Here is a 56723-nt window from a genome sequence, read left to right as displayed (position 1 = left end):
TCGGCGGTATAGACCTTCTGCGCATCGTGCCCGCCGCGGCGGAGTGCAAAGATCTCCTCGTCGGTCCAGTCCTCGACCAGGGCGGCGGTTTCGGGGTATTTCCCGAAGAAATGCTCGCGGATATAGGCGCCATCCTTCGACTTGAAGGTCTGGTAGTCGCCGTCCACCGTCTCGTCCATGAGCTGGCGCAGCTTGCCGCTGGTGTCCCGCTCGAGCAGGTCGTCCCAGCCCTTGCCCCACAGCACCTTGATCACGTTCCAGCCCGACCCACGGAACGAGCCCTCAAGCTCCTGCACGATCTTGTGGTTGCCGCGCACCGGCCCGTCGAGGCGCTGAAGGTTGCAGTTGATGACGAAGATCAGGTTGTCGAGGTTCTCGCGTGCCGCGATGTTGATGGCGCCGAGCGATTCCGGCTCGTCCATCTCGCCGTCGCCGAGGAAGGCCCAGACCTTGCGGTCCGACTTCTCGATCAGGCCCCGGTTCTCCATGTATTTCATGAAGCGCGCCTGGTAGACGGCCATCAGCGGCCCGAGCCCCATCGAGACGGTCGGGAACTGCCAGTACTCCGGCATCAGCCAGGGGTGCGGGTAGGAGGACAGGCCCTTGTTGCCCGTCTCCATCCGGAAGTTCTTCAGATCTTCTTCCGACAGACGCCCTTCCATGAAGGACCGCGCGTAGATCCCGGGGATCACGTGACCCTGGAAGAACACCATGTCGCCGCCATGTGTGGCCGAGCGCGCGCGCCAGAAGTGATTGAGGCCGATGTCATACATCACCGCCGACGAGGCGAACGAGGCGATGTGCCCGCCGATCCCGTCCTCGGCCTTGTTCGCCTTCACCACCGTCGCCGCAGCGTTCCAGCGATTGATCGACCGGATGCGCTTTTCCATGTCGGCATCGCCGGGGATCTCGAGCAGATCGTCGGCGGGAATGGTGTTCTGGTACGGCGTGGTCGAGCTGAAGGGCAGCACCGCGCCTGCGGCCCGTGCCTGGCTGACGGCCTTGTCGAGCAGGAAGTGCGCCCGATCCGGTCCGTCGCGGGCGATCACGTCCTCGATCGCCTCCTGCCATTCCTGGCTTTCTACCGGATCGATGTCATCCTGACCGTCTTTCATGGCGCTCTCCTTCGATAGCGAGGGAGGCAAGGCGCAATTCGTGCGCCTGCAGTCCGCCTCCCTCGGACTGCTGATTTGACGTAGACCATAGCCTGTCGTCATCCATAGCGTCAGCCACCCTGCGCGAAGATCTGCTATGCATATGGCGCAACTGCCATGCACTTGCTGCATAGCAGCGTAACGAAATGTCCCAGGCAGCGCCGGCGAGTTGCTCTTCCTGCGCGCAGGATCATTGCGCGCCCGGTCCGGGCCTTTTCATGGCCGCGCCGGCCCGCTAACAGACGGCGCGAACAGCACGAAAGGCAGGCCCATGCGCAGCGCCTCGATCACCCGCAAGACGAACGAGACCGACATCACCGTGATGGTCGATCTCGACGGAACCGGCACCGCCGAGATCCAGACCGGGGTCGGCTTCTTCGACCACATGCTCGACCAGCTCGCCCGCCACTCGCTGATCGACATGCATGTGCGCACCAAGGGCGACCTGCATATCGACGACCACCACACGGTCGAGGATACCGGCATCGCGATCGGCCAGGCGCTCCGCCAGGCCCTGGGCGAGAAGCGCGGCATCTATCGCTACGGCCAGTGCGCCCTGCCGATGGACGACACGCTGGTGACGGCGGCGCTCGACCTGTCGGGGCGGCCGTGGCTGGGATGGAACCTGCCGATGACGGCGGAAAAGATCGGCACCTTCGACACCGAGCTGGTGCGCGAGTTCTTCCAGGCGCTGTCGACCCACGGCGGCATCACTCTCCACGTCGATCTCGCGCGCGGCGTGAACAGCCACCACATCGCCGAGGCCGCCTTCAAGGCCGTTGCGCGCGCCCTGCGCGAGGCGGTCGAGCCCGACCCGCGCAAGGGGCAAGCCATCCCGTCGACCAAGGGCACGCTCTAGATGACCACCGTTCTGATCGACACCGACAGCGGCAACCTGCACTCCGCCGAAAAGGCGTTCCAGCGCATGGCGCGCGAGGCCGACGCGGGCGAGGTGATCGTCACCGCCGATCCCGACGCCGTCGCCCGCGCAACCCGCGTCGTCCTGCCGGGTGACGGGGCCTTCCCCGCCTGCGCCCGTGCGCTGATGCGCGACCGTGCCGCCCTGCACGAGGCGCTTCTCGACGCAGTGGAACGGCAGGGGCGCCCCTTCCTGGGCATCTGCGTCGGTATGCAGCTGATGGCGCAGCGCGGCCTCGAATACCAGGAAACCGACGGCCTCGGCTGGATCGACGGAGAGGTCGTGCCGATCACCCCCGCCGACCCGGCGCTGAAGGTGCCTCACATGGGCTGGAACGACCTGGTGCTCGACCGCGAGCACCCCGTGCTCGACGGCATCAATACCGGCGACCACGCCTACTTCGTGCATTCCTTCCACATGAAGCTGACGGTGCCCGACCAGCGCCTCGCCCATTGCGACTACGGCGAGGCCGTGACGGCGATCGTGGCCAACGGCAACCGCATCGGCGTGCAGTTCCACCCCGAGAAGAGCCAGGACACCGGCCTGCGCCTGGTCCGGAACTTCCTCGGCTGGGCGCCTTGAGAGCCCCCGCTTGCGCCCTTACATTGCGAGTGAACTGACAGGAGAGGCCACGATGTTCGGCATTCCGGGCAAGCAAGCCGTCACGATGAGCCCGACGGCCGCCAACCAGATCCTCAAGCTGATGAACGCGAAGGGCCACAAGGGCCTGCGCATCGGCGTCAAGAAGGGCGGCTGCGCGGGCATGGAATACACCATGGACTACGTGGACGAGGTCGATCCGCATGACGAGGTCGTCGAACAGGACGGCGCACGCGTGATGATCGCGCCCATGGCGCAGATGTTCCTTTTCGGGACCGAGATCGACTACGAGACGTCGCTCCTCGAGTCGGCGTTCAAGTTCCGCAATCCGAACGTGGTGGACGCCTGCGGTTGCGGCGAGTCGATCAAGTTCAAGGACGTCGAAGAGCTTTCCGCCGAAAGCGGCGGCTGAACCTCCCCGCGCTCAAGCGACCTGCAAGAGCAACCGCGACAGGACGCGACTTCTGTCGAACACGGGGCCCTCTGGTCATTCGACAGAAGGCTTCCCTGCAGGCGTTATGCGTCCTGACCCGCCCCGCTCGCGCCATCGCCAGTATGCGGCCGAGCGGCGGCAGTGTTCCTGTTCGCCCAGCCTGGCGAAGACAGCATCCCAGATTGCGATATGGACGCGCCAGTGCGGAAGGTGCCGATGTTGCCAGGCATGGGCACACCAGCTTCGCTTGTCTCCGGTCAGGGCGTAGCGCGTGCGCCACGATACGGATTCGATGAGCCGCCAAAGCGCCCCCCGCATCTCAAACCGCCTCATTCGGGCTCTGCCACGTCTTGATGTCCGCCTGCGCCGTTCTTGCCCCGGTTCCGTTGTTCACGTCTTTGCCCTCCACGTCATTCATGTGCGACGCTGCAAGAACAACATGAAAAGGATGAAGAAGGTTTCCGACCCGTCGCGCGAGGTGGCAGCCGTGAGGCGCCGTCGCACAGGCGATCCCGTCTCCTGTGCCTGAGATCGATCGGCAGCGGGCCGCGTTCCCACCGCCTCCCGCTCGGGTCCGCCCCGTCCCAGGAGAAGCCGGCCTATGGAGAAGGCGGAAGGGTCGTTCTACATCTCGACCGGAAGCGCAGACAGGAAGCTTGAATGCCGATCACCGAACATCCCGAGGACGACAGCATCGGGGAGAACAGCTTGGCGCAAGTGATAGGGGCGCGGGGCGGCGTGGACGATCGATGTCGGCTTCTGCTGGAGGCGATCACAGATTACGCGATCTACATGCTCGACCCCGAGGGGCACGTCTCGAGCTGGAATCCCGGGGCCCAGCGTTTCAAGGGCTACGACGAGGCCGAGATCCTGGGGCACCACTTCTCGCGCTTCTATACCGACGAGGACAAGGCAAGGGGGCTGCCCGAGCGCGCCCTTCGCACCGCCGCCGAACAGGGCCGCTTCGAGAACGAGGGCTGGCGCGTCCGTAAGGACGGAATGCGGTTCTGGGCGCATGTCGTCATCGACCCGATCCGCTCGCCCTCGGGCGAACTTCTGGGCTTTGCCAAGATCACCCGAGACCTGACCGAAAAGCGACAGACCGAAGACGCGCTCCGCAAGAGCCAGGAGCAGTTCCAGCTACTGGTGCAGGGCGTCACCGACTACGCCATCTACATGCTCGACCCTGCGGGCCAGGTAGCAAGCTGGAACGCCGGTGCGCGCCGGATCAAGGGCTACGAGCCCGAAGAGATCATCGGCCAGCACGTCTCGCGCTTCTACACCGAAGAAGATCGCGCAGACGGCCTGCCGCGCCGCGCGCTCCAAACCGCGGAACGCGAGGGCCGGTTCGAGCATGAGGGCTGGCGCGTGCGTCGGGACGGGACCCGTTTCTGGGCCAGCGTCGTGGTCGACGCGATCCGCGACGACGAGGGTCACCTGATCGGCTTTGCCAAGGTGACCCGTGACATAACCGAGAAGCGCGAGGCGCAACGTGCGCTCGAGCAGGCACAGGAAGAGCTGCTTCAGGCCCGCAAGATGGAGGCATTGGGCCAGCTCGCCGGAGGGATCGCACACGATTTCAACAACCTTCTGGCAGCCATCTCCAGCAGCCTGGAGCTGCTACAGAAGCGACTGCCCGAGCACCCGAGAACGGCCCGCCTTCTCGAAAACGCGCTCAAGGGCGTGCATCGGGGCGCCAGCCTGACCTCTCGGCTCCTGACATTCTCTCGCCAGCAACCGCTCGAGCCGCAGGCGGTGGACCTCGCGGCGCTCATTCGCGGGATGGGGGACCTTCTGAACATCTCTCTTGGCGGGAACATCTCGGTCGAGACGCAAGCGCCCCACCCGATGCCTCCGGCCATGGTCGACCCCTCCCAGCTCGAACTTGCGCTGCTGAACGTGGCCGCCAACGCACGTGATGCCATGCCTCAAGGGGGCACTCTCACCATCACCCTCGCAAGCGAAGAGGTGTCCACCGGTCAGGTGCCCGGCCTGAAGGGCGGCGCCTACGTTCGCCTGGCCGTCACGGACACGGGAGAGGGCATGGACGAAGAGACCCTCCGCCGGGCAGCCGATCCCTTCTTCACGACGAAGGAAGCGGGAAAGGGCACCGGGCTCGGCCTTTCTCTGGTTCATGGCCTGCTCGAGGACACGGGCGGACGTCTTGTATTGCGCAGTCGCAAGGGTCACGGCACGACCGCCGAGCTTTGGCTTCCCGCCGCCGAGGCCCCGCATGTGTCCCAAGAACGACCGACGCCGCATGTGGAGCTGGAACGCGGCAGCCAGTCGCTCACGGTGCTGGCGGTCGATGACGACCCGCTGATTCTCATGAACACCAGCCTCATGCTCGAGGATCTCGGCTATCGCGTCATTGAGGCGCATAGCGCAGCCGAAGCTCTGGACGTGCTCGGGGAACAGCACGTGGATCTTCTGATCACGGACCAGATCATGCCGCGCATGAGCGGGATGGAGCTGGTGAAGATCGCGCGAGAGCTTCGGCCCGATCTGCCGGTGATCCTCGCGACGGGCTACATGGATCTGGACGAGCTTGGCGCGCCCGACCTGCCCAAGCTCGACAAGCCGTTCGGCTTTGAGCAACTCAAGGCCATTGTCCGAGAGACGGTTCGGGGCGCTGCCTGAACCCGCCACGGCAAACGCGCTTCACGGACAAGTTCAGGCTTGCCGGTCAGCCTGGCGTCGGTGCGGGCTGGCCTGCCAGCAGCCGCGAATGAACCGGCTTTCGGGGTTTCGCCTTGACCTCAGGCAGGCACCGCGCCAACTTGGCCTCTCCAAAAACGGGGTTGAAACCACCGTTTTCGTTGGGGAGAGGGAGGAAACATGCCTCAGTATTTCAAGGACTTCGCGCTGGCGGGTCTGATCGGATTCGGCGTCGCGGTCAGCGGCGCGGCGCAAGCCGACACCGCCAAGGTCGCAACCGACCCGAGCTTTGTCCCGTTCGAGATGATGGACCAGGAATCCGGCGAGATGGTCGGCTTCGACATGGACATCATTCGCGAGCTGGGAAACCGGGCCGGCTTTGAGCCCGACATCAATACGATGGATTTCAACGGCATCATTCCCGCCGTGCAAACCGGAAACGTGGACGTTGCGATCGCCGGCATAACGATCACCGACGAACGCGCCCAGATCGTCGACTTCTCGGATCCCTATTACGACAGCGGCCTGCAGATCCTCGTCGGCGCCGACAATGACGACGTCGAAACGATCGACGATCTCGAGGGCATGAAGATCGGCACCAAGATCGGGTCGACCAGCTTTGACTTTCTGACCGAGAAATTCGGTGACGATGCCACGATCACGCCTTACCCCGGATCAAGCGACATGTATCTCGCCCTCATGGGTGGCAGCGTCGACGCGGTGTTCTACGACGCTCCCAACGTGAGCTATTTCGCCAAGACCCGGGGCGACGGGCGCGTGAAGGTCGTCGGTCCGCTCTACGAGGGTCAGCAATACGGCATTGCCTTCCCCAAGGGCAGCGATCTGGTCCAGCCGGTAAATGAGGCACTGGCGGAAATGCGCGAAGACGGGACCTACGACGAAATCCACAGCAAGTGGTTCGGCGCCAGCGACGCTAATTGAGGTCCGTCAGGTAACCGCTTCACTTGCGTGATCATCAACCGTGAATGAACACGCTGCCTCCCCGCCAGTCACGTCGGGGAGGCATTTCATTTGACGCATTGTCTCGGGACGGAGTCCGGTCTTGAACGCTTCTTTCGATTTCAATTGGCAGGCCGCCTTCGACTCCCTCCCGTATCTGCTGGCCGGCATCCCCTACACGCTGCTCATCGCGTTCGGCGGACTGGCGATCGGCTTCGTGCTCGGCATGATCTTCGGCTTGCTGCGGTTAAGCCCGTCGCCGTGGCTCCGCTGGCCCGCCATCGCCTATATCGAGATCTTTCGCGGCACTCCGGTTCTGGTGCAGGTGCTGTTCATCTTCTACGGCCTGCCCCAGCTTCTGGGCGGCCCGATCGACGCCATCAGCGCCGGCATCGCCGCGATCGCGGTGAATTCAGGCGCATATATCTCCGAGATCGTCCGTGGCGGCGTCCAGTCCATCGAGCGCGGCCAACGCGAGGCGGGGCTGTCGCTGGGCCTGTCCAGAACGCAGACATTCCGGTACGTGATCTGGCCGCAGGGTTTCCGGCGCATGATCCCGGCCCTGGGCAACCAGGGGATCATCAGCATCAAGGATACCTCGCTTTTTGCCGTGATCGGGGTCGGCGAGCTCGTACGGCAAGGCCAGATCTACATTGCGACCACGTTCAGAGCGCTGGAGGTCTATCTGATGGTTGCCATTCTCTATCTCGCGATAACGCTGACCCTTTCGCTGGCGTTGAGGATGCTTGAACGCAAGGGGTTCGTTGGACGATGAACGATCGCAGATTTGCTGATGATGCCGCGCCCATCGTGCGCATGGAAAAGCTGAACAAGAATTTCGGTGCGCTTCATGTCCTGAAGGACGTCGACCTTTCGGTCGCGCCCGGTGAGGTTGTCGTCATTATCGGCGCCAGCGGATCGGGAAAATCGACGCTCATTCGTTGCATCAACGGGCTCGAAGAATTCCAGAGCGGCAAGTTGGAGGTGGATGGCAAGGTCCTCGCACCTCACGGAAAGGCCAGCCGAACGCTACAGCAGATCCGGACCGAAGTCGGAATGGTCTTCCAGCAATTCAACCTGTTTCCGCATCTGAGCGTCCTGGACAATATTACCCTCGCCCCTCGCAAGGTGCGCAATGCCAGCCGTGAAGAGGCCAGACAGACCGCGAGGCGCCTGCTGGAGCGCGTAGACATCGCCAATCAGGCGGATAAATTCCCCAGTCAGCTATCGGGCGGCCAGCAGCAACGCGTGGCCCTGGCCCGGGCGCTCGCAATGGAACCCCGACTGATGCTTTTCGACGAGCCGACATCGGCTCTGGACCCGGAAATGATCGGGGAGGTTTTGGACGCCATGCGTGAATTGGCGCGCGAAGGCATGACCATGGTCATTGTCACCCACGAGATGAGCTTTGCCCGCGAGGTTGCTGATCGCGTTATCTACATCCACAAGGGCGAAATCGTGGAACAGGGCCGGCCCGAGGACGTCTTCGATAGTCCGAAGCACGACCGGACCCGGAGTTTCCTTTCGCGGGTCCTCACTCATTAAAAGCGATACGCTCGCACCGGACGGGGCTATGTCGCCCCCCGGCCGAAGTTTTTGACAGTAGCCTTCGATTTCTGATGCGCGCGATACGAATCGCGCCGGGGGCTCCACGACGTCGACTATCAAAGAACGCTCGGAAATGAACCGATAGCCATCGGCGTCGGACGTAGGCGCTCGATCCCAAGGTTCACCTTCGGGATCCGGCGCGCGCTCGGCGCCAACCAAGCCCTGATTTCGCGATGGTACCCGCGGCCGGACTCGAACCGGCAAGCCTTGCGGCGGGGGATTTTGAATCCCCTGCGTCTACCATTCCGCCACGCGGGCCCGTCTCTGCCGGGGCCTTGCGACCATCGCGGCTCCGGGTGTAGCGGGAAATGGGGGCGGAGGGAAAGCGGGAAAATGCAGCAGGAACGTCATGGCGCCGCCGCGGTCGTGATCCGGAACGGCCATGTCCTCCTGGCACGGCGCATCAACCCGCCCGATGAGGGGCTCTGGGGCTATCCCGGCGGCCATGTCGAACACGGCGAAACCGCGCCCGAGGCCGCCATCCGCGAGTTGTTCGAGGAAACGGGCGTCGTCGCCCTGCCCTCCGCCGTTCTCGACACGCTCCATGTCGGAGACAGCCCGCGCTTCCGCCTCGACATGGTCCTGTGCCGCTATGTCTCGGGCGAGCCGCAGCCCGCGGACGACATCAGCGCTGCCGAATGGGTCCCTTTCGACGATGTCCGCGTCCAGGCCCGCGAGATGAGCCGCGACGTCGACACCATCCTCGCCCGTGCGCTCGACCGTCAGTAGCCAGGCAGCGCGGCCCCAAAATTCTGATACATGCCCCACAACGCGGTGACGAAGATCGAGATCATGCCGATGCCCTGCACCACGGCGCGGTGACGCCGCAGCCGGTCGCGCAGGTCATCGCCGGAAAGATCGCGCTCTGCGATGTCGCGGGCGCAGCGGATGCCCAAGGCGCCCACCAGCGACATCGGCGCCGCGATCAGGAACACGGCCTGCGCGAACTCGACCCCATAGACGAAGCCCAGCAGCAGCAGCGTCGTCAGAACCGTCGCGCCGAGCGCCACCAGCACCAGCCCCGACACTTCTGCAATATATAGAATCCGCGCGACCCGGATACGCACGACATCTTCGAGGTCCTGCTCGGACTGCCCGCCCTGTCGTGCGGCGCGACCCACCATGTCGTAGGGCACGCCCAGCACGTAGTGCGATGCGGTGGACCACACGGTCGCCAGCGCGATCCAGTACCACAGGTTCGAGAACGAACGCATGTCGATCAGCTCGAATACCGTCGCGTACCAGTCCACGTTGCACTCCGCAGGTCCTCTTACCTGCGCTTACACTTGAGACCGCCAGAGTTCCATGCGACCCCTTCGGCGATTTTGATCCGTTGCAGAGGGACCACCGATGGCGACCCACTCCCCCGCCCCCTTCCCCGCCTCCCGTCTGCGCCGGATGCGCCGCACGCCGCAGCTTCGCGCGCTCATGCGCGAGACGCAGCTGACGCCGTCGGACCTGATCTGGCCCCTCTTCGTGCGCGAAGGCTCGGGCGAGCGTGAGGCCGTCGCCTCGATGCCCGGGGTCGAGCGCCTGTCAATCGACCTCATCGTGGACGCGGCGCGCGAGGCCGCGAGCCTCGGCATCCCCGCGATCTGCCTGTTTCCCTACACCGATCCGTCGCTCAAGACCGACGCCTGCGAAGAGGCGTGGAACCCCGACAACCTGTCGAACCGCGCGACCCGGGCGATCAAGGACGCCGTGCCCGACATCGCGGTGATGACCGACGTGGCGCTCGACCCCTACAACGCGAACGGCCATGACGGCATCGTCCGGAACGGCGAGATCGTGAACGACGAAAGCGTCGAGGCACTGGTGAAGATGGCGCTTGCCCAAGCCGCCGCCGGTGCCGACATCCTCGGACCCTCCGACATGATGGACGGCCGCATCGGCGCGATGCGCAAAGCGCTCGAGTCCGACGGCTTCACCAACACGACGATCATGTCCTACGCGGCCAAGTATGCCAGCGGCTTCTACGGCCCGTTCCGCGACGCAGTCGGGGCGTCGGGGGCGCTCAAGGGCGACAAGAAGACCTACCAGATGGACCCGGCCAACACGGACGAGGCCCTGCGCCTCGTCGCCCGCGACCTCGACGAGGGGGCAGACATGGTGATGGTCAAGCCGGGGATGCCCTATCTCGACATCTGCCGGCGCGTGAAAGACACCTTCGCGGTGCCCACCTACGCCTATCAGGTGTCGGGCGAATACGCGATGCTGCAGGCGGCGTTCCGGAATGGCTGGCTGGCGCCCGAAGCGGTGACGATGGAGAGCCTGCTCGCCTTCAAGCGCGCGGGCTGCGACGGAATCCTCACCTATTTCGCCCCCGAAGCCGCACGAATCCTCAACGACTGAGCGGTTCGTCGCCGCTTTGCCACCCGGTGCCGCGGCGTCGGGTCCAAGGGATGACACGAAGCAACGCCGCCGATATAGCTGAAATCGCGAGCGGCCGGCACAAGGCTGCCGCAGAGGCATACAGAGCAGCAAGGGACACGCCATGACAACCCTGACACGGCGCGCGGCCATCGCCGGCGCTCTCGCGGCTACCGGCCTTGCGGCCGCTGGCTGCAACAACGCGGTCGGCGCGCCCGGCGCGGCGACGATCGACGCCCGCGTCGCAGCCACCATGAACTACCTTTCGACAAACTACCCCGGCACCGATCAGCTGCGCGACAAGGCGACCGGCGTGCTCGTGATGCCGCTGATGACAAAGGCCGCGCTCGGCGCTGGCGGCGCTTACGGCCGCGGAGCGCTTCTGGTGAACGGGGCGACCGTCGACTACTATTCGGCTGCGCAGGCGAGCCTTGGCCTCCAGATCGGGGCGCAGCAATACGCGCATGTCCTGTTCTTCATGACCAACGACGCGCTCTACCAGTTCCGCACGTCGCCGGGCTGGGAAGCGGGCGGCGACATCGAATACGCCCTGCGCGACCGGGGCGGCAACCTGAGCGCCACGACCACGACCTCGATTGCGCCGGTGATAGGGCTGGTGTTCGGGCAGGCCGGGCTGATGGCGGGCGCCTCGCTCGAAGGCACGAAGTACTCGCGCATCATTCCCTAGGACGTTGGCCCCTTGAGGGCCGGCGGACCATCGCCTACACCCCTGCGGACCGCATCGCGCGCGACCAGGAGGTGACCCATGGCCAAGAAGAAGAACCCGATCGCGAAGAGCCTCGTCTGGGTCGTTCTCCTGCTGTTGATCGTGGGCCTCGCGGGCTTCGGCGCGACGAGCTTCGGCGGCTCGACCAGCGTGGTCGGCACCGTGGGCGACACCGAGATCTCGATGGATCGCTACGCCCGCGCGCTTCAGCAGGAGCTCCGCCGCCTGTCGCAGCAGACCGGCCAGAACATCACCATGGCCGAGGCGCAGCAGATGGGCATCGACCGGATCGTCCTGCAGCGCCTCATCGCAACCGCCGCGCTCGAGGACGAGGCCGACGACCTCGGCCTCTCGGTCGGCGATGTCGAAGTGGCCGAGTCGATCCGCCAGATCCCCGCCTTCCAGGGCGTCGACGGCAATTTCGACCCCGAGGCCTACCGCTTTGCCCTCAGCCAGTCCGGTCTGACCGTCAGCGAGTTCGAGGCCCAGCTCCGGGACGAGACGGCGCGCTCGATCCTGCAAGGCGCCGTCATCGCCGGCATCCAGCCGCCCTCCGCCTTCGTGGACCGGCTTTACCGATACGCCCGCGAGACGCGCGACCTGACGCTGATCCTTTTCAACGAGACCGCGCTGTCCGAGCCCCTGCCCGAGCCGACGCAAGACGGACTCCGCGCCTTCTACGAAGAGAACCCCGACGCCTACACCCTGCCCCGCCGGAAAAAGATCACCTACGCCTGGGCCACGCCCGAGATGATGGCCCTCGAGGTCGAGATCGGCGAGGACGCCGTTCGCGCGCTCTACGACGAACGCTCGGACATGTATAACCAGCCCGAGCGTCGCCTTGTCGAACGCCTCGTGTTCTCGGACGAAGCCGCCGCGCAAGAGGCTCTTGCCGCCATCGAAAGCGGTGACACCACGTTCGAGCAACTGGTTCAGGAGCGCGGGCTGACCCTCTCGGACATCGACCTCGGCGAAGTCGCCCGCGAGGATCTTGGCGCCGCGGCCGAGGCCGTGTTCGCGCTGGACGAGCCCGCAATCGCCGGCCCTGCGCCAACCTCGCTCGGCCCCGCGCTCTTCCGCGTCAACGCCATCCTCTCCGCACAGGAAACCCCGTTCGAAGAGGTCGCCCCCGAACTCCGCGACGAGGCCGCCCTGTCGGCCGCCCGCCGCGCGCTCGAAGCTCAGATCGACCCGGCCGAGGACCTTCTTGCCGGCGGCGCCACGCTCGAGGAACTCGCGCAGGAAACTCCGTTCGAGCTGGGCGAAACCACCTGGTTCCCCGGTGAGGCCAGCGAAGCCGGCGCCTCCATCGACGCCTACGACACTTTCCGCGAAGTTGCCGCGCAGACCGAGCCCGGCGATTTCCCCGAGGTCGCGCAGCTCTCGGACGGCGGCCTCTTCGCCTTGCGCGTGGACGAGGTGCTCGAACCGACGCTCCAGCCGTTCGAGGACGTGCGTGACCAGGTTCGCGCGGAATGGGAAGCCGCGACCCGTCGCGATCGCCTTGTCGCGCAGGCCGAAGCCGCCCTGGAAGAGCTGCAGTCCAGCGCCGCCATCAGCATCGGCTCGCTCGGCGGCGAAGTGACCCGCCGCGCCGATGTGACCCGCGACGCGGTGATCGAAACCGCCCCCGCCGATCTTGTGGAAAGCGCCTTCACCCTCGGGCAGGGCGAGGCCGTCGTCATCCCCACGACCGAAGGCGCAATCCTCCTGCGCGTCGACAGCGTCGAGACGCCCGACCCGACCGAGGACGAAGCCGCCCGGACCGGCCTGCGCCAGGCTGTCGGACAGGGCATCGCGCAGGACGTCACTTCGGCATTCACCTCGGCGATCGAGGCGCAGAAGGGCATCTCGCTCAACCAGTCGGCCGTCAACGCCGTCCTGTCGCAGTTCAACTGATGCAACTCACGCCCGATTTCGACAGCTTTGCCCGCGGCCATGCCGAAGGCCGGAACCAGGTCGTCTATGCCCGGATCGCAGCGGATCTGGACACGCCGGTCTCGCTGATGCTCAAGCTCGGCCAGGCCGGGCGCGACACGTTCATGCTCGAATCCGTGACCGGCGGCGAGGTGCGGGGCCGCTACTCGATCATCGGCATGAAGCCCGATCTGGTCTGGAGCTGTACGGGCCAGACCAGTCGCGTGAACCGTCAGGCGCGGTTCGACGACACCGCCTTCGAAGAGCTCGACGGTCACCCGCTCGACACTCTGCGCGCGATCCTGGCCGAAAGCCGCATCGACCTGCCCGACGAGCTGCCTGCCGCCTCGGCCGGCCTCTTCGGCTACCTGGGCTACGACATGATCCGGCTGGTCGAGCGTCTGCCGAACGTGAACCCCGACCCGATCGGCGTGCCCGACGCGCTGATGCTGCGGCCTTCGGTCGTCGCGGTGCTCGACGGGGTGAAGGGCGAGGTCACGGTCGTCGCCCCCGCCTGGGCAACAACCGGCCAGTCCGCCCGCGCCGCCTACGCACAGGCGGCCGAGCGTGTCATGGACGCCCTGCGCGAGCTCGACCGCCCCGTCAGCCCCGACGCCCGCGACCTTGGCGAAACCGGCACCCTGCCCGAGCCCGTGTCGAACATCAGCCACGACGATTACCTGTCCATCGTCGAACGTGCCAAGGACTACATCCGCGCCGGCGACATCTTTCAGGTCGTGCCCTCTCAGCGCTGGACGCAGGAGTTTCCCCTGCCGCCCTTCGCGCTCTACCGCTCCCTGCGGCGCACGAACCCGTCGCCCTTCATGTTCTATTTCAACTTCGGCGGCTTTCAGGTCGTCGGCGCCTCGCCCGAGATCCTCGTGCGCGTCATGGATGGCGAGGTCACGATCCGCCCCATCGCCGGCACCCGTCCCCGCGGGCAGACCCCCGAAGAGGACCGCGCGAACGAGACCGACCTGCTCGCCGACGCCAAGGAACGGGCCGAGCACCTGATGCTTCTGGATCTCGGCCGCAACGACGTCGGCCGCGTGGCCAAGGTCGGCACGGTCCACCCCACCGAAGAATTCATCATCGAACGCTACTCCCACGTCATGCACATCGTCTCGAACGTGGTGGGCAAGCTGCGCGAGGATCAGGACGCCCTGTCGGCCCTGCTGGCCGGCCTCCCCGCCGGCACCGTGTCCGGCGCGCCCAAGGTCCGCGCGATGGAGATCATCGACGAGCTGGAACCCGAAAAGCGCGGCATCTACGGCGGGGGCCTGGGCTATTTCAGCGCCGGCGGCGACATGGACATGTGCATCGCCCTCCGCACCGCCGTGGTGAAGAACGATAAGCTCTACATCCAGTCCGGCGGCGGCGTCGTCTTCGACAGCGATCCCGAGGCCGAGTATCAGGAGACCGTCAACAAGGCCCGCGCGCTGCGCCGCGCCGCCGAGGATGCCGGCCGTTTCGCGGGGCGCCGCAGCAACCGCTAGTGCAGCGGGAATTCCCCCGTGACGTGGCGCCACTCTCCCGGAGCGATCAGCTTGCGATGGGTGAAGCGGACCGAATGCAGCGCCCCCTCGATCTCGCGCTGCCAGAATTCTATGAAGTCGAATAGCCGCTCGTGATCCGGCGCCCGATCGTAGTCCTGCCAGACGAAACTGTTGAGAACATTGGTATAATCCGGTATCCGGTAGAACATCTCCGCCGTGGTGACGCCGTAGCCCTTCAGAAGCATCTCGCCTTCGGTCATGCCTTTTCTCCATGCTGATCGAATCAGCCTGCCACTCCCGACGTGAAAATCAATAAAAACAGCATGTTGGCACTCACCCACGGTGGCTGCCACAACCCCAGACTCTGATTGCCCCCCAACCCGATGTGCTGGTATAGCTGAACCCAACAAAATCTGGGAAAACCCGAGCAGAAAGGCGCCCCTTTTGAGCGACACGCCCGAGCCCCCCGAACTGGACGACGCCCAGCCCCCCCGCCACACCGGTCCGACGATCAACATCGCGGACGAGATGCGGTCGTCCTTCCTCGACTACGCGATGTCGGTCATCGTCAGCCGCGCGATCCCCGATCTGCGCGACGGGCTGAAGCCTGTGCACCGCCGCATCCTCTATGCGATGCACGAGACCGGGAACACGCACGACAAGCCCTACCGCAAATCCGCGCGCCCCGTGGGCGACGTGATGGGCAAGTACCACCCGCACGGGGATTCAGCTATCTACGAGGCGCTGGTGCGGATGGCGCAGGACTTCTCGATGTCGCTGCCGCTGCTGGACGGTCAGGGCAACTTCGGCTCGATGGACGGCGACAACGCCGCGGCCATGCGCTACACCGAAGTCCGGATGGACAAACCCGCCCAGTCCCTTCTCGCCGATATCGAGAAGGAGACGGTGGACTTCCAGGACAACTACGACGGCAAGGACTTGGAGCCCACCGTCCTGCCCGCGCGCTTCCCCAACATGCTGGTCAACGGCGCCGGCGGCATCGCGGTCGGCATGGCGACGAACATCCCGCCCCACAACCTGGGCGAGGTCGTGGATGGCACCCTGGCGCTGATCGAGAATCCCGACCTCTCGACCGAGCGCCTGATGGAGATCATCCCCGGCCCCGACTTCCCCACCGGCGCGCTGATCCTCGGCCGCTCCGGCGCGCGCAAGGCGTATCTCGAAGGGCGCGGCTCGGTCATCATCCGCGCCCGGTCCCATGTCGAGGAGATCTCGAAGGGTCGCGAGGCGATCATCTTCGACGAGATCCCCTACCAGGTGAACAAGGCAACGCTGATCGAGCGGATCGCCGAACTCGCCAAGGAAAAGAAGCTCGAAGGCATTTCGGCCGTTCAGGACGAATCCGACCGGGTCGGCGTGCGCGTGGTGGTCGAGCTGAAGAAGGACGCGACGCCCGACGTCGTGCTGAACCAGCTCTACCGCTTCACGCCGCTCCAGACCTCGTTCGGCTGCAACATGCTGGCGCTCCACGGCGGCCGCCCCGAACAGCTGACCCTGCGCGATTTCCTCACGCATTTCATCACCTTCCGTGAAGAGGTTGTCGCCCGCCGCACTGCATACGAGCTGCGCAAGGCACGCGAACGGGCGCACGTCCTCTGCGGCCTCGCCGTCGCCGTGTCGAACGTGGACGAGGTCGTGCAGACCATCCGCTCGTCGCGCGACGCGAACGAGGCCCGGATGCGCCTGATGGAGCGTCGCTGGCCCGCCGTCGAGATCGCGCCCTTCATCCGGCTGATCGACGACCCCGGCCACACCGTGAACGAGGACGGCACCTACAACCTGTCCGAGCGTCAGGCCCGCGCGATCCTCGACCTGCGCCTCCAGCGCCTGACCCAGATCGGCGTGCAGGAAGTCACCGACGAGCTCGAAGAGCTCGCGGGCAAGATCAAGGATTTCCTCGACATCCTGCGCTCGCGCGAGCGGATCATGCAGATCATCTCGGACGAGCTGCGCGAGGTGCGCGAGCAGTTCGCCGTCCCCCGCCGGTCCGAGATCATCGACTGGGCCGGCGACATGGAGGACGAGGACCTCATCGAGCGTGAGGACATGGTCGTCACCGTCACCGCCGGCGGCTATATCAAACGCACGCCGCTGGCCGAGTTCCGCTCGCAGCGGCGCGGCGGCAAGGGCCTCTCGGGTGGCGCGCTCAAGGATGACGACGCCGTCACAACGCTCTTCGTCGCCAACACGCACACGCCCCTCCTGGTCTTCAGCACCACGGGCATGGTCTACAAGCTCAAGACCTGGCAGCTTCCGGCCGGCTCGCGCGGGGCGCGTGGCCGGGCGCTGGCAAACGTGATCCCCAGCCTCGACACCGGGGTCGGCATCGCCGCGATCATGCCGGTCGACCGCGTGGAAGAGGACTGGGACGAGCTTCAGATCATCTTCGCGACCTCGGCCGGCGACGTGCGCCGCAACGCGCTGTCGGACTTCACCAACGTGATGCGAAACGGCAAGATCGCGATGAAGCTGCCCGAGGACGGCTCGGTCACCCTCGTCAACGCCCGCATCGCGTCCGAAGCCGACGATGTGATGCTCGTCACCGCGCTCGGCCGCGCGATCCGCTTCCCGACCACCGCCGTCCGGGTCTTCAAGGGCCGCGACTCCACGGGTGTGCGGGGCATCCGCCTGGCCGACGGCGACAGCGTCGTGTCGATGGCCGTGATCCGCCATTTCGAGGCGACTCCGGAAGAGCGGCAGACCTACCTCAAGATGCGCCGCGCCTTGGCCGGCGTGACCGAAGAGCCCGAAAGCGACGACGACGAGGCCGCGACAGAGGCGCAGGACTTCACGCAAGAGCGCTATGCCGAGATGTCGGCGGCCGAGGACCTGATCCTGACCATCACCACCCAGGGCTTCGGCAAGCTGTCCTCGTCCCACGACTACCCGGTCCGCGGTCGCGGCGGCCAAGGGGTCATGGCGATGGACAAGGCGATGCGGGGCGGTCCCCTCGTGGCCTCCTTCCCGGTCGAGATGGACGACCAGATCATGCTCGCCACGTCGCGTGGCCAGTCGATCCGGGTGCCGGTCGACGGCATCTCATTCCGCTCCCGCGGCGCGGGCGGCGTGCGGGTGTTCAACACCGGCGCCGGCGAAGAGGTCGTCTCGGTCGCCTGGATCGCCGAGCAGTCGGCCGAGGATATTGTCGAAGGCGACGAATCCGAATAATGTGCCGCCCCTCCCGTCGGAGGATTTCTCCGACGGGACTCCTACAAGAGTCCGACGCGACTCTTACACTTTTCCTACGGCGCATCGGGGACACACATGACCGAGACTCTGCACATCGTGGGCGGCGGCATGGCCGGCTCCGAAGCGGCCTGGCAGGCGGCGAACATGGGCGTGGACGTCGTCATCCACGAGATGCGCCCGCACGTTAAGACCTTCGCGCATCGCACTGGAAACCTTGCGGAAATGGTCTGCTCCAACTCGTTCCGCTCGGACGATTCCGAGCAGAACGCGGTTGGTTTGCTCCACTGGGAGATGCGTCAGGCTGGCGGTCTCATCATGGAAATGGGCGACCGCCACCGCCTTCCCGCCGGCGGTGCGCTCGCCGTGGACCGCGACGCCTTCTCTGAGGCCGTGACGGAAAGGCTGAAGTCGCACCCCAAGATCACCGTCCAAGACGCTGAAATTGCTGATCTTCCCGCAGATGGGCACTGGATCGTCGCCACCGGACCGCTGACCTCCGGTGCCTTGGCCGAGGCCATCCGGCAAAAGACCAGTGCGGATCAGCTTGCCTTCTTCGACGCCATCGCCCCGATCGTCCACGCCGAGTCCATCGACATGGACATCGCCTGGCGCCAATCCCGCTATGACAAGGGCGAGACCGAGGACGAGCGCACCGCCTACATCAACTGCCCTATGACGAAGGACCAGTACGAGGCGTTCATCGACGCGCTGCTCAAAGCAGAAAAAACCGAGTTCAAACAAGGGGAAACAGCCAGCTACTTCGACGGCTGCCTGCCGATCGAGGTCATGGCCGAGCGCGGCCGCGAGACCCTGCGCCACGGCCCCATGAAGCCCGTCGGCCTGACCAACACGCACGATCCGCAGACCAAGGCCTACGCAGTTGTCCAGCTGCGCCGCGACAACAAGCTCGGCACGCTCTACAACATCGTCGGCTTTCAGACCAAGATGAAGTACGGGGCGCAAACAGCTGTTTTCCGGATGATTCCCGGCCTTCAGGAGGCACGCTTCGCCCGGCTCGGCGGCATCCACCGCAACACCTTTATCCACTCGCCGACCCTTCTCGACGAGCAGCTTCGCCTGCGGACCCAGCCCAATATCCGCTTCGCCGGCCAGATCACCGGCGTCGAAGGCTACGTGGAGAGCGCCGCGATGGGATTGCTGGCCGGACGGCTGGCGGCAAGTGAAATCAAGGGCTTGTCCGTCGAACCTGTGCCCCAGACCACCGCTACCGGCGCCCTCGTCACGCACATTACCGGCGGTGCCGAAGCCAAGACGTTCCAGCCAATGAACGTGAATTTCGGCCTGTTCCCGCCCGTCGACCTGAAGGGCGGCCGGCGCAACCGGCCCGCGCGGTACAAGGCCTATACCGACCGCGCCAAGGCCGACTGGACTGGCTGGCTTGCCAAGCAGGACGGCCCCGTGCCGGCGTGATCACGCGGTTCGCGCCTTCTCCGACGGGGCCGCTTCATCTCGGACATGCCTTTTCGGCTCTCACCGCTTTCGACATGGCGGCCCAAGAGAGCGGCACGTTCCTGCTCCGGATCGAGGATATAGACCGCAGCCGCTTCCGCCCTGAATGGGAGGCGCAAATTGCCGAGGATCTGCGTTGGCTCGGCCTGCAGTGGCCGCAGCCCGTCGTGCGTCAGTCCGACCGCCTGCCGATTTATGCCGAAGCCCTGAACCGCCTGACAGAGCTGGGGTTGACCTATGCCTGCGTGTGCAATCGCCGCGACATCCGCCAAGCAGCTTCGGCCCCGCAGGAGGGTACGCCGCAGGTGGGGCCTGACGGCATCGTCTATCCAGGCACCTGCAAGCACGCCGGCCATGACTTAGAAGATTCCGCGATCCGGTTGCACATGAACCGGGCTCTCGACCTCGTTGGTCCGGTCGAATTCAACGAAACCGGTCCCGAGCGCACCGGCATCCATCGGATACCCGCCGAGATGATGATGTCCGAAGTCGGCGACGTCGTCCTCGCCCGCCGCGACATGGGCACCAGCTACCACCTGTCGGTCGTCGTGGATGATGCGGCGCAGGGCATCACGCATGTCGTCCGCGGGCTGGATCTATTCGAGGCGACGCCGATCCACGTCCTTCTGCAGAAGCTCCTGGATCTGCCGCGACCGGTGTATCACCATCACCGGCTCATCCGGGACGCGACCGGAAAGCGGCTGGCCAAGCGCGACGACGCGCGCGCCATCGCCGCGTATCGTGCCGAGGGTCTCTCGCCGGCAGACATCCGCGAACTGGCCGGACTTACTCCGGCGCCATGATCTCTACCTCTTCACCGTCGCGCACGGCGGTGTAGAAGCAGCTTCGGCGCCCCGTGTGGCAGGCGGGACCCTCTTGCCGGACCAGCACGAGAAGGCAGTCTCGGTCACAATCGACGCGCATTTCGACCAGGTGCTGAAGGTTGCCGCTGGTCTCGCCCTTGACCCAGAACGCCTGGCGAGATCGGCTCCAGTACGTCACCCGCTTGGTGTCGAGTGTTTTCGCGATGGCCTCGGCGTTCATCCAGGCAAGCATCAGGACCTCTCTGCTGCCGTGCTCCTGGGCGATGACCGGGAGAAGGCCGTTGGCGTCGAACTTAAGGGTCGCGGGATCGAACATCTGCGGCCTTTCTGCGTGTTTGCGAAATGGTTCGGGCCGCTTATCTAACACCCACCAATCAAGGAAAAGCCCATGTCGGACAGCGATCTCATGAAGCTCTATTCCGGGCGCATCCTGAAACTCGCGGCGGATATCCCCCTGACCGAGCGGCTGAACGATCCGCAGGCGTCCGTCAAGAAACGCTCGCCTCTCTGCGGATCGACTGTCACCGTGGACATCCGGGTTGAAGACGGTCGGGTGGCGGCCTTCGGTCAGGACGTAAAGGCGTGCGCTCTGGGCCAAGCATCAGCCTCGGTGATTGGTCGCTCGATCCTCGGGCGTGACCGCGCCGAGCTGCAGCAGGCGCGGGAAGAGCTGCTGGCGATGCTGAAGCAGGAAGGGCCGGCGCCGTCCGCTCCGTTCGACGGGCTCGAGGTGCTGCGCCCGGCGCGAGAGTACAAGAATCGCCACGCTTCGATCATGCTGGCTATCGAGGCCGCGAACGAAGCGTTCGCCCAGGCCGAGGAAAGCACGACCGCCTGACAAAAAGACGCCGCGCATCCGGTGGATGGCGGCGCTCAGGATGCGCCCGGGCCGATCGGGATCGAGGCGATCCGGCAGGGCATGCGCATGTCGCTGGGGACCGACACTGCGCGTGATCGGCCATCGGAACGCAGGCAGAAAGCTAAAGGAACGTCGGAAGGTGAAGACCCGCGACCAAGAAAGTCGTAAGGGCTGCGCACCCCGCGAAATCCTCGACGAAGTTGTCCGAACGGCGGATCGTGTCTGTCAGCGTGCGAAGCATCGGCGCCTCCTTTTGTTCCTCGGATGACTTTTGTTCTCATATCGTTCCCGATTCGTAAAGAACTTTATAAGAACATCCGAGTCCCTAGCCGGCGCGTATCAGATCAATCGCCTTGTCCTGCTCCATCAGCCAGAGCAGCGCGCGCGCAGCTTGGCCCCGCGGGGACTGCATTCCCGGATCTTCCTCAAGCAGTCGCTGCGCATCGCGGCGAGCCGTCGCCTGAAGCGCCGCCTGCCGTTCAAGGTCCGCGATCCGAAAGCGTGGCAGGCCCGACTGCGCATGGCCCAGAACGTCGCCTGCGCCGCGCATCGCCAGATCCGCCTCGGCGATCCGAAACCCATCCTCGGTCTCGCGCAGGATTTCGAGCCGCTGCCGCCCCGTCTCGCTCATCCCGTCGCCGAACATCAGCAAGCAGGTCGATTCCGCGGCACCCCGGCCGACCCGCCCACGCAACTGGTGAAGCTGCGCCAAGCCGAAGGTCTCGGCCCGCTCGATCACCATGATCGACGCGTTTGGCACGTTCACCCCGACTTCGATCACCGTCGTCGCGACCAGCACTCCTGTCTCACCGGCCACGAATTTCGCCATGGCAGCGTCCTTCTCGGTCGGCGGCATTTGCCCATGAACGAGGCCCACCCGCCCTTCACCCAACGCCGCCCGCAGGCGGCGGAACCGGTCTTCGGCGCTGGTCAGGTCCGACACCTCGCTCTCCGAGACGAGCGGACACACCCAGTAGGCCTGCCGTCCCTCGTCGAGCGCACCCCTCAGCCGATCGACGACTTGGTCGTAGCGCGCAGCCGAGACGAGCGCGGTCTTCACCGGCGTCCGCCCGGGCGGCTTCTCGTCCAGGACGGAGATGTCCATGTGGCCGTACTGCGCGAGGCTCAGCGAGCGCGGGATCGGTGTCGCCGTCATCACCAACGTGTCGACTCGCTCGCCCTTTTGCCCGAGCGCGAGACGCTGACTGACCCCGAAGCGATGCTGTTCGTCCACGATCGCCAGGCGCAGGTCGGCGAACTCCACGTCTTCGCTGAAGACGGCGTGAGTGCCCACGAGGATCTGAATGTCTCCAGCTTTCAACGCGGCGAGTTTCGCGGCCCGCTCGGCCCCCTTGTCGCGACCTGTCAGGATCTCGATGACCACACCGGTGTGCTCGGCAAGCGGGACCAGGCTTTCCAGATGCTGCCGCGCGAGGATTTCGGTCGGCGCCATCATCGCGCCCTGCCCGCCCGCCTCGACCGCGGCGAGCAGCGCCATGAAGGCGACGAGCGTCTTGCCCGAGCCGACGTCGCCCTGCAGCAGCCGGCCCATGCGATGCGGCGAAGCCATGTCCTCGCAGATCTCCGCGATCGCACGTTCCTGCGCGCGGGTCGGCGTATATGGCAGCGCCGCGCGGACCCGCGCCGAAAGGCGCCCCGTCGGCCGGCTTTCCCGCCCGGCCTTGCGCCGCCGGTCCGCCCGAATGAGAGCGAGCGCCAGTTGATGAGCCAGCAGTTCGTCATAGGCGAGCCGCCTCCGCGCCGGTGCGGAAAGCGAAAGATCGGCCTCTGCGGTGGGGGCATGAACGATGGCAAGAGCGCTGCGCCAGTTGGGCCAACCTTCGGCCGCGATCACGCCGGGATCGATCCACTCCGGCAAGTCCGGCGCAAGACGAAGCGCGCCAGCAGCGGCCTTCGCCATCCCGCGCTGGGTCAAGCCGGTGGTCAGAGGATAGACCGGTTCATACGGAGGCAGGTCGTCGGCTTCTTGGGGGGGCAGGATGTAATCTGGATGCGCCATCTGTGCGACACCGTCGAAAAGTTCGACCCGCCCGGAAACGATGCGGCGCTGGCCGCTTGGCAGCGTCCGCGTCACCCAATCACCTCGCGCGTGGAAGAAGACCAGCAGGAACGAAGTGCGTGCATCCTCGACCTCAACCCTTGTCGGGCCACGGCCCACGGCAGGTCTATGGCGGCCAATGGTCACTTCGACGGTGACGGTGCCCGGCAGATCGACATCGCGGATCGATTCGTGCCGCCGACGGTCGATCCCCGCGTGGGGCAGAGTGAAGAGCAGATCCCTCGGCGTGGCGATCTTCATCTGCGCGAAGGTGCGCGCGCCCTTGGGCCCGACACCCGGCAGGACCGTGAGATCGGAGAAGAGCGGCCAAAGGACTTCCGGCCGACTCATAAGTCTCCGATGAGGGCGAGCCAGCCGTCCTCGTCAATCGTTTCGACCCCAAGCTCGGCCGCCTTCTTCGCCTTCGATCCCGCCCCGGGGCTCGCAATCAGAAGATCCGTCTTGGACGACACCGAGCCGGCGACATTCGCCCCCAGCGCTTCTGCCCGCGCCTTTGCCTCTGCTCGGGTCATCTTTTCGAGCGTTCCGGTGAACACGACCGTCTTGCCCGCCACGGGGCTGCCCTCCGCATCCGGTCGGGCGACATCCTCGACCGTCAGCTGGGCGACCAGCCGGTCGATCGACGCGCGCTCGGCTTCCTGCGCGAACGTGGTCACGAGCGACCGTGCAAGCACGGTCCCGACTCCGTCGATGGACATCAGGTCGTCCCACGCCGGCCCTTCACAGGGCTCTGCGGCGCGCATGGCCGCTTCGAACGCTGACCAGCTTGCGTAATGCCGCGCGAGGAGGCGGGCGTTCGTTTCGCCCACATGGCGCACCCCCAGCGCAAAGATCAAACGGTCGAGCGGGATCTTTCGACGCGCGTCGATTGACGCGAACAGCTTGCGGGCCGAGGTCTCGCCCCACCCCTCGCGGTTCTTCAACTGGCGCGGCTGGCCTTGGCCGAACCGCTGTTCCAGTCTGAAGATATCGGCAGGTTCCTCGACCCACCCGTCGCGGTAGAATTCTTCGACCAGCTTCGCACCGAGTCCTTCAATATCGAAGGCGGCGCGCGAGACGAAATGCTTCAGTCTTTCGACCGCCTGCGCCGGGCAGATCAGGCCACCCGAGCAGCGGCGCACCGAGTCGCCTTCTTCGCGCGGCGCATCCGATCCGCATTCCGGGCACGTCGTGGGAAAGACGAAGGGATGCGTATCAGTCTGCCTGCGTTCAAGGTCGACTTCGGCAATCTTGGGGATGACATCGCCAGCGCGATAGACCTGCACCCAATCGCCCTCGCGGATATCCTTCCCCTCGCGGATCGGTGCGCCCTTCGAGTCCCGGCCGGCGATGTAATCTTCGTTGTGCAGAGTCGCGTTCGAGACGACGACGCCGCCGACAGTGACCGGCTGCAACCGCGCAACGGGACTGAGCGCGCCCGTCCGACCAACCTGGATCTCGATCGACTCGAGCCGCGTCCACGCTGTTTCGGCGGGGAACTTGTGCGCGGTCGCCCAACGAGGGGTCGTCGAGCGAAAGCCGAGCCTGCTCTGATACCCCAGGTCGTTCACCTTGTAGACGACGCCGTCGATATCGTAGCCGAGCGTCGCGCGCCGCGTTTCGATGTCCTTGTAGTGCTCGAGCAGAGCCCGCGTGTCATCGCAAAGCCGCGTCAGCGGGTTGGTCTTGAATCCAAGCGTCGCCAGACGTTGGACCGCGGCCATCTGCGTGTCGGCAAGAGGTTCGGACAGCTCGCCCCAGGAGTAGGCGAAGAACCGGAGAGGCCGCGCCGCCGTGATCGCCGGATCGAGCTGCCGCAGGGATCCAGCTGCAGCGTTGCGCGGATTGGCAAAGGTCTTGTCGCCCCGGGTCGCGGCTCCTGCATTCAGAGCCGCGAAATCCGCGTGGGTCATGTAGACCTCGCCGCGCACCTCGAGCACGGCGGGCGCTTCGTTCAATCGCGAAGGGATGTCGCTGACCGTAAGTGCGTTTTCGGTGACGTTCTCGCCGACCGCCCCGTCGCCGCGCGTCGCAGCATGGATCAATCGGCCGTCCTCGTAGCGTAGCGAGAGCGAAAGGCCGTCGATCTTTGGCTCGGCGGTGAACGTGAGGGCGGCATCATCGGAAAGACCCAGGTAAGCCCGCACCGACCGGACGAAATCGACCACTTGCTCGTCATCGAACACGTTATCCAACGACATCATCCGCCGGCTGTGGCGGATCTTGCCGAAGCCGGGTCTCGGCACGGCACCGACCACCTCGGTCGGTGAGTCACGCCGCTTGAGTTCAGGAAAGCGTGCCTCGATTGCCGCATTGCGCCGTTTCAGATGGTCGTACCGAGCATCCGAAAGTTTCGGTGCGTCTTGACCGTGATAGGCGTTGTTCGCCTCCGCAATCTGGCTGGCGAGATGCTCAAGCTCTCGGGCGGCACCGTCTTGCGTGAGATCCTCAACCGGAACATCACTCGACGTGCCGTCGCTCTGCATGGCCATCCCGCCCTCAACTTCCAACTCGTGTGCCCGAGGTTCTAGGCAGGCCGAGGGAGGTCGTCCAGCGGCTCTGATCAGCTCGCGCGCGCCACCGGGTCGAGCGACTTCTCGGGCTCGGGATCACGGAGAACGTAGCCACGGCCCCACACGGTTTCGATGTAGTTCTTGCCGCCCGTCGCCTCGGCGAGCTTCTTGCGCAGCTTGCACACGAAGACGTCGATGATCTTGAGCTCGGGCTCGTCCATACCGCCATAGAGGTGGTTCAGGAACATCTCTTTCGTCAGGGTCGTCCCCTTCCGAAGGCTCAACAGCTCGAGCATCTGGTACTCTTTGCCGGTCAGGTGGACCGGCTGATCGTCGACTTCGACGGACTTCGCGTCGAGATTGACCGAGATCGGACCGGTACGGATGACCGACTGCGAATGTCCCTTCGAGCGGCGGATAATGGCGTGTATCCGTGCGACCAGTTCTTCGCGGTGGAAGGGCTTGGTCAGGTAGTCGTCAGCACCGGACGCGAACCCTTTGACCTTCGTCTCGGGATCGTCAGCACCGGTCAGGATCAGGATCGGCGTATCGATCCGGGCCATCCGCAACTGGCGTAGCACGTCGTAGCCGTGCATGTCGGGCAGGCCCAGATCCAGCAAGATCAGGTCGTAGTCATACAGCTTTGCAAGGTCGACGCCTTCCTCACCCATATCCGTGGTATAAGTGTTCAGGTTGGCATGCCCGAGCATCATTTCAATGCTGCGCGCTGTGGTCGGGTCGTCCTCGATCAACAGTATACGCATCGACCTCTCCGTTTCCGCTGCTCGTGCTTGCTACAGCCTTAATCGTTAACCCAAGGTTACCGAATCGCCGGCAGCACAACTTAGTTAAACCGAATACAGCTTACGGTTGTCTATACTTTTGAAGACGCGTCGCCCGAAGTGCAGCCTCTCCGTGCATGGAAACCGCTTGCGTCCAGCTTTCCAGTTCTTCTTCGGACAGATCATAAATGGCCATCGCCTCGTCCGCGGAAATGAGACCGGCGGCAACGGCGCGAACGACCGCGGCCTTTCGGCTGGCGACCCACCGCTGCGTTCCGGCAGCCGGCAAATCGGCACGCGTCATTGTTCCACCCCCGGGCAAGGCAACTGCCCGCGGACCCGACGTTTTCTTGATATACATCCCGTTCCCCTTCCGTTCCCGGGGCGAATGTGTTCTGGAACGGCTTAAAGGCAGGTGAACGCAGGCCTTGAGATTGGACAGCATTTTTCCTACCTACCACCACTCTGCAGACACTTTCGGGGGCCGCCATGGCTTTTGATGCCACCGCATTGAATTCGCTGGGGTTTGCCAAGCCGCCAAGCGAGACACGCGTAATCGTCGCCATGTCTGGCGGAGTCGACTCGTCTGTCGTCGCGGCCGAATTGGCCTCTCAAGGTTACGATGTCGTCGGAATCACGCTGCAACTCTACGACCACGGCGCCGCCCTGGCCAAGAAGGGCGCGTGCTGCGCGGGCCGGGACATCCACGACGCGCGCCGCGTGGCCGAAGCGATGGGCTTTCCGCACTACGTGCTCGACTACGAGAACACGTTCCGCGAGTCGGTCATCGACGAGTTCGCCGACAGCTATCTCGCCGGCGCGACGCCTGTGCCGTGCATCCGCTGCAACGAGAGGGTCAAGTTCCGCGATCTGTTGCAGACCGCCAAGGATCTCGACGCCGACTGCATGGCGACGGGGCACTATATCCAGCGTAGCGCTGGTGTCGCCGGTCCAGAGCTTCACCGCGCGGCCGATCGGAACCGGGATCAGAGCTATTTCCTGTTCTCGACCACGCCCGAACAGCTCGATTATCTGCGCTTTCCGCTTGGTCACCTATCCACGAAGGCCGAGACTCGTGCCCTTGCCTCAAGGCACGGGCTCGCCGTTGCCGACAAGCCGGACAGCCAGGACATCTGCTTCGTGCCGAACGGCGACTATGCGAGCGTCATTGAAAAGCTGCGGCCGGGCGCGGCTGATCCTGGCGACATCGTCCACGCCGACGGGCGCATGCTTGGCACTCACAAGGGGGTGATCCACTACACCGTGGGGCAACGCCGCGGCCTGGGGATCGGCGGATTAACCGAGCCTCTCTACGTGGTGAAACTCGACGTCGAGAACCGGCGTGTCGTCGTCGGTCCCAAAGAGCTGCTGTCGACGCGCATCGTGTCTGTCCGCGAGATCAACTGGCTAGGCGACGCCCCCTTCACCTCGCAGAGCGAGTGGCACCTCGGCGTGAAGGTGCGGTCCACCCGCCCCCCGCGCGAGGCCATCATCCGGCCGGTCTCAGAGACCGAGGCCGAGGTCGAGCTTTTGATTGCCGAGGAAGGCGTTTCGCCCGGTCAGGCGTGCGTGTTCTACGAGACAGAAGGCACCCGCGTCTTCGGTGGTGGCTGGATTTACCGGAGCTAAACGCCGCTTTCCCCGACACCGGCCCTTGCGCCTGCCGGGGCTCTGCCGCAATCAGACGCCATGACACCCGTTCTATGCATAGGTAGCGTCCTTTGGGACGTGATCGGCCGGACGCCCGCGCACATGTCCGTCGGTTCGGACGTTCCGGGTCACATCATCCGGGTGCCGGGCGGCGTTGCACTGAACATTGCGTTCGGGCTGGCTCGGTTCGGCTTGGGCTGTGAGCTTCTCACTGCCGTCGGGCGCGACCTGGACGGGACCGCTCTGCTGGACGAGGCAAGGCGGCGGCGCATCGGCACAGAACATGTCTATGTGTCGGACGACCTGCCCACAGACCGCTACATGGCGATCGAAGGCGCGAACGGGCTCGTGGCCGCAATCGCGGATGCGCACTCGCTGGAACGGGCCGGAGACAAGATCCTCGCGCCGCTCGTCGACGGGCGGTTCGGCACGGATGCGGCGCCCTTCGAGGGAATCGTCGCGTTGGACGGCAACCTGTCCGAGGCGCTCCTGGGGCGGATCGCCGTCGAGCCCTGGTTATCCGCCGCCGACCTGCGCATCGCGCCCGCCTCTCCTGGCAAGGCGCATCGTCTCACGCCTCTCCTGCGGATGCGCGGCGCCACGTTCTACGTCAATCTCGAAGAGGCTGGCCTGCTTCTTGGCGCCCGTCCGCAGACGGCTGCGGACGCAGCTCGGTCGCTATCGGATCGTGGCGCGGCGCGCGTCGTCGTGACCGACGGACCACGACCGGCGGCCTCGGCTCGCGAGGGCCAGGTGTTGACGGCACGCCCGCCCGAGGTTCTCGTCACGCGCGTGACCGGAGCCGGAGACACATTCATGGCCGCCCATATCGCCGCCGAACGTGGCGGGGCCGAACCAGCAGCCGCGCTTCAGGCAGGGCTCGAGGCGGCCGCCCAGCATGTTTCAGGGGACATCGCGACATGATCGGACCGCTTGCCCAGACAGATGAGGTGCGCGCCGCGCTGGAGGACGGGCAGCCCGTCGTCGCGTTGGAAAGCACGATCATCACCCACGGCATGCCGTGGCCGCGCAATTTCGAGACTGCGCGCCGCGTCGAAGAGGAAGTCCGTTCCCACGGTGCGGTACCCGCCACGATAGCCGTGCTCGAGGGCGTGCTCCATGTGGGACTGACCGACCGCCAGATGGCCAACCTTGCCCAGGCCGAAGGCGTCGCCAAGCTCAGCCGCGCCGACCTGCCCGTCGCCATGGCGACAGGCACCACCGGCGCGACCACGGTGGCCGCAACCATGATCGCCGCGCGCCTTGCCGGGATCGAGGTCTTCGCCACCGGCGGCATCGGCGGCGTTCATCGGGGCGCCGAGCGGACCTTCGACGTCTCGGCCGACCTCCGCGAACTCAGTGAAACGGCCGTGACCGTGGTCGCAGCCGGCGCGAAAGCGATCCTCGACCTACCCAAGACATGGGAAATGCTCGAGACCTTCGGCGTGCCAGTCATCGCTGTCGGCCAGGATGTCCTGCCGGCGTTCTGGTCCCGCGCATCCGAGCATACGGCGCCGCTAAGGCTCGACCATGCGTCCGACATCGCCGCAGCCCACGTGATGCGCGGCGCGATGGGTTTGCCCGGCGGCCAGCTGGTCGCAAACCCGATTCCCGAGGCTTCGGAGATTCCTGCCGAAGAACTCGCGCCCATCATCGAGCAAGCGCTTTCCGAAGCAGCCGAGGACGGCATATTGGCCAAGGCCGTGACGCCGTACCTTCTGGCGCGGATCTTCGAATTGACCAAGGGCCGCTCTCTGGACGCAAATATCGCGCTCGTGCTTAATAATGCACGCCTTGCGGCCGAGATCGCCGGTGAAATCCTCGCCATCCGCAAGGAAATCACGGCCGAGCAAGACACGCCGTTGTAGCGGTCACGCGGGTCGCATATCTCTCGCGCATGAGCCCGGATCAGCCCGCCCTAAAACCACGACGCCCCGGCCCGCTTGCGCGGATCCGAGCGAATTTCCTCACCGGCCTTGTCGTCATCGCGCCCATCGGCCTGACGATCTGGCTGGTCTGGGCCGTGATGGGCTGGGTCGACAGTTTCGTGCTGCCCTTCGTTCCGGGCCGGTTCAAGCCTGAACCCTATATCGGGATCAACCTGCGCGGTGTGGGCGTGATTTTCTTCTTGGTCTTCACCGTCGTCATCGGATGGATCGCCAAGGGATATATCGGGCGGTCGCTGCTGCGGTGGGGTGAAAGTCTTGTGGACCGCACACCTGTCGTACGCTCGATCTACTCAGGGCTAAAGCAGATCGCCGAAACGGTCTTTGCGCAGACCGAGTCCAGCTTCGACAAGGCCGTCCTGGTCGAATATCCGCGCCGCGGCCTGTGGGCGATCGCTTTTGTCTCGACCGATGCGAAGGGTGAGATCGCGGATGCCATCCCCACCTCCGAAGGCAAGGTGGCCGTGTTCTTGCCCACGACGCCGAACCCGACGAGCGGCTTCCTTCTCTTCATCGGTCGATCCGAGTTGATCGAGCTCGACATGTCCGTCGAGGATGCGGCGAAGCTCGTCATCTCGGCCGGGCTCGTCTGCCCGCCCGCGCGCCCGCAGCCCAACACCGGCGGGCAGATCGCGGCAGAGTAGCGGAGGGCATTGTCTGCCCGCCCGGCTCGGCCATAGTACGCCCATGACCCGTCGCGCTTTCGCTCTCCTGCTGCTTGTTCTTGCCGCCTGTTCGCGCGGCCCGGCCAACCTGCCACCGGCGCCCGAGGGCAGCCTCCGCGTGGCCAGCCACAACGTGCACTACATCGACCTGAACGCGCAGAGCGGCGACTGGTCCGCGGCCGATTGGGAGGTTCGGAAACCCGCGCTCGACGCCGCCTTCAAGGCCCTCGATGCCGACATCGTCGCCTTCCAGGAGATGGAGAGCTTTTCCCGCGGCTCCGACGGCGGCACGAATCTGGCCCGCGACTGGCTCCTGTCCCGCAACCCGCAGTACCGGGCCGCAGCCGTGGGCGACTGGCGCGCCTTCCCGTCGACCCAGCCGATCTTCTACCGCCATGATCGCCTGACCGTGGTCGAACAGGGCTGGTACTTCTTTTCGAAGGCGCCGGACGTCATCTATTCGCGCAGCTTTGACGGCGCTTACCCCGCCTTCGCCTCCTGGGCCCGGTTCAAGGACGACAAAGGCAGGATCATCCACGTCACGAACGTGCATCTCGATGCGTTCAGCACAGCAAACCGGCAAGGCGCAACCGACCTCATCGTCTCGCGCCTCCGCCCGGTTCTGGGCGCCGGCGAGACTGCGTTTCTCGTCGGCGACCTGAATGCGATATGGCTGATGGGACCGGTCCGGCAGCTCAAGGCCGCAGGGCTGACCTTCGCCGACATTCGCGGGGCGACCTACCATTTCGATCGCGGGCTCGGCCTGTTCGGCGCGATCGACCACATCGCCTATAGCGGTGCGCGGGTCGTTCAGGGGCCTTACGTCCTGCGCGGGCGTTTTGACGGCGAATGGCCCAGCGACCACTACCCGATCGCCGTCGACCTGGCCTACTGACGCGGAAAAGCGAAGCAGCGGTCGCGGCGGATCGAAAGCCACATGGGCGTGCCCGGCTTCGGCAGGAAGACGGATGGCACCGTGGCTGACATCGCGCTGCCATTGTCGAGGCGGAATTCCACAAGGCTTTCCTTGCCGATGAAGCGCGCGCGGGTCACGACCGCCCGGGCCGGCGTTCCGTCCTGCACCGTGGGCCGTGGACCCTGCCCTGCGCGGTCGAAGTCGATGCGCACGTGCTGGGGGCGGATTACGATATCCACCTTCGTTCCATCCGCGACGCCCGGGGCAAGGAACTGGCCGAAGGGCGTGTCGGTCAGCGCGCCCTGCACCTCGCCTTCGATCACGTTGATATCGCTGAAGAACGCAGCGGCGGCACGGTCGGCCGGATTGTTGTAGATGTTGTACGGCGCGCCTTGCTGCACGATCCGTCCGCGCCGCATCAGCGCGATCTCGTCCGCCATGCGCATGGCCTCTTCGGGCTCGTGAGTGACAAGCAGGACCGCCGCGCCCTCTTCCTTGAGCACGCTCAGGGTGTCGTCGCGGATTCCATCGCGCAGCCGGTTGTCGAGGCCGGAAAACGGCTCGTCCATAAGCATGACGCGCGGCCGCGGAGCGATCGCCCGCGCGAGCGCAACCCGCTGCTGCTCGCCCCCCGAGAGCTCGTGCGGGTAGGCGTCGATGTACCGCTCCAGGCTGACCCGTTCGAGCAGCTCCTTGACCCGGCGACGCTTTTCAGCCTTGGCACCCTTCAGCCCGAAGGCGACGTTGTCGGCCACCGAAAGGTGCGGAAACAGCGCGAAATCCTGGAAGATCAGGCCGACGCCCCGCCGTTCCGGCGGGATCAGAGCCGACGGTCCGCAGACCTCGCGCCCGTCGATACGGATGCGACCCGCGGCCGGAGCCTCAACCCCAGCGATGGCGCGCAAGGTCGTGGACTTACCGCAACCCGACGGCCCCAGAAGACATAAGACCTCGCCGGCCGCGACTGACAGCGAGACGTTCTCGACCACCGTTCGGCCGTCGAAGGCGCAAGTCAGCGCGTCGGTTTGCAATCGGGGAGCGTCGGCCATGCCTTACCTGACGAGATTGATCAGGAGCCAGCTAGCAGCGCGGCCGCCGCCCCGCAACCGCGCCCGTCGTCACATCGAGAGGTTCACCGCGCCGCCATCCAGAAGGATATTCTGCCCGACGATGAAGCCCGCGTGCTGCGAGCAAAGGAACGCGCACGCAGCGCCGAATTCGGTCGGCGTACCATAGCGGCCGGCGGGAATGGTCGCTTCTCGTTGTGCCCGCGCGTCCTCGAGCGAGATGCTCTTCTGCTTCGATACCCCGGTGTCGAGCGCCGTCGCACGGTCGGTGTCATGGATGCCCGGCAAGAGATTGTTGATCGTCACGCCCGACCCCGCCACCTGCCGCGACGTCCCCGCGACATAGCCGGTCAGACCCGCGCGGGCGGAATTCGACAACCCCAGCGCCGGGATCGGCGACTTTACGGATTGAGAGGTGATGTTGACCACCCGTCCCCAGCCGCGATCCATCATCGCGGGCAGGCATGCTTTCATCAGCGCGATCGGCGTCAGCATGTTGGCGTCGAGGGCGGCGATGAAGTCGTCACGCTCCCAGTCGGTCCACATGCCCGGCGGCGGACCGCCGGCGTTCGTCACCAGGATGTCCGGTTCGCCCGCGGCATCGAGCACGCGCTTGCGGCCGTCCTCGGTCGTGACGTCGGCCACCACTTCGCTGACGGTGACGCCGAATTCGGCGCGGATCGCGGTCGCGGCCTCGGCAAGGGCATCGGCCCCGCGCGCGTTCATCACGAGCTCGACGCCCGCCGCGGCCAGCGCACGCGCGCAACCAAGCCCGAGACCCTTGGACGATGCCGTCACCAGCGCCCGCTTCCCACCGATACCAAGATCCATCCGCATCCTCCTGTCCGTTCGGCCCGAGCCTAGGCGGCGCCCCCTCTCCCGTCCAGACCGTCCACGGCAAGCCTGTCATCCTGATTTACGCTAGGTTAAGCAGGCACCACCCCTTTCATTGCGTTGATAAATCGAATGGATAATATCGGCAGCGGGCTCCGACACGGCGCCTGGCGCGTCGCACGAGAGGCCATTGTCGTATTCCACGCCCTCAGAACCGGACCAGGTCCTGCCCGTCTATTCCGCCCGCGACCTCATCGCATCGGACGGGGCGAACCTCGGCGATCCGCTGGGGCTGGCAGACGACCTCATCGCCGGCGATGTCTACCAGCTGTCGGTGGGCGTCGAACGGGCGAGCCTCGCGTTGACAGTCCCGGACGAGGGCGCGTTCCTTATTGCGCCGGAGACCGAGGCTGGCCATGTCGGCGCTTCGGTCGCGCTCGACTCCTGCGTGACTTTCATGTCTCCCGACGGCGCCGTGGTCGAAGCTCTGCTCCTGGTCGAACATGGTCATGACGACCATTCGGTCTGCGACCTCCACGTCTATTCCCTTGCGGAAATGTCACCGCGCGTCGCCTACGCCGTCGTCGCAATCGACCGGGACGCCGCGCACATGCGCTTTGCCGAAGCGGCCTGCGTGTCCTTCACACAAGGCACTCACATCACGATGGCGAACGGATCCCAGCGCGCCATCGAAGAGCTTGGCACCGGCGACCGCGTGCTTACCCGTGACCATGGTGTGCAACCGATCCGCTGGATCGGCCAGCGCACCGTGCGGGCCCACGGTGCCTTCGCCCCGATCCGCATTCGTCAGGGCACGCTGAACAACTCGCGCGACCTGATCGTCAGCCCGAACCACCGCCTTTTCGTCTACCAGCGCAGCGACCAGCTTGGCGTAGGTCGGGCAGAGGTGCTGGTAAGGGCCAAGCACCTTCTGGACGGTGAAGCGGTGACGCAGACCGCCGGCGGCTTCGTGGACTACTACCAGATACTCTTCGACCGGCACGAAATCATCTACGCCGAGGGCATCGCGGTCGAGACGTTCCTCGTGGATCACACGACCCGTAGCGCGCTGCCCCATGATGTTCCGCTTGGAGGCAACGGGACCGGCAACGACCGCGCCGTGGAACTGAACGAGCGCCATTTGCGCGCGCATCGGGCTGCCGAGATCTTGCGCAAGGCGAGCGTCGGCTGACCACCGTCACGCAAAGGTGCGGCCGCGATTGCGCCCTGCCCCGTCGACAAATATATGCGCCTTATGCTCGACCGTATGCACAACACCGCGCCCCTGCCGTCCGAAATTGCCCGCAGGCGCACCTTCGCCATCATCTCGCATCCCGATGCGGGCAAGACGACGCTGACCGAGAAGTTCCTTCTCTATGGTGGCGCGATCCAGATGGCCGGACAGGTCCGCGCCAAGGGCGAGGCTCGAAGGACGCGCTCGGACTTCATGCAGATGGAGAAGGACCGCGGGATCTCGGTCTCGGCCTCGGCGATGTCCTTCGATTTCGGCGGCTATCGCTTCAACCTCGTGGACACGCCCGGCCACAGCGACTTCTCCGAGGATACCTACCGCACGCTGACGGCGGTGGATGCCGCGGTCATGGTGATCGATGGCGCCAAGGGCGTGGAGAGCCAGACTCAGAAACTGTTCGAGGTCTGCCGCCTGCGCGACCTGCCGATCCTGACGTTCTGCAACAAGATGGATCGCGAAAGCCGCGACATCTTCGAGATCATCGACGAGATTCAGGAGAACCTGGCAATTGACGTGACGCCAGCTTCGTGGCCCATCGGCGTCGGGCGCGATTTCCTCGGCTGCTACGACATGCTGAACGATCGGCTCGAGCTGATGGACCGAGCCGACCGCAATAAGGTGGCCGAGTCGGTCCGCCTGCAGGGTCTCGACGACCCAAAGATGGAAGAGCACATCCCGGGCCACCTGCTGGAGAAACTGCGCGAAGAGGTCGAGATGGCGCGCGAGCTTCTGCCGGCCTTCGATGCGCAGGGGCTTCTCGACGGGGTACTGACGCCGATCTGGTTCGGCAGTGCCATCAACTCGTTCGGCGTGCGCGAACTCATGGACGGGATCGGCCGCTTCGGTCCGCAGCCGCAGCCGCAGAACGCAGAACCGCGCCAGATCATGCCGGACGAGACCAAGGTCTCGGGCTTCGTGTTCAAGGTGCAGGCGAACATGGACCCCAAGCACCGCGACCGGGTCGCCTTCGTCCGCCTCGCTTCGGGACACTTCAAGCGCGGCATGAAGCTGACCCACGTTCGCACGAAGAAGCCGATGGCAGTGTCGAACCCCGTCCTCTTCCTCGCCTCGGACCGCGAATTGGCCGAAGAGGCGTGGGCCGGGGATATCATGGGCATCCCGAACCACGGCCAGCTTCGGATCGGCGACACCCTGACCGAGGGCGAGGCGCTGCGGGTGCAGGGCATCCCCAGCTTCGCGCCCGAGCTTTTGCAGAACTGCCGCGCGGGCGACCCGATGAAGGCCAAGCATCTCGACAAGGCGTTGATGCAGTTCGCCGAGGAAGGCGCGGCAAAGGTGTTCAAGCCGATGCTGGGCGCAGGCTTCATCGTCGGCGTCGTGGGTGCGCTGCAGTTCGAGGTCCTGGCGAGCAGAATCGAGATGGAATACGGCCTGCCCGTCCGGTTCGAGCCTTCGCAATTCACCTCGGCACGTTGGCTGCACGGGCCGAAGGACAAGGTCGAGGCCTTCGCGCAGGTGAACAAGGGACACATGGCCCGCGACAACGACGATGACCTGGTCTTCCTGACGCGCCTGCAATGGGACATCGACCGGGTTGAGCGCGACTGGCCGGAGCTGACCTTGACCGCCACCAAGGAGATGATGACGTGATTCCGCGGGCTCGCGTCGCCGCTGCGCTGGACCTCCCGCCGGATACGGACGCGCTGCCGCCGGGTGACCTGCCGCTGGACAGGTTCGCCGAGCGCTTTCTTTCTGCGCTCGAACGGCCGGAGGGGGATGAGACCGACATCTGGACCGTGGACCTCTTCGACCACCTCGTCATGGCCGACCCGAAGCTTGCCTGCGCTTCCCTGCTCGCCTGTTTCGACCGCGCGCCCGAGCGCGCGGAAGAGCTGGGCGCGGGACCGCTCGACGATCTGGTGCGCCGCGCAGGCACAGACGCGGTCGGTCCTCTCGAAGCCGCAGCACCCGACCGCCCCGCCTTGCGCCGGGCGATGCGGCAAGTTTCAGCCGAAGAGATCGAGCATCCGTTCCTGAAGGCACGCATCGAAGCGATTCGGGACTGAAGCACCTTCCAAAACGAACGGAACTGCAACACACTGGGGCGATTCAAAGAAGATTGTGAGGCGATCAAACCGCCCGCTCGAGGAGTGCAGGTCCATTGAACGTGCAGAGCAGTGCACCCCGCCAGAACAGGGTCACCCCGACCGGCGACATCATTTCTCATCCCGCCCGCGGTCACCTCATGGGAAACCGCGGCTGCCTGCATGACGATCACGGCCGGCTGAGGCAGGCGCGCTGGAAGACCAAGGCCTGGATCAGCTGCCGCCTCGACTTTCCCGGCCGCCGGCGGCGCATCATGTCGCCGGGACATTATACCGAACTGTTTTTCCTCGACGAGGCGACGGCATTGGCGGCCGGCCATCGGCCCTGTTTCGAGTGTCGGCGCGAGGCTGCGTTGGCGTTCCGATCTGCATGGCAGAAGGCGGTGGGAGAGATCTCGCGCGTGTCTGAGATCGACCAGATCCTCCACGCCGCGCGCGTCTGGCCCCGCACCAGACGACAACGTCGCATCAGCGCCGACATCCGCGACCTGCCCGTGGGCGCCTTCATCCTGCATGACAGCATGCCGCACCTGGTCCGCGCGCGCTGCATCCTGCGCTGGTCTCCCGACGGCTATGGCGCACCCGCCGCACACCCGCACATCCCCGTCTCGGTCCTGACCCCAGCGCCGATGCTCAAGACGCTGGCTGCGGGCTATCGGCCGGAGATGCTTGCCGATTTCGTCTGATCGTTACATCGTAACTCCATAGGGGGCGAACCCGATCATGGAGATACCCCGATGCGCTTTGCCCTGCCCCTCGTCCTGATCCTCATCGCCACGCCGCTCCTGGCTGACGAGCACGATCACGAGGACCTTTCCGAGACCGAAGGACTCCGCGTCCTGCACGGCTGGAAGAATGCCAGCGACGCCCGGGACATGCGCGTATTCATGGAGATCGAGAACAACCGTGACACCGCCGTATTCCTGACTGGCGCCGAAACCGAAGAAGGCGCGACCGGCACGATCGTCTGGGCAGCCATGAAGGCTGACGGCGAGCCTACCCCCCTGACCGGGATCGAAATTGGCGCAGGTCGCGAGCTACGTTGTCGCCCGATACAATCTATGTAGCCTTCGACGACGCCGCCCCGCGCGCCGAGGGCGACCAGGTCGCGCTGCACTTGCTGTTCCAAGACCTTCCCGAAGTTGAGATACATGCCGAGACGCTTTCCCGTGACGCGCATGCTCATCCTCACGCTGGCCACGCTCATTGGCTCCGCTTTCGCAGCGGACTCGGTTCAAGGCGGGAATCTTCTGGAAACGATAGAGATCCGCGAAGAAATCGACTGCGATGATTGGCGTGCCATCAAAACCGTTCCCGAGGCCGTTCGCGGCAAGGCGAACGCTTTTCGCATCAGCGGCTACGTCGTGCCGGTCGAGGCCGAGCCCTGTATCAGCACCTTCCTGCTGGTGAAGGACCCAGCCAACTGCCCTTTCTGCGGCACGGCTGCGGACGCTCCGGTGATCGAGGTTCACATGGCCGCACCCATGCCCGACATGCCCGAATTTACCGAGGTCACGGTCGAGGGAGACCTTGAATTCGTAGAGGACCCCTTCACGATGCAGGCCGTCATCATGCGCAATGCTCGCGCGACCCAAGCCGATTGACGCTAGGGCCTTGCATCTATAGGTAAAGGTCGGGTCGCGATGCGCGCGGCCTTTGGCAAGGGCGCATGTTACCGCGTCCTGAACCGGTGGCCCGGCCACCCTCGATTCGGACGCACATGACGAAGTTCACCGACCTCAAGCTGGGCCCCAAGGTCCAGAAAGCCATCGAAGAAGCGGGCTACGAAGTCCCGACGCCCATCCAGGCGCAAGCCATTCCGGCGGCCCTCGAAGGGCGTGACGTTCTGGGAATCGCCCAGACCGGCACCGGCAAGACGGCCTCCTTCACTCTTCCGATGATCACGCAGCTCGCCCGTGGCCGCGCCAAGGCCCGTATGCCACGCAGCCTCGTTCTCGCACCGACGCGCGAACTGGCCGCCCAGGTGGCCGAGAATTTTGACACCTATGCCAAGCATGTGAAGCTGACCAAGGCGCTGCTGATCGGCGGTGTGTCCTTCAAGGAGCAGGACGCGCTGATCGATAAGGGCGTCGACGTGTTGATTGCGACGCCGGGTCGGCTGCTCGACCATTTCGAACGCGGCAAACTTCTACTGACCGACGTCAAGATCATGGTGGTGGACGAAGCCGACCGGATGCTCGACATGGGGTTCATCCCCGACATCGAACGCATCTTTTCGCTCGTGCCCTTCACGCGGCAGACGCTGTTCTTCTCGGCCACCATGGCGCCCGAGATCGAGCGGATCACCAACACCTTCCTTTCGAACCCACACCGCGTCGAAGTCGCGAGGCAGGCTTCGGCGTCGGAGACGATCGAGCAGAGGGTCCTGATGTTTCGCCCCTCGCGCAAGGACCGAGCCGCCTCGGAAAAGCGCAAGGCGCTACGCGAAGCAATCGAGGCCGAAGGCGACGGGCTGAAGAACGCGATCATCTTCTGCAATCGCAAGACGGACGTGGATATTGTCGCGAAGTCGCTGCAGAAATACGGCTATGACAGTGCCCCGATCCACGGCGATCTGGACCAGTCGCAGCGCAACCGCACGCTGGATAGCTTTCGGGCGGGCGATCTGAGGATCTTGGTGGCATCCGATGTGGCCGCGAGGGGGCTCGACGTGCCGAGCGTGACGCATGTGTTCAATTTCGACGTCCCCTCTCACCCCGAGGATTACGTCCACCGGATCGGCCGGACGGGTCGGGCAGGACGCGAAGGCAAGGCAATTACGATCTGTCAGCCTTCGGACGAGAAGAACCTTGAGGCCGTCGAAAAGCTGCTGGAGCGGACGATCCCCCGCGTTGAGGTAGCAGCGCCGGCTCCGGCAGCGGAGGCCTCTGCGGCCGTTCAGGAAGCCCCTGCCCCTGCGATCGAAGAACCCAAAGCAGAGCCCGCTGACCAGAAGCCGACCGAGCGGAAGCGCAGCAGCCGCCCTCGCAGCCGGAGCGGCCAAGACGACAAGGGACGGCCTGTCGTTGGGATGGGGGATCACCTGCCCTCATTCATAGAAAAGAGCTTCGAAGAACGGATGACGTAATAGAGCCGCGGGAAATCCCCGCGGCTTTTATCTCGAATCCCGTTTGGAAAGCTATCGTTCAGCGTTTTGTGGACATCACTCCACATGAAGCAAGCTGAAGCGAACATGTTCCGAGAAGAGTCATATCATCGGGCGGCGGATCATCTTCCCGCCGCCCTTCTGGGCCAATTCATCATAAACGGCCGGGGATTCCCCTGCCAGATCGTGACCCTGTCGAGGAACGCGGCCAGCATCAGGGTAGCCAGCGATGCTCTCGACCAAGTCCGATGCGTCGCTGCCCGCCTGAGGATAGACGGGCTGCGGCTTTTCGATGTTCGCATACGCTGGCGCTCGGACCGGGGCATCGGACTCAGCTTCGAGAAGGGCCGCCTGTCCGATGCCGAGATCGCAAAGCTCAGCTCAAGCGGCTGATCACAACCGTCACTTCGGGTTTGCGTCCGATCTCGGCGTTCGCAGACTGGCGAGCGACCCGCCGCATGAGCTCGTCCAGCTTGTCGTCGTCCAGGATCACCCTGTCATCCGCGCGCTGTAGCGCCTGATCCAAATCGGCCTCCATCACGTCGGACAGAGGCGCACCCGACGTTCCGACTTCGGGCAAGCCCTTCAGATCGACCCAAGGTTCGCCCAGAGGACTGTCATCCTCATCCAGGATCAGCGAGACGACCACGTGGCCGTTCAGCGCCATACGTATGCGATCCCGCACCACGCCATCGAGCGCCCCGACCTGCACCGAGCCATCAAGATAGACCCGGCCGGTTTCGACATATTCGACGATCTCAGGCTGATTACCCGACAGCGACACGCACGTGCCGTTCGGCGCCAGGACGCCCTGCCGACCGGCCGCCTCCGCAAGTTTTACGTGCTCCCGCAGGTGCCGGTGCTCACCATGCATGGGGATCACGATCTGCGGCTTCGTCAACTCGTGCATCGCGACGAGGTCGGGGCGGTTTGCATGGCCCGAGACGTGGTAGCGCCCGCCGTCGTCGTCCTGAACGTCAACGCCCTTCTCGGAAAAAGCGTTCATGATGTCGATCACCCCCCGCTCGTTGCCGGGGATGGTCTTGGACGAGAACAAGAACGTGTCCCCCTCCTTCATCGACAGGCCGAGGTACTTTCCGCGTGCAAGCTGGGCCGACGCCGCACGCCGCTCGCCTTGGCTGCCGGTCACGATCAGCATCAGGTTTTCGCGCGGCAGCTGCACCGCGTCTTCGGGGCTGACGACGCTGGGGAAATCCTTAAGCACACCGGCCTCGGTCGCCGCCTCGATCATACGGCGCATGGCACGACCCAAGAGGCAGACCGACCTTCCCGCCGTGACACCCGCGTTAGCCAGCGTCCGCACGCGAGCAACGTTGGACGCAAAGGTCGTCGCCACGACCATGCCAGTCTGCTCGGCGACGAAACGCGCAATCTCGGGGCCAACGGTCGCCTCGGACCGGCCGTCGTGGTGGTTGAACACGTTGGTCGAGTCACAGACCAACGCCTTCACCCCATCCTGCGCAATCGACGCCCAAAGGTCCCGGTCGAAAGGTTCACCCACGCCGGGCTGATAGTCGATCTTGAAGTCGCCCGTATGGATCACCCGCCCCTCGGGCGTGTCGATCACGAGCGCCGAGCTTTCGGGAATCGAGTGAGAGATCGGAAGGAAGCCGACCTGAAATGGGCCAAGCGCGATGGTGTCCGGCCACGCCTTCATGGTCTGCACCTTGTCAGGGTTGTGCCCGCCCTCCTCCATCTTCCGCCGCGCATGGATCGAGGTGAAGCTGCGCGCATAGACCGGCGCATCGAGCTTATCCCAAAGTTGCCCCACCGCCCCGACGTGGTCCTCGTGCGCGTGCGTAATGAAGATGCCGTCGATCCGGTCCTTGCGCTCGGCCAGCCAAGTCACATCCGGAAAGATCAGGTTCACGCCCGGTGTCGTGTCCATGTCCGGAAACGTCACGCCCAGATCCACGACGATCAGCCGTTCCTGGCCCGGCTTTCCGTAGCCATAGACGTAGCAATTCATGCCAATCTCGCCCGCCCCGCCGAGGGGCAGGTAGATAAGTCGTTCTTTTGCAGCCATTATTCTTGCAAATCCTTGTTGTACCGATGAATCACGGTCAGTCCGTGCATCGTCAGATTGTCCTCGAACACGTCGAACAACGTGTCCCCCTGCTGGAAAAGAGGCGCCAGCCCGCCCGTTCCGATGACCTTCATGGGGCGCGCGCGCTCTTCCTTGATGCGCTGCACAATCCCACTCACGAGGCCGACATATCCCCAGAAAACGCCGGACTGCATGCAGTCGACGGTGTTCTTGCCCACAACTTGGGGCGGCATGGTAACGTCGACAAGAGGAAGCGCCGCGGCGGCATCGTGCAGTGCCTGGAGCGACAGGTTCACCCCGGGCGCGATCACGCCGCCCTCGTAGGCGCCGTCCGAGCCAACCACGTCGAAGGTTGTGGCAGTCCCGTAGTCGACGACGATTAGGTCTCCGCCATGCAGATCGTAGCCTGCTACCGTGTTGACCAGCCGGTCAGGCCCGACTTGCGTGCCGGGATCGACCCTCGGCGCAACCGGCAGCGCGCAATCCGGTCGCCCGACCACAACGGGGCGGCAGTCGAAATAGCGGTTGCAGAGCACCCGCAGGTTGAAGACGACGCGCGGCACGGTTGATGAGACGATCACCTCGTCGATCATCACCTCCTCGAGCCCGCGGAGCTTCATGAGCGTAGACAGCCAGACGTAGTACTGGTCAGCCGTTCGCTGCACCTCTGTGGCCGTGCGCCACGTTTCGAGAAAGGCGGTGCCATCCCAGATTGCAAAGACAGTATTGGTGTTGCCGACGTCAATTGCCAAAAGCATGGGCAGAGCCTCTCTTCAGAAGAAGACGTCCGCGGCTGAGATGCGGCGCTCTCCGTCCGCAGTGGACAAGATCAGCCGCCCGCCCTCGTCCACGCTTTCGAACCGGCCGGTGATCTCTTCCTGCGGCAAGCGAGCGGTGACAATCTCTCCCAGTCGCGCCGCATGGCGCAGCCATGCCTCCCGGATCGGCTCAAATCCGAGCTGCGTCAACATGTCTTCCTGCGTCGCATAGAACCCGGCGAGCTCTGTCAGGAAGAGTTCGACATCCACGTTCTCACCCACCGCTGTCGGGGGGAAAGCGGCATCGCGGACGCCACCCGGCGTGTGAGAAAGGTTGACGCCGATCCCGATGGACAGCCACTCGATCTGCCCGCCGCGTGTTGCACTTTCCAGCAGAAGGCCGGCAACCTTCCCGTTGTCCAGAAGGACGTCGTTCGGCCATTTCAGAGCAAGCCGCGTCCGGCGAACGTGAAGGGAAAGCGCCTCGAACACTGCGTTGGCGGCCATGAATGATCGCAGCGCCGCCCAGCCTGCCGTTCCCGTTGGACGGATCACCAGCGTCGCAGCGAAGTTGCCCTGCGGGCTTGCCCACGCCCGTCCCTGGCGCCCTCGCGCTTCCGTCTGACGGCGCGCCAGGATCCAGGTCGGACGGCTCAGTTCCGGCGCGAGGCGTGCTGCCTCGGCGTTGGTGCTGTCGCACGTGTCAAGGATAATACGGTCGTATCCCTCGGGCCAGTTCGGCTCAGTGGACAAGCGCGCTCGCTGCCACGACGGCCGCGCCTTCCACGCCGAAGAGGGTCGCGATACCCACCACCATCACCAGCGCCGACGCCACCGCAACGCCGGTGAGCAGCGGCGAGCGGGACTGATCGAGTCCCTCGGTCTCTTCTCCGAAGAACATCAGGTAGACGATCCTCAGATAGTAGTAGAGCGCGATCGCCGAGGCGATTCCGCCCAGCAATGCCAGCCAGCCCAGCCCGCTTTCGACGGCAGCGCTAAACACGTAGAACTTGCCCCAGAATCCCATCAGCGGCGGCAAACCGCCCATTGCCCACATCAGGGCCGCAAGCGCATAGGCGCGCGCCGGGTCCTTCCGCGACAACATGTTGAGCGACCTCAGCGATGTAACCGGTTTTCCGTCCCGCTCCATCGACAGGATGAAGGCGAAGGTGCCGATGTTCATCGTCACGTAGATGGCCATGTAGATCAGCATGGCCTGCACACCAAAGGCCGTGCCCGCGGCCAGCCCCATCAGCGCAAAGCCCATGTGGTTGATCGATGAATATGCCATCAGACGCTTGATGTCGGTTTGCCCGATCGCGGCGACGGCGCCCAGGAACATCGACACGACCGAAAGCGCTGCGATGATCTGCTGCCAGTCGCCTACGATGCCGCCGAACGCGTCGAAGACCACGCGGGCGAACAGTCCCATCGCCGCGACCTTCGGCGCCGTGGCAAGGAAGGCCGTCACCGGGGTCGGCGCGCCCTCGTAAACGTCGGGTGTCCACATGTGGAACGGCGCCGCCGACACCTTGAAGGCAAGACCGGCCGTAATGAACACAAGGCCGAACAGCAGCCCCAGCGACGCCTGCCCCTCGGCGCTGAGAATGATGCCGGCGAACAGCGTCGTGCCCGCAAAGCCATAGGTCAGCGAGGCGCCGTAGAGCAAAAGCCCCGAGCTGAGGGAGCCCAGAACGAAGTACTTCAGGCCCGCCTCGGTGGACCGGGCGCTGTCACGCCGCAGGGAGGCGATGACGTAGACTGCCAGCGACTGAAGCTCGAGCCCCATGTAAAGGGTCATGAGATCACCGGCCGAGACCATGACCATCATGCCGACGACACTCAAGGTCACCAGCAGCGGATACTCGAACCGAAGGATGCCGCGCCGCTCCATGTAGCCCTGGCTCATGACAAGGACGGCGGCCGCGGACAGCAGGATCGTCACCTTCGCGAACCTGGCAAAGGCGTCATCGATGAAGAGCCCCCGGAACGCGATACGATCAATCGGGCCAGATACGCCGATCCAGAACGCGAAGAACAAAAACACGGCCGCGGTCACCCAGACCAGCATCGGAGCGAACCGATCCTTGCCAGTATAGACGACACCCAGCAGCGCCCCCATCGCATACAGCGCCAGGGCGAGTTCAGGCAGGATGGTGGAGAAATCGACGGAACTCATCGCGGCGTCCTCAATGTGCAGAGTCTGCGACTGCGGTCGAGGTCATCAGACCAGCCTCGTCCACGGCCGTCTCGTAGGTGTCGAGAAGCCCCGCAACCGAGGGCCCGACGATATCGGTCACGAGGGGCGGATAGACCCCGAGGATGATCGTCATCGCGGCAAGGGGAGCGAAGATCCACTTCTCGCGGGGCGTCAGGTCGCGGATAGTCTTCAGGCTTTCCTTGATCAGATCGCCGAGCATCACCCGGCGGTAGAGCCAAAGCCCGTAAGCCGCAGAGAAGATCACACCGGAAGTGGCCACGAAGGCGACCCATGTGTTCGCTTGGAACATCCCCATCAGCGTCAGGAATTCGCCGACGAACCCGCTCGTCCCCGGGAGGCCGATGTTGGCCATGGTGAAGAGAAGGAAGATCAGCGCGTAGGCTGGCATCCGGTTCACGAGCCCGCCATAGGCATCAATGTCCCGAGTGTGCATCCGATCATACACCACGCCCACGCAAAGGAAGAGCCCGCCCGAGATGAAGCCGTGGCTGATCATCTGGAAGATCGCCCCGTCCAGCCCCTGCTGGTTCGCGGAAAAGATGCCCGCGGTCACGAATCCCATGTGCGCGACTGACGAATACGCGATCAGCTTCTTCATGTCCTGCTGCACCAGCGCGACGAGCGACGTGTAGACGATCGCGATCGCCGACAGCCACAGCACGAGAGGCGCGAGATACTCGGAAGCGACGGGGAACATCGGCAGCGAGAAGCGCAGGAAGCCGTAGCCGCCCAGCTTCAGCAGAATTGCCGCCAGGACGACCGAACCGGCTGTCGGCGCCTGCACGTGGGCGTCGGGAAGCCAAGTGTGGACGGGCCACATCGGCATCTTTACCGCGAAAGAGGCGAAGAATGCGAGCCACAAGAGGGTCTGCAACCCGCCAACGACCGTCAAGCCAAAGACCGAGAACGTCTCATAGCTGAACTGGTGGGTCAGAAGGGAGGGAATATCCGTCGTGCCCGCGTCGACATACATGGCGAGCATTGCCACCAGCATCAGGACGGACCCGAGGAAGGTATAGAGGAAGAACTTGAACGCCGCATAGATCCGGTTCGCTCCGCCCCAGATCCCGATGATCAGGAACATCGGGATCAGGCCGGCCTCGAAGAAGAGGTAGAACAGGATCAGGTCGAGCGCGACGAAGACACCGAGCATCATCGTCTCGAGCACGAGGAACGCGATCATGTATTCCTTCACCCGCTCGTTCACGTCCCACGCGGACAGGATCACCAGCGGCATCAGGAAAGTCGTCAGGATCACGAAGAGGACGCTGATACCGTCCACGCCGACCTTGTAGGTCAGGCCGGCGATCCACTGGCGCTGCTCGACCAGCTGAAATCCGCCACCGGGCTCGAACTGGCCGAGGATGAGCAGCGATCCGAGGAATGAGGCCGTGGTGGCGATCAGCGCCAGGTACTTGGCGTTCCGCCGTGCAGCCTCGTCATCGCCGCGCAGGAAGAGAGCGAGGATGATCGCCGCCACCAAGGGCAGGAAGGTGACGATCGAGATCAAGCTGTCCATGTTACTCGACCCCTCCGAGAGTCATCCAGGTGAGCAGGATCGCGACCGCGAGGACCATCGCGAAAGCGTAGTGAAAGATGTAGCCGGACTGCGCGCGTCCCGCGAGACGGCTGAAGAACGGGATCACCCCCATCGCCAGGCCGTTGATCCCGCCGTCGATGACGTTCCCGTCGCCGCGCTTCCATAGCGTTCGGCCGAGCCAGCCGACCGGGCGGACGAAGAGGAAGCCGTAGATCTCGTCGAAATACCACTTGTTCAGCAGGAAGTCATAGATCGGGCGCTGCGCGTCAACGAACTTGCCGGGCAGGTCCGGGCGACGAATATACATCTGGAACGCCAAGAGGAACCCGCCGAGCATCGCCAGGAACGGGCTGATCTTGACCAGGAGCGGCGCGTGATGCGCCTCATCCATCACCTGGTTGTCGGGGGCAATGTATATTGCGCCCGCTTCCCAACCGCCGGCCATGACATCGCCATGAGTGCCCTCGCCGCCGCCCGTGTCCTCGGTCGGCTCGAGCAGGGCCGCCGCCGCATCGGCGACGTCGCCTTCCACCAGTTCCTCGGTCGCGGGGACCAGCCCTTCGCCCTCTCCCTCGGGTGCGGTTGCGCCGTGATCTTCGGCGGCCACAGCCTCGGCAGGGGCCGGAATGCCGAAGAAGCGATTCACCTGCGCCTGGTCGCCGAAGAACGGACCGTACCAGACCATGCCCGAGAAGATCGCGCCAAGCGCCAGCACCCCGAGCGGAATGGTCATGATCGAAGGGCTTTCATGCGCGTGCTCATGCGTGTGCCTGTCACCGCGCGGCTCACCGTAGAACGTCAGGAACATCAGCCGCCACGAATAGAAGCTGGTGAAGGCCGCGGCGATCACCAGGAGCCAGAAGGCGTAGGTACCGACGCCCGACTGCGCGCCCCAGGCGCTTTCGATCACGGCGTCCTTCGACAGGAAGCCGGCAAAGCCGATATTGGTCAGCGGAATGCCCACGCCCGTGATTGCCAGCGTGCCGATCATCATGGCCCAGAAGGTCTTGGGCATCTTGTCCTTCAGGCCACCATAGTTCCGCATGTCCTGCTCGTGGTGCATTCCATGGATCACGGACCCGGCGCCAAGGAACAGCATCGCCTTGAAGAAGGCGTGCGTGAACAGGTGGAACATCGCAGCCGAGTAGACACCCACGCCCGCGGCCACGAACATGTAACCGAGCTGGGAACAGGTCGAATAGGCGATCACGCGCTTGATGTCTGTCTGCACGAGGCCGATCGTGGCCGCGAAGAAGGCGGTCGTCGCGCCGATCACCGTGATGAAGGCGGTCGCGTGCGGCGCGAACTCCATCAGGGGAGACATGCGGCATACGAGGAACACGCCCGCCGTGACCATGGTCGCTGCGTGGATCAGCGCCGACACCGGGGTCGGACCCTCCATCGCGTCGGGCAGCCAGGTGTGCAGGAACAGCTGCGCGGACTTGCCCATGGCGCCGATGAAGAGAAGAACCGCGACGATCTCGGCCGCGTTCCAGGTCGTCCAGAGGAAGTGCATCTCGGTCGCGGCGATCTCGGGGGCGGCGGCGAAGATGTCGTTGAACTGGATGGAGTCGACCAGGAAGAACAGCGCGAACATTCCAAGTGCGAAGCCGAAGTCGCCGACACGGTTCACCACGAAGGCCTTCATCGCCGCGGCGTTGGCCGAAGGTTTGCGGAAGTAGAAGCCGATCAGAAGGTACGATGCGAGGCCGACCCCCTCCCAGCCGAAGAACATCTGCACCAGGTTGTCGGCCGTCACCAGCATCAGCATCGCGAATGTGAAGAACGACAGGTAGGCGAAGAAGCGGGGGCGGTAGCTTTCGTTGTCGCGGAAGTTCTCGTCGTGGGCCATGTAACCGAACGAGTAGACATGGACGAGCGCCGATACGGTGGTGATGACGATCAACATGATCGCCGTGAGACGGTCGAGGCGAATGGCCCAGTCCGTCGACAGGCTGCCCGACTCGATCCAGCGCAGGATCTGGACGCGGTGCAGCTCGCCGTCATGGCCGAAGAAGACGATCCAGCTCAGCACCGCCGCCAAGAGGACGAGGCATGTGGCGGTCCACTGCGCCGGCTTTTCGCCGATGAACCGATGGCCGAAGCCGCAGATCAGCGCGCCGATCAGCGGCGCGAAAAGGATGATCGTCGCCATGCCCTCAGCCCTTCATCATGTTGACGTCTTCGACCGCGATCGTGCCGCGGTTGCGGAAGAAGCAGACGAGGATGGCAAGACCGATGGCCGCCTCGGCCGCCGCGACCGTCAGGACGAACAGCGTGAAGATCTGGCCCACCAGATCGCCCATGTGAGTCGAGAACGCGACCAGATTGATGTTCACCGCGAGGAGCATCAGCTCGATCGACATCAGGATGATGATGATGTTCTTGCGGTTCAGGAAGAGACCGAAAATGCCGATCACAAAAAGCGCGGCGGCGACGGTCAAATAATGTTCAAGTCCGATCATTCTGTCCCTCGGCTCGGTTTGGGCCGGTCCTAGACCTTTGCTGTCCCGGCGTCCATGCCTCGCGGCGGTCGATTCAGGCGTCGATTACCGTCGCCTAAAACCCGACGGGAAACGCTTTCATGTGGGCCTTTCGGCCCTTCTCTATAGCGCTCGGCAAGGCGGCTCTCGGCCACGTCACAGCGTCCCGGTAATCGACGCTCATCCCAAGCCCTGCCCCGACTTCACGTCGCGCATCTCCATCGTCTTCTTCGGGTCGCGCATGATCTGCTGCACGATGTCCTGGCGCTTGACCCCGGTCCTGTGCCGAAGCGTCAGAACGATCGCACCGATCATTGCGACCAGCAGGATCAAACCGGCGAGCTGGAAGAGCAGCAGGTAGTCGTCATAGATCAGCTGCCCCAGCACCTGCGTGTTCGACGCGCCGCCAAAGGCTGCACGGGATGCGGCCACGTTCGCAGCGGCCAAGTCGGAGGCCTGCCAGACGCCGAAGACGATACCGAGCTGCATCAAGATCACGACGCCGATCAGAAGGGCGATAGGCATGTATTTCGCCATCTCGGCCTTGAGCGCGGCGAAATCAACGTCGAGCATCATGACCACGAACAGGAACAACACGGCGACCGCTCCGACGTAAACGATCACCAGTAGCATCGCGACGAACTCGGCGCCCATCAGGACGAACAGGCCCGCCGAAGACAGGAAGGCCAGGATCAGCCACAGGACCGAGTGCACGGGGTTGCGCGCCACCACGGTGAAAAGACCAGCGGCAACCACGAGGATCGCGAAGAGGTAGAAGGCGAAATCGGGAGGTGTCATGCAGTCAGTCCCCTAGATGTCCGGGCTCAACGATACGGCGCGTCGATCTCGAGATTGCGGGCGATCTCGGATTCCCACCGTTCGCCATTCTCGAGCAGCCGGGCCTTGTCGTAGTAGAGTTCTTCGCGCGTCTCGACCGAGAACTCGAAATTCGGTCCCTCGACGATGGCATCGACCGGGCACGCCTCTTGGCAGAAGCCGCAATAGATGCACTTCGTCATGTCGATGTCGTAGCGCGTGGTCCGGCGCGAGCCATCCGAGCGTGGTTCGGCTTCGATCGTGATGGCCTGCGCGGGGCAAATTGCCTCGCACAGCTTGCACGCGATGCAGCGCTCTTCGCCGTTGGCATAGCGGCGCAGGGCGTGCTCGCCACGGAAGCGGGGCGACAGGCGGCCCTTCTCGTGCGGGTAGTTCAGCGTCGCCTTCGGCGCGAAGAAGTACTTCAGCCCCAGCCGCATCCCCTTCCAGAAGTCGAAGAGCAGCCAGTATCGACCGGCACGGGCATAGTCGAACGTTTCAGCCATGGATCAGACTCCTACCGCCCAGCGAGCGTAGAACCCGCCAAGCAGTTCGAAATGGGCAAGGAAAGACACGAGAACGACCCAGATCAGGCTGAACGGAAGGAAGACCTTCCAGCCCAGCCGCATCAGCTGGTCGTAGCGATAGCGCGGCACCACGGCCTTCACCATCGCGAAGAGGAAGAAGAAGAACGCCATCTTCAGGATCATCCAGAACGCGCCGTCGGGTAGTCCCGGGATGGGCGACAGCCAACCGCCGAAGAAGAGGATCGCAGTCACCGCACTGAGGAGCCACATGGCGATGTACTCGCCCGCCATGAACAAGAGGAACGGCGTCGAGGAGTATTCCACCTGATAGCCCGCGACGAGCTCCGACTCGGCCTCGGGCAGGTCGAAAGGCGGCCGGTTCGTCTCGGCAAGGCACGAGATGAAGAACAGGAACACCATCGGGAAGTGCGGCAGCCAGTACCAGTTGAACAGGCCGAAATCACCGTCCTGCGCACGCACGATGTCGCTGAGGTTCAGCGAGCCAGTCGAGATGATGATGCCGACGATGATCAGGCCCAGCGACACCTCGTACGAGATCATCTGCGCGGCCGAGCGCAACGATCCCAGGAACGGGTATTTCGAATTCGAGGCCCAGCCGCCCATGATCACGCCGTAGACCTCAAGCGAGGAGACGGCGAAGATGAACAGGATCGCCACGTTGATATCGGCCAGCACCCAGCCATCAGCGAAGGGGATGACCGACCAGGCGACCATGGCCAGCACGAAAGAGACGAGCGGCGCCAGCAGAAACACCGTCCGGTCGGAGCCCGCCGGAATGACGATCTCTTTCAGGACGTATTTCAATGCGTCGGCGACGGACTGCAGCAGGCCGAAAACACCTACCACGTTCGGGCCGCGCCGCATCTGGACCGCCGCCCAGACCTTCCGGTCGGAATAGACCAGAAACAGCAGCGAAATCATGACGAAGGCCACGACCATCGTGCATTGAGCCAGGACCATGAGCGTGATCCCAAGCGGAGTGGAGAAGAAGCCGTCCATGGGCAGGTCCTCTGGTCAGATCGTGGGGATGCCGTCCTCGCGGCACCTCGCCACTTCGATTTCGGCGTCCAGCGTCCGTGCGCCGGGCGGCAGCGCGGGCGAGACGGTGTAAACCGCATCTCCGCGCCAAACGCCACCCTCTTCGGACACGATCGTCCTGATGTGACGTGCGAATCCATAGCCCCGGATCAGCGCATATTGTGCAGCGACACATCGGGCGTAGGCCCCGGCGTCGCGCTCGTCCCGCGCGCCTCGCATTTCCACGAGGAAATTCGCAAGATCGGTGTCGAGCAACCTCGTCTGGCTACCCATGTAGGTTGCACCTTCAGGCGGTAGCACGGGTCGCTCCGGCAAGGTCTCGAACGGCGCTCTCGCGATGCAAGCCGCGAGAATGCCGCACAGCCCCAAGGCCAACGCCAACCGCATCCTCACTCGGCCGCGAGGGGCGCCTGCTTCCGGGTCCGGGCGTTGTGGCTGAGTTCCCCCATGAGGGCGCTCGCCCGCAGGATCGGGTTGGCGAGGTAGTGATCCTTGATCGTCGCCTCGAACCCGCCCGACTCGATCTCGCCGGAGTCGATGTCGCCGATCTCGTTCAGCGGCACCTCGTCTATCGCCTTCAGGTGCGGGACATCGGCCCACAGTTTCTGGCGCAGCTCGCGGATCGAATCGTACGGCAGCTTGGCTCCGAGTTCGGCCGACAGGGCGCGAAGAATCGCCCAGTTCTCTTTCGCCTCGCCCGGCGGGAAGTTCGCCCGGATCGCCAACTGCGTGCGGCCTTCGGTATTCACGAAGATCGCCGTCTCTTCGGTGTAGCAGGCGGCAGGCAGGATGATGTCCGCACGATGCGCGCCACGGTCGCCGTGGCTACCCTGATAGATGACGGTCGGGCCGGCGGGGATGTCGATCTCGTCCACGCCGAGTGCATAGACCACATCGGCCCCGTCCAGGGCGGCACCCAAGCCGCCTTCCGTGACGGCACCGACATCCATCGCACCCACACGGCTGGCCGCCGTGTGCAGGACGAGCACGCCGTCCCCAAGTTCGGCAGCCTTCTTGACGATGGCCGCACCGTCCTTCCGGCGCAGCGCCCCCTGCCCCACGATGACGATCGTCTCGCCCTCGACTTTGGGCAGGTCGAGCTTGGACAGCTCGGACGCATCCTCGCCGAGGTGAGCGTATTCGTAGGTCAGATCGACGCCCTCGCCGATCACCGCAACGTCCGCCCCGTGGAGCCACGCCTTGCGGATACGCGCGTTCAGAACCGGCGCCTCGACCCGCGGATTGGTACCGATGATCAGAACCCGCCTTGAGTCCTCGATCGCCTCGATGGACGTCGTGCCGGCATAGGCACCGCGATTGCCGGGAATCAACGCTTCGTGGTGCAGTCGGCTTTCGACGTGGCCGCCCTGCCCCTCGACAAGTTCCTTCAGCGCATAGATCGCCTCGACCGGGGCAAGATCGCCTACGAGACCGGCAACCTTCGCGCCCTTCATGGCGGCTGCGGCTTTCGACAGCGCCTCACCCCAGGTGGCTGGCCGAAGGCGCCCGTTCTCGCGGAGGTACGGCTTATCGAGGCGCTGGCGTTTCAGGCCGTCCCACACGTAACGCGACCGGTCAGCGATCCATTCCTCGTTCACACCGTCATGGTTGCGCGGCAGGATGCGCATGACCTCGCGGCCACGAGTATCGACCCGGATGTTCGAGCCGAGCGCATCCATCACGTCGATCGTCTCGGTCTTGTGCAGTTCCCACGGGCGGGCGGTGAAGGCGTAAGGCTTCGACGTCAGCGCCCCGACCGGGCACAGGTCCACGATGTTGCCCTGCATCTCGGATTCGAGCGTCTGGCCCAGGTAGGACGTGATCTCGGAATCCTCGCCGCGGCCCGTTTGCCCAAGCTCGGGCATGCCCGCGACCTCGGTGATGAACCGCACGCAGCGGGTGCACGAGATGCACCGCGTCATGTGCGTCCCGACCAGCGGCCCAAGATCCATGTTGGTCACGGCACGCTTCGGCTCGCGGTAACGCGAGAAATCGACGCCGTAGGCCATCGCCTGATCCTGCAGATCACACTCCCCACCCTGGTCGCAGATCGGGCAGTCGAGCGGGTGGTTGATGAGCAGGAACTCCATCACCCCTTCGCGCGCCTTCTTGACCATCGGCGACTTCGTCTTGATCTCGGGCGGTTCGCCATTGCGGCCGCCGCGCAGGTCACGCACCTGCATCGCGCAGGAAGCGGCCGGCTTCGGCGGGCCGCCCACGACCTCGACAAGGCACATACGACAGTTGCCTGCGATCGACAGGCGCTCGTGATAGCAAAAGCGGGGAATTTCGGTATCCGCGACCTGCTCGCAAGCCTGCAGAAGGGTCATCGCGGGGTCGACCTCGACCTCGCGTCCGTCGATGATGATCTTGCGCAGATCGCTCATGCCCGCATCTCCTGGTATCGTCTTCCCGAGGCAGAGCAGCCCCGTGCAGCGGTGACTTAATACGGATCCCAGGCGGCGAAAACCGTCAGTTGCCGCGTATTCGCGTTTTGTCGCGGGCGCACGTCACTCGCAGGTGCCAACGAACTTCCAGCTTTCCAGATTGCCCGGTGCATAGCGGTGACGCTCGTCGATCCGGGCCACGACCACCTCACCGGTCTGCTGCCCGCAAAGGGCGGCCGCGGCGGCCGCAGCCTGCCCTACGGCCAGTTCGTAAGGGACGATGTTCGGCGTGACGAGCAGGGCGAAATGCTCCCCCTCCTTGGCATAGGTGACCGCCGACGGCACGGTGCGCGGCAGGTAGCCCGGGTAGTGACCGTCCACGATCGGGACTTCGCACAGCTCGAACCGGTTTTCCGGGTAGCACGGCGCCTCGACAATGACCGCTCCCGCGCCTGCGCCGGCGACCAACCCTCCGGCCGAGGCTGCGGCGGGGCTCAGAAGAGCCAGAAAGAAAGCAAGATAACGCATCAGTTTCCCCTGAGAAGTCGTCCGGCCGCGGTACCTCGAGCCATTTCCTCGCGCCCCACCTGGCAGTAGCCGGCTGCGTTGCCGGGCGTCGCTCCACGCGCGGCCAGATCGGACCTGATCTGTTCCTCAAGCTGAGAGCGCGCAACATCGTTATCCTTCAGTTCCTCGACATCTTCCTCCGAGTAGCCGGACTGCAACGCGTAGGACTCGAGCGACTTCAGAAACGTATAGGCGCGCACCAGGCGCGGCGTGATCGACGGGCAGTTCTTCCGAATTTCGTCGGCCAGGCCGATCGCATAGAACCCTTGGCGAACGGTCGGGTCCTCGGCCAGAGACTGTGCCGACGCCGCCTGCGATCCTGCCGCGAACAGACAAATGGCTGCAATCAAAGGTCTCATCGCCGAATATCTCCGCCCTTGCCGAACGACCCACGCACGCGGCCGGTCCAGACAACAATATGACCTGCGATCACGTGCTTGCAACCCACGGCCACCGAGCCGCGGAAGGCCTTTTATCGCCCGACGCAGCGTCCCGAATAGACCGGCACGCCGGATTCGGTGAGCGTCGCCGTCCAAGACTCCGGAGCCCCCACCGGGGCATCCCAAACAATGCGCGACGATCCGAAATGGCGTAGGCAATGGCGCGTGCCGTGGAAGCGGACGGTTTCGCGCGTGGCTTCGAGCGGCACGCCCGGTGCCTCGACCGCCACCGCAAAGTCGGCGGCCCCACGGTCTGCGATCAGCCGCGCCTTGTAAGGCAAAGGCTCCGCAGGGCGCGTGGCATCGAGCCTCGGCAGAGACGGTATCGGAATTCGGCCACATCCTGCAAGGGACACGGCGAAGAGCAAGAGACAGACCAGACGCGACAAAGGCCGGAGCCCCCCCTTGGTGATCACGGAGTTTCGCCCGGCATACCTTGGCATGCGCTTCAGGGCAATTCCGGGCGCGCCTCCCCGCAAGGGGACCTGCGCCCGGGGAGTAACGATCACTCGGCCGCGATCACGCGCTTGTGCTTGATACGGTCCTCGATCTCGTCGCGGAAGTGCCGGATCAGGCCCTGGATCGGCCACGCTGCTGCATCGCCGAGCGCGCAGATCGTGTGTCCTTCAACCTGCTTGGTGACGTCGAGCAGCATGTCGATCTCTTCGACCTCGGCCTCGCCCCGCACCAGACGCTCCATCACGCGCATCATCCAGCCCGAGCCTTCGCGGCAGGGCGTGCACTGGCCGCAGCTCTCGTGCTTGTAAAACGCCGACAGACGCCAGATCGCCTTGATGATGTCGGTGGACTGATCCATCACTATCACCGCCGCGGTGCCGAGGCCCGATTTGTTCTCCTTGAGCCAGTCGAAATCCATGATGCCTTCGCGCATCACGTTGCCCGGCAGGCACGGGACTGACGATCCTCCGGGGATGACGGCCTTGAGGTTGCCCCACCCGCCACGGATGCCGCCGCAATGCTTATCGATCAGTTCTTCGAACGAGATCGACATGGCCTCTTCGACTACGCAGGGATTGTTCACGTGGCCCGAGATCGCGAACACCTTGGTCCCCGCGTTGTTCTCGCGACCGAAGGACGAGAACCACGAGGCGCCGCGGCGCAGGATCGTCGGCACCACCGCGATCGATTCGACGTTGTTCACCGTGGTCGGGCAGCCATAGAGGCCCGCGCCCGCGGGGAACGGCGGCTTCAGGCGCGGCATCCCCTTCTTGCCCTCGAGGCTTTCGATCAGCGCAGTTTCCTCGCCGCAGATATAGGCGCCGGCCCCGTGCGCCACGTACAGGTCGAAATCCCAGCCCGACCCGGCCGCGTTCTTGCCCAGCAGCCCGTCGTCATAGGCTTCATCGATGGCGCGCTGCAGCGCCTCGCGCTCGCGGATATATTCGCCACGGATGTAGATGTAGCAGGCGTGCGCATTCATCGCGAAGGAGGCGATCAAACAGCCTTCGATCAGCGTATGCGGATCGTGCCGCATGATCTCGCGGTCCTTGCAGGTGCCGGGTTCGGATTCGTCGGCGTTCACGACAAGATACGAGGGGCGCCCGTCGCTTTCCTTGGGCATGAAGGACCACTTCATCCCCGTGGGAAAGCCGGCGCCGCCACGGCCGCGCAGGCCCGAATCCTTCATTTCCTGAATGATCCAGTCGCGTCCCTTCCCGATCAGGTCGGCCGTGCCATCCCACTGCCCGCGCGACTTGGCGCCGGCCAGGGTCCGGTCGCCCATGCCGTAAAGGTTCGTGAAGATCCGGTCCTTGTCATCGAGCATCGCTTCGCCT

52 protein-coding genes, 1 tRNA gene and 1 pseudogene are annotated in these 56723 nt (G+C 64.7%); 28 read left to right on the top strand and 26 right to left on the bottom strand.

Annotation, left to right across the window (positions count from 1 at the left end):
• Positions 1-1115: pseudogene (aceE, locus tag ACFDS3_RS06260) on the bottom strand (pyruvate dehydrogenase (acetyl-transferring), homodimeric type); the annotation flags it as partial.
• Between the two features lie 310 nt (positions 1116-1425).
• On the opposite strand from aceE, the gene hisB reads away from it, so the two are divergent.
• From hisB to ACFDS3_RS06225, 7 genes are all read left to right on the top strand, one after another.
• Positions 1426-2013, top strand: coding sequence for an imidazoleglycerol-phosphate dehydratase HisB (hisB, locus tag ACFDS3_RS06255; RefSeq protein ID WP_375261482.1), 588 nt, complete (start codon positions 1426-1428; stop codon positions 2011-2013).
• On the top strand, positions 2014-2655 hold the full coding sequence (hisH, locus tag ACFDS3_RS06250; RefSeq protein ID WP_375261481.1) for an imidazole glycerol phosphate synthase subunit HisH: 642 nt from the start codon (positions 2014-2016) through the stop codon (positions 2653-2655).
• 52 nt (positions 2656-2707) lie between these two features.
• Positions 2708-3085: a HesB/IscA family protein gene (locus ACFDS3_RS06245; protein ID WP_375261480.1), complete on the top strand. Its 378-nt coding sequence runs from the start codon at positions 2708-2710 to the stop codon at positions 3083-3085.
• Positions 3086-3766: 681 nt separating this feature from the next.
• Positions 3767-5746 carry a PAS domain S-box protein gene (locus ACFDS3_RS06240; protein ID WP_375261479.1) on the top strand — a complete coding sequence of 660 codons (1980 nt, stop codon included), beginning with the start codon at positions 3767-3769 and terminating at the stop codon, positions 5744-5746.
• 198 nt (positions 5747-5944) lie between these two features.
• Positions 5945-6706, top strand: coding sequence for a transporter substrate-binding domain-containing protein (locus ACFDS3_RS06235; protein ID WP_375261478.1), 762 nt, complete (start codon positions 5945-5947; stop codon positions 6704-6706).
• A 121-nt stretch (positions 6707-6827) separates the two neighbouring features.
• Positions 6828-7499 (top strand): amino acid ABC transporter permease, encoded by a 672-nt coding sequence (locus ACFDS3_RS06230; protein ID WP_375261477.1) that lies wholly within the window; start codon positions 6828-6830, stop codon positions 7497-7499.
• Positions 7496-8269, top strand: a complete 774-nt coding sequence (locus ACFDS3_RS06225; RefSeq protein WP_375261476.1) for an amino acid ABC transporter ATP-binding protein — start codon at positions 7496-7498, stop codon at positions 8267-8269. Before ACFDS3_RS06230 ends, ACFDS3_RS06225 begins: the two co-directional genes overlap by 4 nt.
• A gap of 237 nt (positions 8270-8506) precedes the next feature.
• Here ACFDS3_RS06225 and ACFDS3_RS06220 read toward each other — a convergent pair.
• Positions 8507-8590, bottom strand: a tRNA-Leu gene (locus tag ACFDS3_RS06220).
• A gap of 75 nt (positions 8591-8665) precedes the next feature.
• On the opposite strand from ACFDS3_RS06220, the gene ACFDS3_RS06215 reads away from it, so the two are divergent.
• The gene (locus ACFDS3_RS06215; protein ID WP_375261475.1) at positions 8666-9061 is read left to right on the top strand and encodes an NUDIX hydrolase; all 396 of its coding nucleotides are present in this window, start codon (positions 8666-8668) and stop codon (positions 9059-9061) included.
• On the opposite strand, the gene ACFDS3_RS06210 is transcribed toward ACFDS3_RS06215, so the two are convergent.
• The gene (locus ACFDS3_RS06210) at positions 9055-9582 is read right to left on the bottom strand and encodes a component of SufBCD complex (RefSeq protein ID WP_375261474.1); all 528 of its coding nucleotides are present in this window, start codon (positions 9580-9582) and stop codon (positions 9055-9057) included. The genes ACFDS3_RS06215 and ACFDS3_RS06210 overlap by 7 nt on opposite strands.
• Before the next feature lie 100 nt (positions 9583-9682).
• Between ACFDS3_RS06210 and hemB the strand changes: the two genes are divergently transcribed.
• The 4 genes from hemB (at position 9683) to trpE (ending at position 14842) form a co-directional block, all read left to right on the top strand.
• Positions 9683-10684, top strand: coding sequence for a porphobilinogen synthase (gene hemB / locus ACFDS3_RS06205; protein ID WP_375261473.1), 1002 nt, complete (start codon positions 9683-9685; stop codon positions 10682-10684).
• Positions 10685-10826: 142 nt separating this feature from the next.
• Positions 10827-11390, top strand: a complete 564-nt coding sequence (locus ACFDS3_RS06200) for a YSC84-related protein (RefSeq protein ID WP_375261472.1) — start codon at positions 10827-10829, stop codon at positions 11388-11390.
• A gap of 78 nt (positions 11391-11468) precedes the next feature.
• A complete protein-coding gene (locus tag ACFDS3_RS06195; protein ID WP_375261471.1) occupies positions 11469-13328 on the top strand; it encodes a SurA N-terminal domain-containing protein in 1860 nt (619 codons plus the stop codon).
• On the top strand, positions 13328-14842 hold the full coding sequence (gene trpE / locus ACFDS3_RS06190) for an anthranilate synthase component I (protein ID WP_375261470.1): 1515 nt from the start codon (positions 13328-13330) through the stop codon (positions 14840-14842). The genes ACFDS3_RS06195 and trpE overlap by 1 nt, the downstream gene beginning before the upstream one ends.
• Here the strand turns inward: trpE and ACFDS3_RS06185 are convergent.
• Positions 14839-15102: an usg protein gene (locus ACFDS3_RS06185; RefSeq protein ID WP_375261469.1), complete on the bottom strand. Its 264-nt coding sequence runs from the start codon at positions 15100-15102 to the stop codon at positions 14839-14841. The genes trpE and ACFDS3_RS06185 overlap by 4 nt on opposite strands.
• Positions 15103-15286: 184 nt before the next feature.
• Here ACFDS3_RS06185 and gyrA point away from each other — a divergent pair, with 184 nt between their 5' ends.
• From gyrA to gluQRS, 3 genes are all read left to right on the top strand, one after another.
• A complete protein-coding gene (gene gyrA / locus ACFDS3_RS06180) occupies positions 15287-18031 on the top strand; it encodes a DNA gyrase subunit A (protein ID WP_375261468.1) in 2745 nt (914 codons plus the stop codon).
• 96 nt (positions 18032-18127) lie between these two features.
• Complete coding sequence (gene trmFO, locus ACFDS3_RS06175) at positions 18128-19483, top strand: methylenetetrahydrofolate--tRNA-(uracil(54)-C(5))-methyltransferase (FADH(2)-oxidizing) TrmFO (protein ID WP_375261467.1); 1356 nt, start codon at positions 18128-18130, stop codon at positions 19481-19483.
• The gene (gene gluQRS / locus ACFDS3_RS06170) at positions 19480-20325 is read left to right on the top strand and encodes a tRNA glutamyl-Q(34) synthetase GluQRS (RefSeq protein ID WP_375261466.1); all 846 of its coding nucleotides are present in this window, start codon (positions 19480-19482) and stop codon (positions 20323-20325) included. Before trmFO ends, gluQRS begins: the two co-directional genes overlap by 4 nt.
• On the opposite strand, the gene hisI is transcribed toward gluQRS, so the two are convergent.
• Positions 20309-20662, bottom strand: a complete 354-nt coding sequence (gene hisI / locus ACFDS3_RS06165) for a phosphoribosyl-AMP cyclohydrolase (protein WP_375261465.1) — start codon at positions 20660-20662, stop codon at positions 20309-20311. The two genes, gluQRS and hisI, sit on opposite strands and share 17 nt — an antisense overlap.
• Positions 20663-20734: 72 nt before the next feature.
• Between hisI and ACFDS3_RS06160 the strand changes: the two genes are divergently transcribed.
• Positions 20735-21184 (top strand): iron-sulfur cluster assembly scaffold protein, encoded by a 450-nt coding sequence (locus tag ACFDS3_RS06160; RefSeq protein ID WP_375261464.1) that lies wholly within the window; start codon positions 20735-20737, stop codon positions 21182-21184.
• Positions 21185-21530: 346 nt separating this feature from the next.
• Here ACFDS3_RS06160 and recG read toward each other — a convergent pair whose 3' ends face one another.
• The 4 genes from recG to ACFDS3_RS06140 all read right to left on the bottom strand — a co-directional run bounded on the left by recG (position 21531) and on the right by ACFDS3_RS06140 (position 26920).
• Positions 21531-23615, bottom strand: a complete 2085-nt coding sequence (recG, locus tag ACFDS3_RS06155; protein ID WP_375261463.1) for an ATP-dependent DNA helicase RecG — start codon at positions 23613-23615, stop codon at positions 21531-21533.
• Positions 23612-25750, bottom strand: coding sequence for an NAD-dependent DNA ligase LigA (gene ligA, locus ACFDS3_RS06150; protein ID WP_375261486.1), 2139 nt, complete (start codon positions 25748-25750; stop codon positions 23612-23614). Before ligA ends, recG begins: the two co-directional genes overlap by 4 nt.
• A gap of 77 nt (positions 25751-25827) precedes the next feature.
• On the bottom strand, positions 25828-26541 hold the full coding sequence (ctrA, locus tag ACFDS3_RS06145) for a response regulator transcription factor CtrA (RefSeq protein WP_375261462.1): 714 nt from the start codon (positions 26539-26541) through the stop codon (positions 25828-25830).
• A gap of 100 nt (positions 26542-26641) precedes the next feature.
• Positions 26642-26920 carry a DUF1153 domain-containing protein gene (locus ACFDS3_RS06140; protein WP_375261461.1) on the bottom strand — a complete coding sequence of 93 codons (279 nt, stop codon included), beginning with the start codon at positions 26918-26920 and terminating at the stop codon, positions 26642-26644.
• A 128-nt stretch (positions 26921-27048) separates the two neighbouring features.
• Here ACFDS3_RS06140 and mnmA point away from each other — a divergent pair, with 128 nt between their 5' ends.
• The 5 genes from mnmA to ACFDS3_RS06115 are packed head-to-tail and all read left to right on the top strand — an operon-like array spanning position 27049 to position 31715.
• Positions 27049-28188 (top strand): tRNA 2-thiouridine(34) synthase MnmA, encoded by a 1140-nt coding sequence (mnmA, locus tag ACFDS3_RS06135; RefSeq protein ID WP_375261460.1) that lies wholly within the window; start codon positions 27049-27051, stop codon positions 28186-28188.
• Positions 28189-28248: 60 nt separating this feature from the next.
• Entirely contained in the window at positions 28249-29133 is an 885-nt protein-coding gene (locus tag ACFDS3_RS06130) for a PfkB family carbohydrate kinase (protein ID WP_375261459.1), read from the top strand.
• Complete coding sequence (locus ACFDS3_RS06125) at positions 29130-30077, top strand: pseudouridine-5'-phosphate glycosidase (protein ID WP_375261458.1); 948 nt, start codon at positions 29130-29132, stop codon at positions 30075-30077. The genes ACFDS3_RS06130 and ACFDS3_RS06125 overlap by 4 nt, the downstream gene beginning before the upstream one ends.
• Positions 30078-30106: 29 nt before the next feature.
• A complete protein-coding gene (locus ACFDS3_RS06120; RefSeq protein ID WP_375261457.1) occupies positions 30107-30799 on the top strand; it encodes a DUF502 domain-containing protein in 693 nt (230 codons plus the stop codon).
• Positions 30800-30842: 43 nt separating this feature from the next.
• Positions 30843-31715 (top strand): endonuclease/exonuclease/phosphatase family protein, encoded by an 873-nt coding sequence (locus tag ACFDS3_RS06115; protein WP_375261456.1) that lies wholly within the window; start codon positions 30843-30845, stop codon positions 31713-31715.
• Here the strand turns inward: ACFDS3_RS06115 and ACFDS3_RS06110 are convergent.
• A complete protein-coding gene (locus ACFDS3_RS06110; protein ID WP_375261455.1) occupies positions 31709-32785 on the bottom strand; it encodes an ABC transporter ATP-binding protein in 1077 nt (358 codons plus the stop codon). The two genes, ACFDS3_RS06115 and ACFDS3_RS06110, sit on opposite strands and share 7 nt — an antisense overlap.
• A 69-nt stretch (positions 32786-32854) precedes the next feature.
• Positions 32855-33634, bottom strand: coding sequence for an SDR family oxidoreductase (locus ACFDS3_RS06105; RefSeq protein WP_375261454.1), 780 nt, complete (start codon positions 33632-33634; stop codon positions 32855-32857).
• 193 nt (positions 33635-33827) lie between these two features.
• On the opposite strand from ACFDS3_RS06105, the gene ACFDS3_RS06100 reads away from it, so the two are divergent.
• The 7 genes from ACFDS3_RS06100 to ACFDS3_RS06070 all read left to right on the top strand — a co-directional run bounded on the left by ACFDS3_RS06100 (position 33828) and on the right by ACFDS3_RS06070 (position 40043).
• Positions 33828-34829 (top strand): Hint domain-containing protein, encoded by a 1002-nt coding sequence (locus ACFDS3_RS06100; RefSeq protein ID WP_375261453.1) that lies wholly within the window; start codon positions 33828-33830, stop codon positions 34827-34829.
• Positions 34830-34904: 75 nt separating this feature from the next.
• Positions 34905-36500 carry a peptide chain release factor 3 gene (locus ACFDS3_RS06095; protein ID WP_375261485.1) on the top strand — a complete coding sequence of 532 codons (1596 nt, stop codon included), beginning with the start codon at positions 34905-34907 and terminating at the stop codon, positions 36498-36500.
• On the top strand, positions 36497-36916 hold the full coding sequence (locus ACFDS3_RS06090) for a DUF6869 domain-containing protein (RefSeq protein ID WP_375261452.1): 420 nt from the start codon (positions 36497-36499) through the stop codon (positions 36914-36916). Before ACFDS3_RS06095 ends, ACFDS3_RS06090 begins: the two co-directional genes overlap by 4 nt.
• Positions 36917-37017: 101 nt before the next feature.
• On the top strand, positions 37018-37641 hold the full coding sequence (locus tag ACFDS3_RS06085; protein WP_375261484.1) for a hypothetical protein: 624 nt from the start codon (positions 37018-37020) through the stop codon (positions 37639-37641).
• Positions 37642-37692: 51 nt separating this feature from the next.
• Positions 37693-38022 carry a hypothetical protein gene (locus ACFDS3_RS06080; protein ID WP_375261451.1) on the top strand — a complete coding sequence of 110 codons (330 nt, stop codon included), beginning with the start codon at positions 37693-37695 and terminating at the stop codon, positions 38020-38022.
• 102 nt (positions 38023-38124) lie between these two features.
• Complete coding sequence (locus ACFDS3_RS06075) at positions 38125-38559, top strand: hypothetical protein (RefSeq protein WP_375261450.1); 435 nt, start codon at positions 38125-38127, stop codon at positions 38557-38559.
• A gap of 116 nt (positions 38560-38675) precedes the next feature.
• Complete coding sequence (locus ACFDS3_RS06070; RefSeq protein WP_375261449.1) at positions 38676-40043, top strand: DEAD/DEAH box helicase; 1368 nt, start codon at positions 38676-38678, stop codon at positions 40041-40043.
• A gap of 394 nt (positions 40044-40437) precedes the next feature.
• Here the strand turns inward: ACFDS3_RS06070 and ACFDS3_RS06065 are convergent, their stop codons facing one another.
• The 15 genes from ACFDS3_RS06065 to nuoF form a co-directional block, all read right to left on the bottom strand.
• Positions 40438-42108, bottom strand: a complete 1671-nt coding sequence (locus tag ACFDS3_RS06065) for a ribonuclease J (RefSeq protein ID WP_375261448.1) — start codon at positions 42106-42108, stop codon at positions 40438-40440.
• Complete coding sequence (locus ACFDS3_RS06060) at positions 42108-42887, bottom strand: type III pantothenate kinase (RefSeq protein WP_375261447.1); 780 nt, start codon at positions 42885-42887, stop codon at positions 42108-42110. Before ACFDS3_RS06060 ends, ACFDS3_RS06065 begins: the two co-directional genes overlap by 1 nt.
• 15 nt (positions 42888-42902) lie before the next feature.
• Positions 42903-43640 carry a biotin--[acetyl-CoA-carboxylase] ligase gene (locus ACFDS3_RS06055; RefSeq protein ID WP_375261446.1) on the bottom strand — a complete coding sequence of 246 codons (738 nt, stop codon included), beginning with the start codon at positions 43638-43640 and terminating at the stop codon, positions 42903-42905.
• The gene (gene nuoN, locus ACFDS3_RS06050; RefSeq protein WP_375261445.1) at positions 43630-45066 is read right to left on the bottom strand and encodes an NADH-quinone oxidoreductase subunit NuoN; all 1437 of its coding nucleotides are present in this window, start codon (positions 45064-45066) and stop codon (positions 43630-43632) included. The genes ACFDS3_RS06055 and nuoN overlap by 11 nt, the downstream gene beginning before the upstream one ends.
• 10 nt (positions 45067-45076) lie before the next feature.
• The gene (locus ACFDS3_RS06045; RefSeq protein ID WP_375261444.1) at positions 45077-46627 is read right to left on the bottom strand and encodes an NADH-quinone oxidoreductase subunit M; all 1551 of its coding nucleotides are present in this window, start codon (positions 46625-46627) and stop codon (positions 45077-45079) included.
• Between the two features lies 1 nt (position 46628).
• On the bottom strand, positions 46629-48803 hold the full coding sequence (gene nuoL, locus ACFDS3_RS06040; protein ID WP_375261443.1) for an NADH-quinone oxidoreductase subunit L: 2175 nt from the start codon (positions 48801-48803) through the stop codon (positions 46629-46631).
• 4 nt (positions 48804-48807) lie between these two features.
• The gene (gene nuoK, locus ACFDS3_RS06035; protein ID WP_375261442.1) at positions 48808-49113 is read right to left on the bottom strand and encodes an NADH-quinone oxidoreductase subunit NuoK; all 306 of its coding nucleotides are present in this window, start codon (positions 49111-49113) and stop codon (positions 48808-48810) included.
• A gap of 198 nt (positions 49114-49311) precedes the next feature.
• Positions 49312-49929, bottom strand: coding sequence for an NADH-quinone oxidoreductase subunit J (locus ACFDS3_RS06030; protein WP_375261441.1), 618 nt, complete (start codon positions 49927-49929; stop codon positions 49312-49314).
• Positions 49930-49955: 26 nt separating this feature from the next.
• On the bottom strand, positions 49956-50453 hold the full coding sequence (gene nuoI / locus ACFDS3_RS06025; protein ID WP_375261440.1) for an NADH-quinone oxidoreductase subunit NuoI: 498 nt from the start codon (positions 50451-50453) through the stop codon (positions 49956-49958).
• A 3-nt stretch (positions 50454-50456) separates the two neighbouring features.
• A complete protein-coding gene (nuoH, locus tag ACFDS3_RS06020) occupies positions 50457-51494 on the bottom strand; it encodes an NADH-quinone oxidoreductase subunit NuoH (protein WP_375261439.1) in 1038 nt (345 codons plus the stop codon).
• A gap of 15 nt (positions 51495-51509) precedes the next feature.
• Positions 51510-51920 (bottom strand): hypothetical protein, encoded by a 411-nt coding sequence (locus ACFDS3_RS06015; RefSeq protein ID WP_375261438.1) that lies wholly within the window; start codon positions 51918-51920, stop codon positions 51510-51512.
• Positions 51921-51922: 2 nt separating this feature from the next.
• On the bottom strand, positions 51923-53920 hold the full coding sequence (nuoG, locus tag ACFDS3_RS06010; protein ID WP_375261437.1) for an NADH-quinone oxidoreductase subunit NuoG: 1998 nt from the start codon (positions 53918-53920) through the stop codon (positions 51923-51925).
• A 123-nt stretch (positions 53921-54043) separates the two neighbouring features.
• Positions 54044-54448: a hypothetical protein gene (locus ACFDS3_RS06005; protein ID WP_375261436.1), complete on the bottom strand. Its 405-nt coding sequence runs from the start codon at positions 54446-54448 to the stop codon at positions 54044-54046.
• On the bottom strand, positions 54448-54846 hold the full coding sequence (locus ACFDS3_RS06000) for a DUF5333 domain-containing protein (RefSeq protein WP_375261435.1): 399 nt from the start codon (positions 54844-54846) through the stop codon (positions 54448-54450). The genes ACFDS3_RS06005 and ACFDS3_RS06000 overlap by 1 nt, the downstream gene beginning before the upstream one ends.
• Positions 54847-55432: 586 nt before the next feature.
• Positions 55433-56713: an NADH-quinone oxidoreductase subunit NuoF gene (gene nuoF, locus ACFDS3_RS05995; protein WP_375261483.1), complete on the bottom strand. Its 1281-nt coding sequence runs from the start codon at positions 56711-56713 to the stop codon at positions 55433-55435.
• Between the last annotated feature and the right edge of the window lie 10 nt (positions 56714-56723).

It is taken from the genome of Palleronia sp. (genome assembly GCF_042089775.1).
Classification (GTDB): domain Bacteria; phylum Pseudomonadota; class Alphaproteobacteria; order Rhodobacterales; family Rhodobacteraceae; genus Palleronia.
This window is presented reverse-complemented; position numbering and strand designations above follow the sequence as displayed.

What these genes read in the sequence shown, in the direction of transcription:
- hisB (WP_375261482.1), top strand. Translation starts at nt 1,426, where the DNA reads ATGCGCAGCGCCTCGATCACCCGCAAGACGAACGAGACCGACATCACC.
- hisH (WP_375261481.1), top strand. Translation starts at nt 2,014, where the DNA reads ATGACCACCGTTCTGATCGACACCGACAGCGGCAACCTGCACTCCGCC.
- ACFDS3_RS06245 (WP_375261480.1), top strand. Translation starts at nt 2,708, where the DNA reads ATGTTCGGCATTCCGGGCAAGCAAGCCGTCACGATGAGCCCGACGGCC.
- ACFDS3_RS06240 (WP_375261479.1), top strand. Translation starts at nt 3,767, where the DNA reads ATGCCGATCACCGAACATCCCGAGGACGACAGCATCGGGGAGAACAGC.
- ACFDS3_RS06235 (WP_375261478.1), top strand. Translation starts at nt 5,945, where the DNA reads ATGCCTCAGTATTTCAAGGACTTCGCGCTGGCGGGTCTGATCGGATTC.
- ACFDS3_RS06225 (WP_375261476.1), top strand. Translation starts at nt 7,496, where the DNA reads ATGAACGATCGCAGATTTGCTGATGATGCCGCGCCCATCGTGCGCATG.
- ACFDS3_RS06215 (WP_375261475.1), top strand. Translation starts at nt 8,666, where the DNA reads ATGCAGCAGGAACGTCATGGCGCCGCCGCGGTCGTGATCCGGAACGGC.
- hemB (WP_375261473.1), top strand. Translation starts at nt 9,683, where the DNA reads ATGGCGACCCACTCCCCCGCCCCCTTCCCCGCCTCCCGTCTGCGCCGG.
- ACFDS3_RS06200 (WP_375261472.1), top strand. Translation starts at nt 10,827, where the DNA reads ATGACAACCCTGACACGGCGCGCGGCCATCGCCGGCGCTCTCGCGGCT.
- ACFDS3_RS06195 (WP_375261471.1), top strand. Translation starts at nt 11,469, where the DNA reads ATGGCCAAGAAGAAGAACCCGATCGCGAAGAGCCTCGTCTGGGTCGTT.
- trpE (WP_375261470.1), top strand. Translation starts at nt 13,328, where the DNA reads ATGCAACTCACGCCCGATTTCGACAGCTTTGCCCGCGGCCATGCCGAA.
- ACFDS3_RS06185 (WP_375261469.1), bottom strand. Translation starts at nt 15,102, where the DNA reads ATGACCGAAGGCGAGATGCTTCTGAAGGGCTACGGCGTCACCACGGCG.
- trmFO (WP_375261467.1), top strand. Translation starts at nt 18,128, where the DNA reads ATGACCGAGACTCTGCACATCGTGGGCGGCGGCATGGCCGGCTCCGAA.
- hisI (WP_375261465.1), bottom strand. Translation starts at nt 20,662, where the DNA reads ATGTTCGATCCCGCGACCCTTAAGTTCGACGCCAACGGCCTTCTCCCG.
- ACFDS3_RS06160 (WP_375261464.1), top strand. Translation starts at nt 20,735, where the DNA reads ATGTCGGACAGCGATCTCATGAAGCTCTATTCCGGGCGCATCCTGAAA.
- recG (WP_375261463.1), bottom strand. Translation starts at nt 23,615, where the DNA reads ATGAGTCGGCCGGAAGTCCTTTGGCCGCTCTTCTCCGATCTCACGGTC.
- ligA (WP_375261486.1), bottom strand. Translation starts at nt 25,750, where the DNA reads ATGCAGAGCGACGGCACGTCGAGTGATGTTCCGGTTGAGGATCTCACG.
- ctrA (WP_375261462.1), bottom strand. Translation starts at nt 26,541, where the DNA reads ATGCGTATACTGTTGATCGAGGACGACCCGACCACAGCGCGCAGCATT.
- ACFDS3_RS06140 (WP_375261461.1), bottom strand. Translation starts at nt 26,920, where the DNA reads ATGTATATCAAGAAAACGTCGGGTCCGCGGGCAGTTGCCTTGCCCGGG.
- mnmA (WP_375261460.1), top strand. Translation starts at nt 27,049, where the DNA reads ATGGCTTTTGATGCCACCGCATTGAATTCGCTGGGGTTTGCCAAGCCG.
- ACFDS3_RS06130 (WP_375261459.1), top strand. Translation starts at nt 28,249, where the DNA reads ATGACACCCGTTCTATGCATAGGTAGCGTCCTTTGGGACGTGATCGGC.
- ACFDS3_RS06125 (WP_375261458.1), top strand. Translation starts at nt 29,130, where the DNA reads ATGATCGGACCGCTTGCCCAGACAGATGAGGTGCGCGCCGCGCTGGAG.
- ACFDS3_RS06120 (WP_375261457.1), top strand. Translation starts at nt 30,107, where the DNA reads ATGAGCCCGGATCAGCCCGCCCTAAAACCACGACGCCCCGGCCCGCTT.
- ACFDS3_RS06115 (WP_375261456.1), top strand. Translation starts at nt 30,843, where the DNA reads ATGACCCGTCGCGCTTTCGCTCTCCTGCTGCTTGTTCTTGCCGCCTGT.
- ACFDS3_RS06110 (WP_375261455.1), bottom strand. Translation starts at nt 32,785, where the DNA reads ATGGCCGACGCTCCCCGATTGCAAACCGACGCGCTGACTTGCGCCTTC.
- ACFDS3_RS06105 (WP_375261454.1), bottom strand. Translation starts at nt 33,634, where the DNA reads ATGGATCTTGGTATCGGTGGGAAGCGGGCGCTGGTGACGGCATCGTCC.
- ACFDS3_RS06095 (WP_375261485.1), top strand. Translation starts at nt 34,905, where the DNA reads ATGCACAACACCGCGCCCCTGCCGTCCGAAATTGCCCGCAGGCGCACC.
- ACFDS3_RS06080 (WP_375261451.1), top strand. Translation starts at nt 37,693, where the DNA reads ATGCGCTTTGCCCTGCCCCTCGTCCTGATCCTCATCGCCACGCCGCTC.
- ACFDS3_RS06070 (WP_375261449.1), top strand. Translation starts at nt 38,676, where the DNA reads ATGACGAAGTTCACCGACCTCAAGCTGGGCCCCAAGGTCCAGAAAGCC.
- ACFDS3_RS06065 (WP_375261448.1), bottom strand. Translation starts at nt 42,108, where the DNA reads ATGGCTGCAAAAGAACGACTTATCTACCTGCCCCTCGGCGGGGCGGGC.
- ACFDS3_RS06060 (WP_375261447.1), bottom strand. Translation starts at nt 42,887, where the DNA reads ATGCTTTTGGCAATTGACGTCGGCAACACCAATACTGTCTTTGCAATC.
- nuoN (WP_375261445.1), bottom strand. Translation starts at nt 45,066, where the DNA reads ATGAGTTCCGTCGATTTCTCCACCATCCTGCCTGAACTCGCCCTGGCG.
- ACFDS3_RS06045 (WP_375261444.1), bottom strand. Translation starts at nt 46,627, where the DNA reads ATGGACAGCTTGATCTCGATCGTCACCTTCCTGCCCTTGGTGGCGGCG.
- nuoL (WP_375261443.1), bottom strand. Translation starts at nt 48,803, where the DNA reads ATGGCGACGATCATCCTTTTCGCGCCGCTGATCGGCGCGCTGATCTGC.
- nuoK (WP_375261442.1), bottom strand. Translation starts at nt 49,113, where the DNA reads ATGATCGGACTTGAACATTATTTGACCGTCGCCGCCGCGCTTTTTGTG.
- ACFDS3_RS06030 (WP_375261441.1), bottom strand. Translation starts at nt 49,929, where the DNA reads ATGACACCTCCCGATTTCGCCTTCTACCTCTTCGCGATCCTCGTGGTT.
- nuoI (WP_375261440.1), bottom strand. Translation starts at nt 50,453, where the DNA reads ATGGCTGAAACGTTCGACTATGCCCGTGCCGGTCGATACTGGCTGCTC.
- nuoH (WP_375261439.1), bottom strand. Translation starts at nt 51,494, where the DNA reads ATGGACGGCTTCTTCTCCACTCCGCTTGGGATCACGCTCATGGTCCTG.
- ACFDS3_RS06015 (WP_375261438.1), bottom strand. Translation starts at nt 51,920, where the DNA reads ATGCGGTTGGCGTTGGCCTTGGGGCTGTGCGGCATTCTCGCGGCTTGC.
- nuoG (WP_375261437.1), bottom strand. Translation starts at nt 53,920, where the DNA reads ATGAGCGATCTGCGCAAGATCATCATCGACGGACGCGAGGTCGAGGTC.
- ACFDS3_RS06005 (WP_375261436.1), bottom strand. Translation starts at nt 54,448, where the DNA reads ATGCGTTATCTTGCTTTCTTTCTGGCTCTTCTGAGCCCCGCCGCAGCC.
- ACFDS3_RS06000 (WP_375261435.1), bottom strand. Translation starts at nt 54,846, where the DNA reads ATGAGACCTTTGATTGCAGCCATTTGTCTGTTCGCGGCAGGATCGCAG.
- nuoF (WP_375261483.1), bottom strand. Translation starts at nt 56,713, where the DNA reads ATGCTCGATGACAAGGACCGGATCTTCACGAACCTTTACGGCATGGGC.